At 40.1% G+C, this 57,671-nt stretch carries 59 protein-coding genes (2 of these 59 running past the window's edge); 35 read left to right on the plus strand and 24 right to left on the minus strand.

Going from position 1 to position 57,671, the window contains the following annotated elements; genetic code table 11:
• Positions 1-362, plus strand: the final stretch of a protein-coding gene (gene gshA / locus PQO01_RS18740) for a glutamate--cysteine ligase (RefSeq protein ID WP_274315754.1). It extends 1,183 nt beyond the left edge of the window; only the last 362 of its 1,545 coding nucleotides appear in the window; the start codon falls outside the window, past its left edge; it ends in the stop codon at positions 360-362.
• Position 363: 1 nt separating this feature from the next.
• Entirely contained in the window at positions 364-621 is a 258-nt protein-coding gene (locus PQO01_RS18745; protein ID WP_274315755.1) for a hypothetical protein, read from the plus strand.
• Here PQO01_RS18745 and PQO01_RS18750 read toward each other — a convergent pair.
• On the minus strand, positions 612-1,388 hold the full coding sequence (locus PQO01_RS18750; protein ID WP_274315756.1) for an exodeoxyribonuclease III: 777 nt from the start codon (positions 1,386-1,388) through the stop codon (positions 612-614). The genes PQO01_RS18745 and PQO01_RS18750 overlap by 10 nt on opposite strands.
• Positions 1,389-1,598: 210 nt before the next feature.
• On the opposite strand from PQO01_RS18750, the gene PQO01_RS18755 reads away from it, so the two are divergent.
• Positions 1,599-3,308 (plus strand): hypothetical protein, encoded by a 1,710-nt coding sequence (locus PQO01_RS18755; RefSeq protein ID WP_274315757.1) that lies wholly within the window; start codon positions 1,599-1,601, stop codon positions 3,306-3,308.
• A 44-nt stretch (positions 3,309-3,352) separates the two neighbouring features.
• Here the strand turns inward: PQO01_RS18755 and PQO01_RS18760 are convergent, their stop codons facing one another.
• The 9 genes from PQO01_RS18760 to hisS form a co-directional block, all read right to left on the minus strand.
• Positions 3,353-4,423: a lactonase family protein gene (locus PQO01_RS18760; RefSeq protein WP_274315758.1), complete on the minus strand. Its 1,071-nt coding sequence runs from the start codon at positions 4,421-4,423 to the stop codon at positions 3,353-3,355.
• A gap of 97 nt (positions 4,424-4,520) precedes the next feature.
• On the minus strand, positions 4,521-5,810 hold the full coding sequence (nqrF, locus tag PQO01_RS18765; protein WP_274315759.1) for an NADH:ubiquinone reductase (Na(+)-transporting) subunit F: 1,290 nt from the start codon (positions 5,808-5,810) through the stop codon (positions 4,521-4,523).
• Between the two features lie 2 nt (positions 5,811-5,812).
• On the minus strand, positions 5,813-6,586 hold the full coding sequence (nqrE, locus tag PQO01_RS18770) for an NADH:ubiquinone reductase (Na(+)-transporting) subunit E (protein ID WP_274315760.1): 774 nt from the start codon (positions 6,584-6,586) through the stop codon (positions 5,813-5,815).
• Between the two features lie 2 nt (positions 6,587-6,588).
• A complete protein-coding gene (locus PQO01_RS18775) occupies positions 6,589-7,203 on the minus strand; it encodes an NADH:ubiquinone reductase (Na(+)-transporting) subunit D (protein ID WP_274315761.1) in 615 nt (204 codons plus the stop codon).
• Positions 7,203-7,937 (minus strand): NADH:ubiquinone reductase (Na(+)-transporting) subunit C, encoded by a 735-nt coding sequence (gene nqrC, locus PQO01_RS18780; RefSeq protein ID WP_274315762.1) that lies wholly within the window; start codon positions 7,935-7,937, stop codon positions 7,203-7,205. Before nqrC ends, PQO01_RS18775 begins: the two co-directional genes overlap by 1 nt.
• 10 nt (positions 7,938-7,947) lie before the next feature.
• On the minus strand, positions 7,948-9,117 hold the full coding sequence (locus tag PQO01_RS18785) for an NADH:ubiquinone reductase (Na(+)-transporting) subunit B (protein ID WP_274315763.1): 1,170 nt from the start codon (positions 9,115-9,117) through the stop codon (positions 7,948-7,950).
• 2 nt (positions 9,118-9,119) lie between these two features.
• The gene (locus PQO01_RS18790) at positions 9,120-10,481 is read right to left on the minus strand and encodes a Na(+)-translocating NADH-quinone reductase subunit A (protein ID WP_274315764.1); all 1,362 of its coding nucleotides are present in this window, start codon (positions 10,479-10,481) and stop codon (positions 9,120-9,122) included.
• Positions 10,482-10,562: 81 nt separating this feature from the next.
• Positions 10,563-10,790 carry a hypothetical protein gene (locus PQO01_RS18795; protein WP_274315765.1) on the minus strand — a complete coding sequence of 76 codons (228 nt, stop codon included), beginning with the start codon at positions 10,788-10,790 and terminating at the stop codon, positions 10,563-10,565.
• A gap of 148 nt (positions 10,791-10,938) precedes the next feature.
• On the minus strand, positions 10,939-12,246 hold the full coding sequence (gene hisS / locus PQO01_RS18800; protein ID WP_274315766.1) for a histidine--tRNA ligase: 1,308 nt from the start codon (positions 12,244-12,246) through the stop codon (positions 10,939-10,941).
• 150 nt (positions 12,247-12,396) lie between these two features.
• On the opposite strand from hisS, the gene PQO01_RS18805 reads away from it, so the two are divergent.
• The 6 genes from PQO01_RS18805 (at position 12,397) to PQO01_RS18830 (ending at position 18,043) form a co-directional block, all read left to right on the plus strand.
• The gene (locus PQO01_RS18805) at positions 12,397-12,846 is read left to right on the plus strand and encodes a lasso peptide biosynthesis B2 protein (RefSeq protein WP_274315767.1); all 450 of its coding nucleotides are present in this window, start codon (positions 12,397-12,399) and stop codon (positions 12,844-12,846) included.
• Complete coding sequence (locus PQO01_RS18810; protein WP_274315768.1) at positions 12,839-14,611, plus strand: ABC transporter ATP-binding protein; 1,773 nt, start codon at positions 12,839-12,841, stop codon at positions 14,609-14,611. Before PQO01_RS18805 ends, PQO01_RS18810 begins: the two co-directional genes overlap by 8 nt.
• 121 nt (positions 14,612-14,732) lie before the next feature.
• Positions 14,733-15,011 (plus strand): PqqD family peptide modification chaperone, encoded by a 279-nt coding sequence (locus PQO01_RS18815; RefSeq protein ID WP_274315769.1) that lies wholly within the window; start codon positions 14,733-14,735, stop codon positions 15,009-15,011.
• A 2-nt stretch (positions 15,012-15,013) separates the two neighbouring features.
• The gene (locus PQO01_RS18820) at positions 15,014-15,547 is read left to right on the plus strand and encodes a hypothetical protein (protein WP_274315770.1); all 534 of its coding nucleotides are present in this window, start codon (positions 15,014-15,016) and stop codon (positions 15,545-15,547) included.
• A gap of 47 nt (positions 15,548-15,594) precedes the next feature.
• On the plus strand, positions 15,595-16,446 hold the full coding sequence (locus PQO01_RS18825; RefSeq protein WP_274315771.1) for a hypothetical protein: 852 nt from the start codon (positions 15,595-15,597) through the stop codon (positions 16,444-16,446).
• A 31-nt stretch (positions 16,447-16,477) separates the two neighbouring features.
• Positions 16,478-18,043, plus strand: a complete 1,566-nt coding sequence (locus tag PQO01_RS18830; protein WP_274315772.1) for an asparagine synthase-related protein — start codon at positions 16,478-16,480, stop codon at positions 18,041-18,043.
• 321 nt (positions 18,044-18,364) lie between these two features.
• Here PQO01_RS18830 and PQO01_RS18835 read toward each other — a convergent pair whose 3' ends face one another.
• Positions 18,365-19,225, minus strand: coding sequence for a 2OG-Fe(II) oxygenase (locus tag PQO01_RS18835; protein WP_274315773.1), 861 nt, complete (start codon positions 19,223-19,225; stop codon positions 18,365-18,367).
• 122 nt (positions 19,226-19,347) lie between these two features.
• Here PQO01_RS18835 and PQO01_RS18840 point away from each other — a divergent pair, with 122 nt between their 5' ends.
• The 3 genes from PQO01_RS18840 (at position 19,348) to PQO01_RS18850 (ending at position 21,453) form a co-directional block, all read left to right on the plus strand.
• The gene (locus tag PQO01_RS18840) at positions 19,348-19,497 is read left to right on the plus strand and encodes a hypothetical protein (protein ID WP_274315774.1); all 150 of its coding nucleotides are present in this window, start codon (positions 19,348-19,350) and stop codon (positions 19,495-19,497) included.
• Between the two features lie 353 nt (positions 19,498-19,850).
• The gene (locus PQO01_RS18845; RefSeq protein ID WP_274315775.1) at positions 19,851-20,840 is read left to right on the plus strand and encodes a hypothetical protein; all 990 of its coding nucleotides are present in this window, start codon (positions 19,851-19,853) and stop codon (positions 20,838-20,840) included.
• A 118-nt stretch (positions 20,841-20,958) separates the two neighbouring features.
• Complete coding sequence (locus tag PQO01_RS18850) at positions 20,959-21,453, plus strand: YkgJ family cysteine cluster protein (protein WP_274315776.1); 495 nt, start codon at positions 20,959-20,961, stop codon at positions 21,451-21,453.
• Positions 21,454-21,539: 86 nt separating this feature from the next.
• On the opposite strand, the gene PQO01_RS18855 is transcribed toward PQO01_RS18850, so the two are convergent.
• Together PQO01_RS18855 and PQO01_RS18860 are read right to left on the minus strand one after the other, a co-directional pair.
• Positions 21,540-22,430, minus strand: coding sequence for an HPr kinase/phosphorylase (locus PQO01_RS18855; RefSeq protein WP_274315777.1), 891 nt, complete (start codon positions 22,428-22,430; stop codon positions 21,540-21,542).
• Between the two features lie 11 nt (positions 22,431-22,441).
• Complete coding sequence (locus PQO01_RS18860) at positions 22,442-22,909, minus strand: cupin domain-containing protein (protein WP_274315778.1); 468 nt, start codon at positions 22,907-22,909, stop codon at positions 22,442-22,444.
• A gap of 151 nt (positions 22,910-23,060) precedes the next feature.
• Here PQO01_RS18860 and PQO01_RS18865 point away from each other — a divergent pair, with 151 nt between their 5' ends.
• The 7 genes from PQO01_RS18865 (at position 23,061) to PQO01_RS18895 (ending at position 32,788) form a co-directional block, all read left to right on the plus strand.
• Complete coding sequence (locus tag PQO01_RS18865) at positions 23,061-23,585, plus strand: sigma-70 family RNA polymerase sigma factor (RefSeq protein ID WP_274315779.1); 525 nt, start codon at positions 23,061-23,063, stop codon at positions 23,583-23,585.
• Entirely contained in the window at positions 23,578-25,149 is a 1,572-nt protein-coding gene (locus tag PQO01_RS18870) for a LamG-like jellyroll fold domain-containing protein (protein WP_274315780.1), read from the plus strand. Before PQO01_RS18865 ends, PQO01_RS18870 begins: the two co-directional genes overlap by 8 nt.
• A 79-nt stretch (positions 25,150-25,228) precedes the next feature.
• Positions 25,229-28,393 (plus strand): DUF1553 domain-containing protein, encoded by a 3,165-nt coding sequence (locus PQO01_RS18875; protein WP_274315781.1) that lies wholly within the window; start codon positions 25,229-25,231, stop codon positions 28,391-28,393.
• 11 nt (positions 28,394-28,404) lie between these two features.
• Complete coding sequence (locus tag PQO01_RS18880) at positions 28,405-29,817, plus strand: DUF1501 domain-containing protein (protein ID WP_274315782.1); 1,413 nt, start codon at positions 28,405-28,407, stop codon at positions 29,815-29,817.
• A gap of 8 nt (positions 29,818-29,825) precedes the next feature.
• Positions 29,826-30,938, plus strand: a complete 1,113-nt coding sequence (locus tag PQO01_RS18885; RefSeq protein WP_274315783.1) for an NHL repeat-containing protein — start codon at positions 29,826-29,828, stop codon at positions 30,936-30,938.
• 61 nt (positions 30,939-30,999) lie between these two features.
• A complete protein-coding gene (locus PQO01_RS18890) occupies positions 31,000-32,607 on the plus strand; it encodes an arylsulfatase (protein ID WP_274315784.1) in 1,608 nt (535 codons plus the stop codon).
• A gap of 55 nt (positions 32,608-32,662) precedes the next feature.
• Positions 32,663-32,788 carry a hypothetical protein gene (locus PQO01_RS18895; RefSeq protein ID WP_274315785.1) on the plus strand — a complete coding sequence of 42 codons (126 nt, stop codon included), beginning with the start codon at positions 32,663-32,665 and terminating at the stop codon, positions 32,786-32,788.
• Here PQO01_RS18895 and PQO01_RS18900 read toward each other — a convergent pair whose 3' ends face one another.
• On the minus strand, positions 32,789-34,207 hold the full coding sequence (locus PQO01_RS18900) for a sulfatase-like hydrolase/transferase (RefSeq protein ID WP_274315786.1): 1,419 nt from the start codon (positions 34,205-34,207) through the stop codon (positions 32,789-32,791).
• Positions 34,208-34,405: 198 nt separating this feature from the next.
• Here PQO01_RS18900 and PQO01_RS18905 point away from each other — a divergent pair, with 198 nt between their 5' ends.
• The 3 genes from PQO01_RS18905 to PQO01_RS18915 all read left to right on the plus strand — a co-directional run bounded on the left by PQO01_RS18905 (position 34,406) and on the right by PQO01_RS18915 (position 36,272).
• Positions 34,406-34,987: a hypothetical protein gene (locus PQO01_RS18905; RefSeq protein ID WP_274315787.1), complete on the plus strand. Its 582-nt coding sequence runs from the start codon at positions 34,406-34,408 to the stop codon at positions 34,985-34,987.
• A gap of 72 nt (positions 34,988-35,059) precedes the next feature.
• Positions 35,060-35,647, plus strand: a complete 588-nt coding sequence (locus tag PQO01_RS18910; protein ID WP_274315788.1) for a hypothetical protein — start codon at positions 35,060-35,062, stop codon at positions 35,645-35,647.
• 115 nt (positions 35,648-35,762) lie between these two features.
• Positions 35,763-36,272, plus strand: a complete 510-nt coding sequence (locus tag PQO01_RS18915; protein WP_274315789.1) for a transcriptional activator RfaH — start codon at positions 35,763-35,765, stop codon at positions 36,270-36,272.
• A gap of 1 nt (position 36,273) precedes the next feature.
• Here the strand turns inward: PQO01_RS18915 and ppk1 are convergent, their stop codons facing one another.
• The 3 genes from ppk1 to PQO01_RS18930 form a co-directional block, all read right to left on the minus strand.
• Positions 36,274-38,346 (minus strand): polyphosphate kinase 1, encoded by a 2,073-nt coding sequence (gene ppk1, locus PQO01_RS18920; RefSeq protein WP_274315790.1) that lies wholly within the window; start codon positions 38,344-38,346, stop codon positions 36,274-36,276.
• A 3-nt stretch (positions 38,347-38,349) separates the two neighbouring features.
• The gene (locus PQO01_RS18925; protein WP_274315791.1) at positions 38,350-39,879 is read right to left on the minus strand and encodes a Ppx/GppA phosphatase family protein; all 1,530 of its coding nucleotides are present in this window, start codon (positions 39,877-39,879) and stop codon (positions 38,350-38,352) included.
• Between the two features lie 120 nt (positions 39,880-39,999).
• Positions 40,000-40,638, minus strand: coding sequence for a hypothetical protein (locus tag PQO01_RS18930; RefSeq protein WP_274315792.1), 639 nt, complete (start codon positions 40,636-40,638; stop codon positions 40,000-40,002).
• A gap of 135 nt (positions 40,639-40,773) precedes the next feature.
• On the opposite strand from PQO01_RS18930, the gene PQO01_RS18935 reads away from it, so the two are divergent.
• The 7 genes from PQO01_RS18935 to PQO01_RS18965 are packed head-to-tail and all read left to right on the plus strand — an operon-like array spanning position 40,774 to position 45,846.
• Entirely contained in the window at positions 40,774-41,754 is a 981-nt protein-coding gene (locus tag PQO01_RS18935; RefSeq protein ID WP_274315793.1) for a polyprenyl synthetase family protein, read from the plus strand.
• The gene (locus PQO01_RS18940) at positions 41,751-42,350 is read left to right on the plus strand and encodes a UbiX family flavin prenyltransferase (protein ID WP_274315794.1); all 600 of its coding nucleotides are present in this window, start codon (positions 41,751-41,753) and stop codon (positions 42,348-42,350) included. Before PQO01_RS18935 ends, PQO01_RS18940 begins: the two co-directional genes overlap by 4 nt.
• Complete coding sequence (locus PQO01_RS18945) at positions 42,343-43,179, plus strand: menaquinone biosynthetic enzyme MqnA/MqnD family protein (RefSeq protein WP_274315795.1); 837 nt, start codon at positions 42,343-42,345, stop codon at positions 43,177-43,179. Before PQO01_RS18940 ends, PQO01_RS18945 begins: the two co-directional genes overlap by 8 nt.
• Entirely contained in the window at positions 43,172-43,894 is a 723-nt protein-coding gene (locus PQO01_RS18950) for a class I SAM-dependent methyltransferase (RefSeq protein WP_274315796.1), read from the plus strand. Before PQO01_RS18945 ends, PQO01_RS18950 begins: the two co-directional genes overlap by 8 nt.
• A 2-nt stretch (positions 43,895-43,896) precedes the next feature.
• On the plus strand, positions 43,897-44,130 hold the full coding sequence (locus PQO01_RS18955) for a hypothetical protein (protein ID WP_274315797.1): 234 nt from the start codon (positions 43,897-43,899) through the stop codon (positions 44,128-44,130).
• Positions 44,114-45,298 carry a BaiN/RdsA family NAD(P)/FAD-dependent oxidoreductase gene (locus PQO01_RS18960; RefSeq protein WP_274315798.1) on the plus strand — a complete coding sequence of 395 codons (1,185 nt, stop codon included), beginning with the start codon at positions 44,114-44,116 and terminating at the stop codon, positions 45,296-45,298. Before PQO01_RS18955 ends, PQO01_RS18960 begins: the two co-directional genes overlap by 17 nt.
• A gap of 17 nt (positions 45,299-45,315) precedes the next feature.
• A complete protein-coding gene (locus tag PQO01_RS18965; RefSeq protein ID WP_274315799.1) occupies positions 45,316-45,846 on the plus strand; it encodes a GNAT family N-acetyltransferase in 531 nt (176 codons plus the stop codon).
• Here the strand turns inward: PQO01_RS18965 and PQO01_RS18970 are convergent.
• From PQO01_RS18970 to PQO01_RS18995, 6 genes are all read right to left on the minus strand, one after another.
• Complete coding sequence (locus tag PQO01_RS18970; protein WP_274315800.1) at positions 45,843-47,345, minus strand: sulfatase family protein; 1,503 nt, start codon at positions 47,343-47,345, stop codon at positions 45,843-45,845. The genes PQO01_RS18965 and PQO01_RS18970 overlap by 4 nt on opposite strands.
• Positions 47,346-47,412: 67 nt before the next feature.
• Complete coding sequence (locus PQO01_RS18975; protein ID WP_274315801.1) at positions 47,413-48,297, minus strand: hypothetical protein; 885 nt, start codon at positions 48,295-48,297, stop codon at positions 47,413-47,415.
• A gap of 153 nt (positions 48,298-48,450) precedes the next feature.
• Positions 48,451-49,287, minus strand: a complete 837-nt coding sequence (gene fabD / locus PQO01_RS18980) for an ACP S-malonyltransferase (RefSeq protein ID WP_274315802.1) — start codon at positions 49,285-49,287, stop codon at positions 48,451-48,453.
• Between the two features lie 7 nt (positions 49,288-49,294).
• The gene (locus PQO01_RS18985; RefSeq protein WP_274315803.1) at positions 49,295-51,382 is read right to left on the minus strand and encodes a GreA/GreB family elongation factor; all 2,088 of its coding nucleotides are present in this window, start codon (positions 51,380-51,382) and stop codon (positions 49,295-49,297) included.
• A gap of 10 nt (positions 51,383-51,392) precedes the next feature.
• Positions 51,393-51,893: a hypothetical protein gene (locus PQO01_RS18990; protein WP_274315804.1), complete on the minus strand. Its 501-nt coding sequence runs from the start codon at positions 51,891-51,893 to the stop codon at positions 51,393-51,395.
• Positions 51,880-52,179 (minus strand): Dabb family protein, encoded by a 300-nt coding sequence (locus tag PQO01_RS18995; protein ID WP_274315805.1) that lies wholly within the window; start codon positions 52,177-52,179, stop codon positions 51,880-51,882. Before PQO01_RS18995 ends, PQO01_RS18990 begins: the two co-directional genes overlap by 14 nt.
• 473 nt (positions 52,180-52,652) lie before the next feature.
• Between PQO01_RS18995 and PQO01_RS19000 the strand changes: the two genes are divergently transcribed.
• Both PQO01_RS19000 and PQO01_RS19005 read left to right on the plus strand, forming a co-directional pair.
• On the plus strand, positions 52,653-53,252 hold the full coding sequence (locus PQO01_RS19000; RefSeq protein WP_274315806.1) for a c-type cytochrome: 600 nt from the start codon (positions 52,653-52,655) through the stop codon (positions 53,250-53,252).
• A 136-nt stretch (positions 53,253-53,388) separates the two neighbouring features.
• The gene (locus tag PQO01_RS19005; RefSeq protein ID WP_274315807.1) at positions 53,389-53,790 is read left to right on the plus strand and encodes a hypothetical protein; all 402 of its coding nucleotides are present in this window, start codon (positions 53,389-53,391) and stop codon (positions 53,788-53,790) included.
• A gap of 57 nt (positions 53,791-53,847) precedes the next feature.
• Here the strand turns inward: PQO01_RS19005 and zwf are convergent, their stop codons facing one another.
• A complete protein-coding gene (gene zwf, locus PQO01_RS19010; protein ID WP_274315808.1) occupies positions 53,848-55,275 on the minus strand; it encodes a glucose-6-phosphate dehydrogenase in 1,428 nt (475 codons plus the stop codon).
• Between the two features lie 147 nt (positions 55,276-55,422).
• Here zwf and PQO01_RS19015 point away from each other — a divergent pair, with 147 nt between their 5' ends.
• The 4 genes from PQO01_RS19015 to PQO01_RS19030 form a co-directional block, all read left to right on the plus strand.
• Entirely contained in the window at positions 55,423-55,866 is a 444-nt protein-coding gene (locus PQO01_RS19015) for a TraR/DksA family transcriptional regulator (RefSeq protein WP_274315809.1), read from the plus strand.
• 34 nt (positions 55,867-55,900) lie between these two features.
• Positions 55,901-56,422 carry a signal peptidase II gene (gene lspA / locus PQO01_RS19020; RefSeq protein WP_274315810.1) on the plus strand — a complete coding sequence of 174 codons (522 nt, stop codon included), beginning with the start codon at positions 55,901-55,903 and terminating at the stop codon, positions 56,420-56,422.
• Positions 56,406-57,305, plus strand: coding sequence for a tRNA (adenosine(37)-N6)-dimethylallyltransferase MiaA (gene miaA, locus PQO01_RS19025; RefSeq protein WP_274315811.1), 900 nt, complete (start codon positions 56,406-56,408; stop codon positions 57,303-57,305). The genes lspA and miaA overlap by 17 nt, the downstream gene beginning before the upstream one ends.
• A gap of 66 nt (positions 57,306-57,371) precedes the next feature.
• Positions 57,372-57,671: the 5' portion of a tetratricopeptide repeat protein gene (locus tag PQO01_RS19030; protein ID WP_274315812.1), read on the plus strand. Its footprint extends 291 nt past the window's final position; only the first 300 of its 591 coding nucleotides appear in the window; the start codon lies at positions 57,372-57,374; its stop codon lies beyond the right edge, outside the window.

The raw sequence follows: 57,671 nt of genomic DNA on the forward strand, positions 1-57,671 counted from the left end.
ACTTAGCTAAGGCTTGCCTACGAATTTTCTCAGAACTCAAAGAAGTTGCAAAAGTCCTCGATTCAAAAAGAGGTGACCAAGATTACCTCAAAGCTATACAAAGTATAGAAGAACGAATCAATAACCCCGACTTACTTCCATCCAACCAAGTGATGAAAGCCCTTAAGGAGCAAAGCTTTTTGGACTTCACTGAACAACTCTCTAAACAACACCAAGAAGCCTTACTCAACTTTGAGGCAGACACTGCTCTCCAAGCCTTTTTCTCTGAGGAAAGTTTAAAGTCTATTGATGCACAAAAAGAAGCCGAAGAGACAGGCCCTGATTTTAGTACTTACCTCAAAAACTTTTTGAGTATGGATTGAGATGATCTGTAAAAAACACCCCAATACTGAGCCCTCACACCTTTGCCTTTCCTGTAAGAAAGAAATTTGTGGACTTTGCAAAAATGCTCAAGGAAAAGTCCCCAAGATATGTCCAAGCTGCCTTCGTGAAGAAGGCGCTGACTCAGAGAAATTAAGTGCAAAAGTCAAAGCCAAACTTTGTATCAGTTTGGCTTTAGTCCTAAGCATTTTAATAATGGCTTATTATTACGTTGATATGTCCATGAATTCTCAGTTCTGAGTACTCTCCAACTCTAAACTCACTGGACAATGATCTGAACCGAGAACTTCCTGCATAATACCGGCATTAATAACTCGATCTCGCGCATCTTCACTCACACAGAAGTAATCAATGCGCCAACCCACATTTCTACTTCTAGCACCACCACGATATGACCACCAAGTATATTCATCTGGATTTTGATTGAACATTCGGAACGTATCTAAATAGCCTGCGGCAATAAACTTATCCATCCAATCGCGCTCTTGTATTGAATAACCAGGGTTCTTCACATTGGCTTTGGGATTTTTAAGATCAATTGCTTTGTGAGCTACATTAAAGTCACCACACAACACACAAGCTTTATCACTGTATTTTTCTTTTAAAATTTCAATCAAAGCATCACCAAAAGCCAAACGATAATCAATGCGCTTCAACTCAGCTTGTGCATTGGGAAAATAAATTCCAAATAGATAAAAATCGCTATACTCAGCAATGATAACGCGACCTTCGCGATCAAACTCTTCTATTCCCAAGCCTTCGATGACGCGAATGGGTTCAATCCGACTATAAATTGCCACGCTTGAGTAGCCCTTTTTCTCACCGGAATGCCAGTAAGATTTATAATCACCAATATTGATCAATTCATCACTCAACTGCTCTTTGTGAGCTTTAGTTTCCTGTAGACAAATCACATCAGCATCCCAAGTCTGCATCAAGTCAACAAAACCTTTTTTTTCTACTGCACGAATCCCATTCACATTCCACGAAATTAATTTAACACTCATTTTGAGGTCCCTTGCTTCTTAATTTTAATTCCTTGAAAATAGGAGCTTTGATCAATTCTGCTTCTCTAGACCTCGAAAAAAAGACTTTTTTTAAGGCTTTTCACATTTCGACACCACGAAATGCTTTAAAGTTTAAACTATCTGACTCTATTAAATGAATCTGGATATAACAATTTTAGCATTATCGAGTATGAGAATAGGAGCTCAACAATGACAAATGGAACTCAAGAATATCCCCACGATGCTTTTTTAAGCGAAATTAAAACTATTATCAACGCCATCCCCGTAGAGAAACTCAAGCAAAATATTATTTCTTTTGCTAGCGAAATGCCCGTAGATAAACGCTTAGAATTTTTTCAGGCTATTGCTTTCGAGGATATTGATGAAGTCAATGAAAGTGAAGTAGATTTTGACGACGATCTCCAACTCATTGATGATGTAGAATCCTTTTATAAAAAAATATCTATGGGTTTTTACGATCATTCGCTCGACATTGAAAACCCCAAAGAACTCCCTGCTTGGGTAGATGATATGGACGTACTTTTTGCACGTACTAATGACGCCTTCCTCAATGCAGACTACACTAAAGCAGCTCGTTCCTATTCTTTCCTATTCTCGGCTCTGCATGTCGCTGAAGACATTGCTGTTGAACACCAACTTTACTCAGCTCAAGATATCGTCATTACAGATATAACCGCTGCAAAAGCACGTTACCTACGCAGTGCCTTTGAAATCACCGAAAGCGAAGGTCGTCCCGCAGAAATCTATGATATTCTTCAGGAGAACTTGGCCTTAGGTGAAAGCCGCTGTGGACTCACACTGATCAATGATGCCTACCCCTTTTCTGACGAAGAACTAGAAACCTTCCTTCCTGAATGGCTTAAGTACCTTAAACAACACGCCGTCAATGAACCCGATTTTGAATCTCTACGCCTCTGGCTCATTAGAGAGTCTTTATTCCTGCTAAAAGGTGTTGAAGGTATGGAACTCGAAGCTGAAGTCACTGGACAACAACATCCCGAACTCTTTTTCGATATCGTCACTCATTACCTTGAAGACAACGACCTTCTCAAAGCAGAAGAAACTTGCATGAAGGGTATCAAGGTCGTTAAAGCGCCTCATAAACGCGCTGTATTAGCCGATTGGTTAGCAGAGATTGCCGAGCGAGATGGTGACACCTTACTAGCTCTTAAATACCGTCACGAAGCATGGCGAATGGAGCCCGATCAACGTCGCCTTGTCACTTGGTGTAACACTGTCCATCAAGCTCCCGATGATAGTGCTTTACAAGATGAAATTGAATATCTCGATAAACTTGGCGGTCATGGTAGACTCATGGCTATGCTGCAGGCCTTAACTGGTGATTATGAGGCTATTAACAAACGCCTTCTTAACTGTGACCCACTTGGATGGAAATCAGCCCGTCACCCTGGCAACTTCCTATTACCCTTTACTCTAATCCTCATTGCTGACTTGAAAGAGATTCCTGATCAATCGCAAATCAAAGTTATTGCAGAAGACATGAAAGGTATCTTTGTTCGTTGGTCACAAGAAATGGATTTTGATGATAATCAAGATTTACATACTTATATGGATTATCTCTTCCCTGCTTTATTACGTCACCCCATGAGCGAAGAAATGCGTATTACAATGACTCGCTCAGTGCACAGTGTCTTACTCAAACGAATTCGCGCTATCAGCAAAGATCAGCTGCGCTATGCCTACAATCGTATTGCTATACAAGCAACTGCTTTTGTTGAGGCCGCTGTTATCTGTTCTCGCGAAGCGCTTGCAGAAAAATTCTTAAGCACTGTTCGTAGCCGTATTTTGCGTAACAAAACTCTACGCGCTGAGCTTAAAGTCGCCATGAATTATTCCAAAGTTATTCCTGAAGACTTCATTAAAGGCGTCAGTATTTAGACTCATTAATTTATCTAAATACCTGTACACATTCGCAGTCTTAATTACTTAGTCACAATAACACTTGCGGGATTAGGAACTGACAGTTCTTTCCCTGTATATCTTAAGTGTCCATTTTTTTGATCAATGGTAAACACTACCAAGTTATGTGATTTATTATTTGAGCAATATAAATAATCCCCTTTTGCGGAGATCGCAAAACTCCAGGGAGCCTCTCCTTGACTACTGAAGCAGCTAGCAAAGCTCAACATACCTGTCTTCAAATTTCGATTGAATAAGGCTAGGCTATTGTGACCTCTATTTGATGCATAAACGAAACGCCCTGAAGGGTGAATTTTAATCTCGGCAATGTGATTATTAATATCTAGTTGATCTGTGGGTAAGCTTTGAACATTGCTCACTTCTTCCAATAAACCTTTAGCGTAATTAAATACGGTAATAGCCTCCCCCATCTGATTAACTAAATAAGCTCTTTTACCCTCTTTATCAAAAGTCATGTGGCGTGGGCCTGTGAAATTTTCAGAATAGATTGAGTCTAAGTACTTAAGCTCACCAATTTTTTGATCTATTTTCAGGCGACAAACTCGGTTCCCAGCAATATCTGGCACAAACAAATACTGCCCTTCAGGCGACACAACACAGGCATGCGGAGCAAAGCGTTTACCATTTGCTTCTATTTTAACTAAACTAATGAGTTCTTTAAAAGAACCATCTTTATTAAGGCCTATAGAACACACGCTACCATCTTTTATATTACTAACAAACAAGAACTTTTCTTGTTTACTTAGAGATAGATAACAAGGCCTCAAATCCCCTGCGCTTATGCTATCTGACAATTGTCCTGTTGACTTATCAAAACAGTGGATTAAACCTTCTTGCTTCTTATCTCCCACTCCACAAGTATAAACAATTGAACTATCCTGTTTTTGAACAAGGACTGTCGTACCAAATTGCGCTGACAACCTTTCTTTCTCATGAACTTCTCCGCCTACAGAAACTTTATGTTTGTATAGTCCTTTCTCTACATCTTTAGAATGTGTGCCCACAAATATATTTTGCCCCTGTGCACTCATAACACAAGCCCACATTATCAAACAGCTTTTAAGTAAGTTCATTTTAACTCCTGAAATTAAATACTAAAACATATAATCTGTATAAACAAAAAAAGCCCGACCGAAGCCGAGCTTTTTTCTAATATTCTTCTAGTGAGAATTAAGAACCGAAATCGTCAAATGCGATCATTTCTTTTTCTACACCAAGATTGAAGAGCATATCTTGAACTGCGTCATTCATCATTGGAGGTCCACAGAGATAGTACTCAATCTCTTCTGGAGCTTCGTGATTATTGAGGTATTGCTCAAGAATAACTTGGTGAATGAAACCTTCGAAGCCATCGCCTGCTTCATCACTAATATCTTCTTTGAGCTTCCAATTGTCTTCAGGAAGTGCGTCAGAAAGACCAACATAGTATTTGAAGTTCGGGAATTCAGCTTCGATTTTCTTGAAGTGATCATCATAGAACATTTCACGTCTTGAACGAGCACCATACCAGAAAGTAGCTTTACGGCCAGATTTCTTAGTGTGGAAAAGGTCAAAAATATGTGAACGCATTGGAGCCATACCAGCACCACCACCGATGAACATGATCTCGCGATTTGTGTCTTTCATGAAGAACTCACCAAATGGACCAGAAATCGTAACCTTGTCACCTTTCTTACAATTGAAGATGTAAGAAGATGCAATACCCGGAGGCACGTTAGGAAGACGTGGGGGCGGAGAAGCAATACGTACGTTAAGCATAAGCTGGTTACCCTCTGCAGGGTAAGAAGCCATTGAGTACGCACGAACAACTTCTGTTGGGTTGTTTGCTACATTATCAAAGATCTTAAATTTATCCCAGTCCTCACGGTACTGATCTTCAATTTCGAAGTCAGAGTACTTGAGGTTATCGTATTTAGGAATCTCGATCTGAATATAACCACCAGCGCGGTAATCAATGCTTTCACCAGGAGGAAGTTCAACAACGAATTCTTTAATGAATGTTGCTACGTTGTCATTAGAAACAACTTCGCATTCCCACTTCTTAATTGAGAAGATTTCTGGCTCAACTTCGATCTCGAGATCTTCTTTTACTTTAAGCTGACAAGCAAGACGGATACCATCTTGTTGCTCTTTTAGTGAAAGGTGAGCTTTCTCTGTAGGAAGAACATCGCCACCACCAGAAATAACTTTACAAGTGCATACGCCGCATGAACCACCACCACCACATGCTGACGGAAGCTGAATGCCAGCACCTGAAAGTGTATCGAGAAGTGTAGAACCACTTTCAACTTCTAAAGCTGCGTCTTGATCTTCATTAATGAGGATCTTTACATTACCTTTTTTGACGAGGAAGTTTTCGCAGATCATCAAGAAGATAGTTAAACCAATGATGATGATAAGGAATACAACGATACCAGCACCAACTGTACCGCTATCAATTCCGTTAATAAGTGTATTCATAATTATTTATCTCCTTGTACTGGAGCATCAACTTTAATTTCTGCAGCTTTTACTTCTACTGAATCCTCTGTAGCTTTAACTTCTACAGCTTTAACATCAACAGTTTCAACTTCTACTGCTTCAACTATTGCAACAGGGTTTTCTGATGCTTCAGCTTTTTTCTCTGGAAACTTAATACCCATGAAGCCCATGAAGGCCATTGCCATAAGTCCGCAAGTCAAGAAAGCGATACCAAGACCACGCATACCTTTTGGCACATTTGAGTACTGCATTTTTTCGCGAATCGCAGCAAAAACTACGATAGCCATTAACCAACCAAAACCACCTGAGAAACCGAACATAGCAGCTTCAGGGAAAGTGAAACCTTTATCATTCATCATGAGTGAACCACCAAGGATCGCGCAGTTTACCGCGATAAGTGGAAGGAATACACCAAGTGAACCATAAAGCTTAGCTGAGATTTTCTCAATGAACATTTCGAGGAATTGAACCATTGCAGCAATAAGTGCAATGTAAGAAACGAAAGTCAAGAAAGTTAAATCAAGATCAGGCTTGTTGAACAATTGACCGATAAGGTTTTGCTCACCTGGCTTGAGGAAGTAATTAGATACTAACCATGATGCCGGACAAGTTACAGTTGTAACGAACCACACAGCACAGCCCATACCGACTGAAGTATCAACTTTCTTTGATACGGCTAAGTAAGAGCACATACCAAGGAAAAGTGCGAAAATCATGTTTTCGATGAAGATTGCTTTTAATGCTAATTCTAACATGATTAATCCTCGAACTTTTTAGTGTAATTATGGTGAACCCATACGATCAAGGAAATAATCACAAAAGCACCAGTTGGAACAACCATAAGGCCACTGTGTTTGTAACCCCAAGCATCTGGAGAAGAAGTTAAGATCTCTTTACCGAGAAGTTTGCCCACACCGAATAGTTCGCGGAAGAAAGCAACGATAACGAGAATTACACCGTAACCAAGACCATTACCAATACCATCCATAAGGGCTGGGATTGGTGGGTTGTGAAGTGCGTATGCTTCAGCACGACCCATCACGATACAGTTTGTAATAATGAGACCAACAAAAACTGAAAGCTGACGAGAAATATCGTAAGCGTAAGCTTTGAGAATTTGGTCCACTAGAATTACCAGTGTAGAAATAATTGTTAATTCGATAATGATACGAATTTTGTTAGGGATCTGCTTACGGAGTAGAGAAACCGTAAGGTTAGAAAGGCCCATAACTGCAGTTACCGCAACCGCCATTGTAAATGCTGGCTTGATCTGCGTTGTAACAGCAAGTGCTGAACAGATACCGAGAACCTGAACCGCAATTGGATTATTGATCACAAACGGATCTTTAAAAGCTTTCATTGTATCAGACATTATTTGTTACCTCCACGATAGTGTTCAATAACTTTTTCATAGAATTTAAGCGTATTCACTAAACCCTTATCGATACCATCCATAGTAAAAGTCGCACCACTTACTGAGATGTAGTGATTAGGACTATCTTTTGCGATGGCTGCATCTTTAGAGGCTTTTGGTGCAAGAAGTGCGCCATTAGCATCAACAATCTTTTTACCTACGAAAGAATCTTTCCAGTATTCTTGCTCAATTTCAGCACCAAGACCAGGAGTTTCTTTTTGATCGTAGTAAACGATACCTTTAATTGTTTCTGCATCGGTATCTAGTGAAAGATAACCGTAACATACTGACCAAAGACCGAAGTCTTGAGTCGGAAGGACAATACCTGCAGGCTTATCAGCTGCTTTATCAGCTGCTGATTCAAACATGAGGAAGTAAGGGTAGCGGCGTGTAGCGGCTGGGGCTTTTTCCTGTTTGTAAAGATCGAGGCTTTTTAATTCAAGCTCATTCATTTCTACTTCGTTACCATCAATATCTTTGATAACGCGCACAACAAATTTACCGTCTTTACCACCTTCTTCAGAGAAGTAGGCTTCAACTTCTTTATCGTTTTCAGCAGTAAGGCCGAAAACTTGGACAATATTTTTCAATTTGAAAACTTTAGCGTTAAGCTCCTGTTGGGGCTTAAGTGCTGTAGCAGTGGCACCGAGGATAACTGCGCAAACGATTGTAACGATCGTTGCGAAAGTCATCGTTTTTACATTAGACTCCTGCACGATTCAATCTCCTTTTAATGCTAGCCTTAACCACGTAGTGGTCGATGAGTGGAGCAAAGACATTCATAAGAAGAATGGCAAGCATCACACCCTCAGGGTAAGCTGGGTTGATGATACGGAAAAGCATAGAGATGGCACCGGCACCAAAACCATAGATCCATTTACCTAGATCAGTATTGGCTGATGAAACGGGGTCAGTTGCCATGAACACAAGACCAAAAGCGAAACCACCCATGCAAAGGTGCTTAACTGCGCCGAGTGCTGCGATATCGTTAGGATTTGTGCTTCCAAGGCTAATGAGCCATGCGAACAAGAAACCGCCAACGAGCATACCGAGCATTGTTCTCCAAGAAGCAACACCGGCAATAAGAAGGATGATACCACCGATGATACAAGCTAATGTAGAAGTTTCACCAATTGAACCAGGAATCGTACCGAGGAACATATTCATTGTTGAGTAAGCTTCAGGAAGTGCGTCGCCCTTAGCAGCAAGACCCATAGGAGTAGCTGTAGAGATAACTTCTTGACCGCGATCAAAACCAACCCATACTTTATCACCAGAGATTTGTGATGGGAAGTTAAAGAAGAGGAATGCACGTGCAGTAAGTGCTGGGTTAAGGATATTCATACCTGTACCACCGAAACATTCTTTACCGATGAAGACACCGAAGATAGTTGCAAGCGAAACCTGCCAAAGCGGGATACTTGCTGGAACAACCATGGCAATCAAAATACCGGTTACCAAGAAACCTTCGTTAATTTCGTGCTTGCGAATACAAGCAAAAATACCTTCAACTATACCACCAGTGATATAAACTGTTAGGATAACTGGTACAACTAAAATCGCACCGTAAACAATCATATCTACCATTCCTGGGAGAGCTTCGATTTGGCCGTCGTTTAGTAATGCAGTGTAATGCTGCAATCCAGTGTTATAAATACCAAAAAGAATACAAGGAACCATGGCTAGAACCACAGTAATCATCATTCTCTTTAAGTCGACGCTATCACGAACGTGAGCACCGCGGTCAGTACGCTTGTCTGTAACAAGGTGGAAAGATTCACCCGCTTCGAAAAGGTAGTAGAATTTTTCTAGCTTACCGCCCTTTTCAAAAAGTGGCTTAACCTTGTGAATTTGATCTTCAACGAATTTCACAATTAGCATCCTTCTTTACGGAAGAAATCAAGACCTTTACGGAGTGTGTCTTGAACTTCGATTTTAGATACACAGATAAAGTCGCATAGAGCTAAGTCTTCTGGCGCTACTTCGAGAATGCCTAAACCTTCCATAGCTTCCAAATCACCTGCCATGATACACTTGATTAAGTGCACTGGGTAAAGATCCATTGGAACTACAGATTCATAAGCACCTGTTTGTACGAAGGCACGAACGCCACCGTGGTAACCTGTGTTGTGAGAGTATTTTTTATTGGGCGATAGGAAGGAAAGGAAAGTTCTAGAGAAAGATTCCTTCTCACCACCTGGAAGAGCCCAACCCATGAATTCCATTTTTTCGATTTCTGGAATCACAGTAAGTTGTGATGTTGTGAAACCAATGAAACCATCTGTGATTGTACGTCCGGAGAGCACATCGCCAGAAATGTAACGCAAGTTAGCATCAGCATTGACGCGACCTTTTGCGACTTCCGCAACAGCTGCACCCGTGATAACTTTCACGTGCTTACGCTGATCAATTGATTCACCAGTAAGAGCTATAACCTTTTCAGAAACGAGCTTGCCTTGGAGGAATAAGTTACCAATGCTGATTACAGCTTGTGGTGTCAAAGTCCAAACAAGTTCATCTTTGTTAATAGGTGCAACGTGGTGAATTTGAATGCCAACGTTACCTGCTGGGTGAGGACCGTTAAATTGGTGTACTTTAGCATTAGCTGGATTCTTAAGTGCTTCAGAAAGATCCGTGCGACCACCTTCAATACCGAGATTCACTGAACCTGAAGTCAATTTAGAAAGTGCATTGATACCTGCTTGGAAAGCAGCTTCGTTACCCTGAAGAATTAAATTAACTTCTGGAGCTAAAGGACCTGTTAAATAGGCTGAAACAAAAATATCGCGAGGCTCAACTGCCGGATCTGCGAGTACCGCAAATGGGCGAGATAAAACCTGAGCGAATAAGCCAGATTTAAGGACTTGCTCGAGAATAACTTCACGGCTTGTGTTAAGTAAGTCGCCTGCACTAATAGTTTGAAAGTCTTCAAACTCATCAGTCTCATCTGCATCTACAATAACTTCTTGTAGAACGCGACGTGCACCACGCTTAACTTCTTTTACTGTTCCACTGACAGGGCTGGTGAAATAAAAGTTCTCAGTCCCTTTCTGCAAAAAAAGCGGGGATCCGGCTTTCACCTTGTCTCCTGCTTTCACCATCATCTTGGGGCGTAGACCGTGATATTCACGACCATCGAGCGCGACTTGAGTCGGTCGTGGTAGAGTCTCTAGAGTTGCTTCCGCTTCTCCTTTGATTCTCAGGTCATAGCCTTTTTTCAGTTTGTAACTGCTCATGGCTTGTTTGTTTTCCTTGCTTGTTTACGAAAATTATGAGCTGTTATTTTTTTAACAGCTCGATATAAAAAAATTGTTTTCCTAAGTCGTCTCTTTATTTTTCTTGGCTTCATCGAGGGGACTTCCATCACATCCAGAAGGATCCTCTTTTCCACATATGGAGCAACCGCCCTCGTTTAAGAACTGATTGCGAGAAGCGCAACTGCCTTGAACTTCCTTATCTTTTTTAGCAAGAACCTTAAGGCCCACACCAAAGAAAAGGACGCCAAAAACGACCGCGGCTATAACTATATTTAAAAATGCATCCATATTATATATAAAGACTCGTAGGTTAAAAAAATCGCAAGACTATAGTGGATGTTTTATGAATTAAAACCAAAACATCCGATTTTTAAACATTTTATGACTTTCAGTAAAATGCTTTTCTGCTTAAACAAAAGAATATAAGCTCTTGATTCTAAAGCTTTAAATCACCTTTGATTTTCTCTATACTAAAATCTTCTTGATCACCAGTCTTAAGATTTTTCATCTGATCTTGACGATCTTCCTCTGGAATGACAATAAATGTAGCTCCGCGTTTTTCTGCAAATTGTATTTGTTTGCCGAACTTCTTTACACTGGGAGCTACTTCTACATTAATCCCCACTGCGCGCATTTCTGACGCGATCTTATTTGCTTTAGGGCGTTGACTTTCGTCGAACAAAACAACATAGGTCTGCACCGGAGTCACTTCCAAAACATCAAGTCTTTCTGTTTCAAACAAAAGGTAAAGTAAGCGACTTATGCCGATGGAAAGCCCCACACCAGGCAGTTTTTTCTTGGAGAATTTCTCAGCCAAATTATCGTAGCGTCCACCAGAGCAAACACTCCCATAACTTTCCAAGCCATTAATCACACATTCATAGACTGAGCCTGTGTAGTAATCGAGCCCACGCGCAATCGACAGATCAAAAATTACTGCTCCATCTGGCAAATGACTTAAATTACTAAAAATAGTCTTTAATTCAGTTTGGGCCGCAGCTAAAAGTTCATCACTTGTATCTAGGCCTTCAATAAATTCCAGTGCCTGCGAAATGGGAAATTTCTTTTCTGCGAGTTCCGCACAAAAAACTGCTTGTTCAGAACTTAAGCCACTCTCAACCAAGAGACGTACAACTTCATCTTTGCCAATCTTATCAATCTTATCTACAATAATAAGCGTCGCATTCATATCATCGACACCCTGCTGACGGTAAAGACCTTCTAGGAGTTTGCGGTTATTAATCTTCACAGTGAATTCACCGATATTTAGCTGAGTGAAAATATCATAGATAACCTGAACAACTTCTGCTTCATAATGAAGTGGAAGAGTTCCATCGCCAATCACATCAATATCTGCCTGGTAAAATTCACGGTAACGTCCCTTTTGTGGACGTTCTCCGCGCCAGACTTTCTGAATCTGGTAGCGCTTAAAGGGGAACTGAAGCTTGGCAAAATTGTCTGCTGTATAGCGCGCCGTAGGTAAAGTGAGGTCAAAATGCAAGCCAAATTCAGCTTTCTTATTCTCACCATCACCCGCCAAGCGATGAATCCCAAAAATCTCTTTGCTCACATCACCTGTTGTCGACAAGCTCTTCACTTTTTCTACTGCGGCCGTTTCAATAGGTGTAAAACCATAAGATTCATAAACTTTTGCGACGATATCGAGGATACGCTTTTCTTGTCTCTTTGCAGCAGGCAACCACTCGGGGAAACCACTCATCATTTTTGCTAGTACATCTGCCATAAGTCGGCCCTTTAATCAAAATCAGTTAAAATTCCGCGCATTATACATTCCATTACCTCAAAATCCACTCAATGTCTCAGTACCACACTATTGATTTATCACTCTCCTCGGTCTACAATTAATCCAACCCAATATAATTCGAAGTCAAGAATGTTCAGAAGTTTTATCACCTTCATCAAACTCCCTTTTAGAATCAAATTTTTAGCCTTAGAAGTTTTTTTAGAACTCTGCCTTGCTTGCCTTCAACTCAAAAGCCAAGAATTTAAAGTTTTAGCCAAGAGTTTAGGGGAAAGCGAAAAGGAATCTTCCAAAGAAGAAAAAACTATTCCAGATGAAATAAAATTTCTCAAAAGACTCATTTTACGTATAGCTGACTTACTCCCGTGGAAATGCGTTTGCTTCCCCCAAGCAATCGCAGGGCAACGTATCCTTAATAAGAAAAAGCTTGCTTCCACACTTTATTTAGGTTTGAAAAAAGAAGATGGCGACATGAAAGCTCATGCCTGGTTGCGATACCAGCAATACATTGTTACTGGTGATAATGGCATCGAACAGTACACTATAATTAATAGCTTTACGCACGAGGTCCTCAATGATTAAGGAACGTCTCGAATTCTTTTTTAGTAAAGATTTTATAGCACAAATGAAAGTTTTCTTGGGGCAAATCGCTAGCTATAAGAAGGTCATTTCTTTCTCACTCCTACTGTCGATTATTGCCAATGGCCTCGGACTTATACCCGCTTTGATTAGTGGCAAAATTGTTGATGATTATCTTAGCAATGATAAAATTAAATATATTGCTCAAACCGAAAACGAAATCTTACTCTGGGCTAGCGCCCTATTCTTGGCTTACGTAATGAGTGAAGCTCTAAGCATCATACAAAACCAAGTCCAATTACGCTTCCGAACCTCCTTCAATCACAGCTTACAAAATAAACTTTATCAACATGTTCTTCATTTACCCATAAACTTTTTTAACAAAACGAAATCTGGCGAACTACTCTCAAGGTTCACGAGCGATATCAATCACATCACGAGCCTATGCAATCAGCTTATTCTCACCCCCATCAATGCCCTACTTCGCCTTTCAATCATTCTTGCCTACTGCTTTTATCTCAGTCCATGGATTGCACTACTCATACTAACGGTCATTGGGGTCTTAACTGTACTTTGCATGTACCTCACCAAAAAAACTCGCCCACTACAAAATGAAATATATGAAAAGCAAGCCGTAATCCATGGCTTCCTCAGCGAAATCTTCCAAGGTATTCGCACCGTACGTTCTCACGCCAAAGAACAAGAAGAAATCTCTCAGCATAGCCAACGCCATCTCGATTTAAATGACACAAAACTAAGGTCAAACCTACAGATACAAAGTATTTATAGCCTGTGGTCTTTCATGCAAGCTATTGCGGCCGCACTCATGCTAGCAGGTGGCTCTATGATGATTATTCGTGGTCACATGAGTCTAGGCGAATTAGTGGTTGTTCAGTTTTTTACCGCTCAGCTCATGAGTCCCGTTTTCAACATACTCTCTTCAATAAGTTCAACTCAAGCAGGCCTAGCTTGCTTAGAACGCTATCACGATGTTTTATCAGAAGAACTCGACAATCCACCTGACCCCAATAAGAAAAAACTTAATGAGGCTATCCAAAAAATTGAGATCAAAAACCTGTCCTTTTCCTATATAAATAACAAAAACACCCTCAAAGATATTTCTTTTAGCATGGAGAAAGGAAAAACTTACGCACTTGTGGGGGCAAGTGGCTCAGGTAAAAGCACCCTAGCAGACCTTATTTGTGGTTTCCAAAAAGCTTCAACAGGTGAAATACTGATTAACGGCATTGAACTCCATGAGCTCAACAAAGAAGATTACATACAACATGTATCTGTAGTTCACCAAACGAGCTTTGTTTTTGATGGCACCATACGTGACAACATCCTCTACGCTGACCCCGAGCTTAATGATAGCGCCATCCTAGAACTCTGTAAGAAAGCCCAGCTGCATGATTTTATTCAATCTTTAGAAAATGGCCTCGACTCATATATCGGAGAAAATGGCATCAAACTCTCCGGCGGACAAAAACAACGCCTCTGCCTCGCACGTGCCTTCGCAGCCAAAGCTGACCTCATCATCCTTGACGAAGCCACTAGCCACCTCGACTCTATTAGCGAAAGGCTCATTCAAAAAGCCATATTCAAAAACAAAGCAGACATCATCACCCTGATCATCGCCCATAACCTCAGCACCATCCAAGACGCCGACCAAATTATCGTCCTCGAGCAAGGTAAAATCATTGAACAGGGAGATCATACGCAGCTAAGTTCAAAACAAGGCCCATACTCAAGGCTACTCACTTCCTAAGCCTTCAAATAAAACCTTACTTTAGTACTAAAAAAAATATATTTCTTAACCAAAAGCGCTTGTACTCAACTTATATTTTAATTATTCTTCTTAATAACATCAACTATGAGATACGAATCATATGAAAATCACCAAGAATTGTACATTAAAACGCAACCCCGAAATCATTTCTAGCAAAATTGACGATGAAGTCGTAATGATGAGTATAGAAGAAGGTAAGTATTTTGGACTTGACCCTATAGGCTCAATCATCTGGGAGCTTTTAGAAGAACCAAAAAGTCTGAAAAAAATTTTACCTGAACTTGTTGATGAATTCGATGTCTCTGAGGAACAATGCGAAAAAGATTGTATGAGCTTTGTCCTCGATATGATTGATAAAAAAACTTTGATCATACAATAACATTGACGACCCCTAAAAACCAAGAACAAGAGCTCTGTAAAAACTGTGGTTTCTGTTGTGATGGTACTTTATTCGCTAGAGCTACGTCTTTCAAAGACGAAATCCTCCTCCCTAAAATGGAAGCGGAGATAATTGATGATGCTTATTGGTTTAAACTTCCCTGTGTATATTTTGATAAATATTGCACTGTCTATGATAAAAAACGCCCCGACATCTGTGGTGATTTTAAATGTCGCTTATTAAAGAAATTCATCAAAGGAAAACTTGCGTTTAATGAGCTCGAAAAACTGATTCAACAAATTAAAGATCAAAAAAACCGACTCTATCAACTCATCCCCAATGCCAAAAAAAATCGCACGATCAAAGAAGCGTATCATTCTTTTATAGAGAATAATAAAGATGATCTCGACTCTAAAGCCTTTAGAATTAAACATAGTCAAGTTTTATTGGAATGGGCTTCTTACGAAAATCGCCTCTCACAATTCCATCATAAAAAGGAAGTGCCGAAAAAAGGACTTGAAACGCCTAGAAAATAAGGCCCATCACTTATGATTATTTTATACTCAAATCATCTTTTTTTTCTATGAATAAATATAACTTATTCATAGAAAAAAAAAGCTATTATGGACTCTTTGATCACATTTACCTAAGGGAAGAATCTATCCCTCAAGCTAAAGCGCCACTTACACCGCTTTACTCCAACTTACGACTCAACTCTAAAGAAGCTATCGTAGAGTTTGAAGGAAGTGCTTCCTTCTATATCTCAAACGGCAACGAGATAATCTATGAGTTCATTAAAAATAAACATTCATTTAATGACTATCTTCACAGTTTTGTTACTGGCTTAACTCTTTTTCAACGAGGCCATTTACTCTTGCATGGTAATAGCTGTCTATGGCAGGATAGACACCTTGCTTTCTGCGGCGAATCTGGCGTAGGAAAATCCAGTATAGCTACTCAGTTCCATAAAGCTGGAGCTTCATTTTTTTGTGATGAAATCATCTGTTTTAACAAAAAAAATAGCACAACTCTGCCCGGCTACCCCTTCTTGCGTTTATGGAAAAACGACGTCGACTTCAATCAATTTAACCCCTCTCTTATATCAAAAATCTGGGATGATGATGAAAAATATCAACTCAACACAAATCAACAGAAATCCGACCAAAAATGCAAATTAGATTATTTGTTTTATCTAGAAATGGATGAGACTTTATCTTCTCCAGAAATTGAAGAAGTCATAGGCGTAGAAAAAGTCGAAACTTTTTGGCGCTCATATTACAATCGCCCCGTAATGGAAGCCATGGGCTTAATCGACCAATTCAATCAACAATCACTAGATATCCTGAAAAAACTCCGAGTTTTTAAACTTTCTCGTCCTCCTCATTCAGAATCTCGCCTCGCGTGCTTTGAGCTGATTAAATCAGCACTAGTTTAAATAACTATATACACAAACTAATCTATAATAAATGAATAGAAACTCACAGCTAAATATCCAGGGCGACATTCACCTTTACTCCGAAGATCTTCATTCATCAGCAGCTGAAGAATATATTTTAAAGATGTACCTAAAAGAAGCAAAACACTTAGTTAACAAGCTTCATGGCGATTTCTCCTTTCTTATTTATGACCAAGAAAAAAATGAATACTTTGGTGCACGTGATCACCTCGGGGTCATTCCTTTTTATTACTACTTTCAAAATGGCAGTTTTTTTTACTCAACAAAACTCAAAGATTTAGTCAGTCACCCCGAAACTACACCTAAAATTAATGATGATTGGGTTATTCGTTATCTCAATGGCTGGGAAGCTGAAGAACATGAAACTGCCTATACTAATATTTTTAGATTACCTCCTGCTCACATATTGCAAATCAATCGTGGTAAATTAACAACTAGCCGTTATTGGGAAATGACGAAACCAGAATCTATTGATATTACACGGGCCGAGGCTTGTGAAATTTTCAGAGAAAAACTCACTCTTGCAGTCAAACAAAGACTGCCTCAAGATGGTACTCCTCTTGCTTCTGAACTTACAGGCGGCGTTGACTCCGCTACTATCACCGCAATTGCATCTAAACTCGGAACCCAAGCATACGGTTTTACTCATGCAGCTGAACATGGTAATGACGAACGACACCTCGTCAATGACTTTCTTATAATACACCCCAATGTTAAACATCAACTCATCACAAAAAAAGGCGTTAACATTGCTGACGACTGTCGTTGGGTCACTCAAAAACTAGCTCAACCACCACAAGCAGCTGTGAATGAATGGGCTCGACAGCTAATGCAGGCTGCAGGAGATGTAGGTGCTAAAGTGATTTTCTCTGGTTTTGGAGGTGACGAAGGTGTCAGTCAAAGAGCCACTGGATGCGCCTACGCTGAATTCATTAAAAATCGTCAATGGCATCACCTTTACCGCGAAGCCAAAAACTACCGCCCCATTGCCTGGCCTTATACTTTTTGCCATATCATCTATAATTACCTTTTAAAAAGTAAACCCATTTTTTTTGATAATTCAGTTGATCAAAACTTCCTTAAAAAAGAGTATCGCCTACCCCCACAAAAATTTAAAACTGGTTTATCTAGAAAAAGTACTTTTGAGTACACAAAACACTTACTCCCCAATCGTGGGCATACGGCTTTGCGCTTTGAAGAATCTTACCAATTGGGCTCCGAATTTGGACTACAATACCGCTACCCTTTGATGGACATTCAGCTGTTAGATTTTTTTAATTCTTTACATGCCCATTGCAAAGTCTATCTCAATCAAAATCGTTACCTCTTTCGCAATGAATCCATGGCCGACTTAACTCCTCCTTCAATTCGTTATAACTATGACAAAAGTATTGGTGGAAGTATCATTCCTGGTTTGGATGAAGTCTGGAATACTCTTGATGCTGAATTAGCCCAAGATTTTGACTTAGCCTTCATTGATCAAGCGGCTCTCACAAAAATACGTACTAAGGAAACGCACTCCTTCCCTACTTATTTGATCATTGCTTGTAAAGAATTTTATAGAATCAAGTCATAGTTCAGGCCATATTAGGTTTTTCACTAAACAAAAAGGCATAAGTAACTAACAACTTATATCAAATGACAAAGATGTGATTTAATCATTGCTTAAAGCTAACTAAAACACTACTTATGGGCCCCTTTAGCACCTCCTTTGCCACAGCGCCCAGCATTTTTTTCATCTTCGCCTCCACTAGAAGTACTTTGTGTGTTAACATATACACTTAAATTTGATACAATAGGCTTTATCCATGGCTTCTTCATAATTAGCTACATTATTTAATAGCAAAACAACACCCGAATAAACTATGCAAGCTTATCCTATGAAGCTGAGGTTCATTTAACCTCGTCTGTGAGCCCAACCATTAAGAGTACAGCGCCCCTCTACAAGACTATTATTGGCAACTGTACTAATTTCAGTAACCTGATGATAACAATCACTTGGAAACAAGACTAGCATATTATTTTCTATTCTAAGCCTCAAAAAATTATCGTTACATTCTTGCTTATCTCTTTTATAATCAAACAAAAGCAAATCACCGCCTTTAAATTTTTGGGGCTCCATAAAAAAATAATAAACAAAGGTAACTTCCCTAGTTGCGCCAGCGCCTACTTCTCCTTTATCCCTATGCCTTTTAAATCCTCGCCCCTCAGTATAAACATTCACCTCTAGCTCAAGGTCATCATTTAAAGGAGCTATTTGAAAAGCATTAAGCCATTGTGTGTATTGTTTAAAATAAGATTTAAGCTCTGCATGGATTTTGTCCTTCAGCTCTCCAAGGTGCTTATCATAAATAGCTAACGAGGACCTAACAGTCTTATCGACACGACTCTTATCATTGGAATAAACTCTTGCGCTTTTAAATTCATTTTTACATTGGTTGACCACAGCCCATAAATCTTCTTGAAATGAATTCGAAAATGGATTATGAAATACACGATAGGGCACTGGTGAAAAATTAAATTCTTTACCTAAAAAGCATTCTCCTTCAAATAAACTTAGCAAAGAACGATGATGGGAACCTAAATCTACTTTATTATTTTTTAATAAATCTTTTACCTGTTTTAAGTCGCCCTGCTTCCGATAGGCTTCCACCAGACGATAAAAAATATGCGAATCGCCTTCGTCTCCTTCGTATTTTTGTCTTAAAAAAGAGATTTCACGGGCTTCAAACACTTGCGTAATACTTGAGTAATCCACTAAAATAGCCCTAAAATTACCTAATAAATTTAAATTAAAATACCTTTTCTACTAGGCCCCTTGAAGTCCTCTATCATCTATAGTATATTTAGTTAAAATCAAACTAAATTATAAGATAAATCATGAAACAGATATGGAAAAAACCTTCTATAACTCAGATCTCCTCCAGTTATGATACCTTATCGGGGGCTAATGATAACCAAGATGAAAACCCATCTCAAGGCGGGGGAAACGAAGAACCTGATGCAACCAAAAATGTTGTCGCAAGCTAAATATTGTACTTAGAACATCCACACAGTTGAAAACTCTTGATATATCAACGCCACGCAAATCAACATCGCTATTTTTTCCTTAATAAAACTATGGCCAATCTCATGCAGGCATCTATTCATTTAAGTAAGAGCGTTTATTAATGGCCCATATATTTATATCAACCTATTGAAACTTTATTTTACTCTTTATATAATTATTGAACAAAGATAATTATAGATAAGTTATAAATGAAATCCACAAAAGAATCTATGCTCATCCCAGGTAAAATCTGGCATTATAAATGGTTGCATAGAAAAGCCCTTTGGTCTTCATACCATAGCTTCAGTTATGTACTTATATCTTATGTTAAAGAATGAATAAATTAACTAAACTGCATATTGAGAAAATTACTCAACCTGACGACTTAACAGAAAAGCTATTGACTCCCAACATCGATGTTATTACTCAAGCTTTTCAAGGTTTAAGAGACAGTATAGATTTTGTGGTCAATCAGATTGCCTTCGAACAATATGGACAAACTTTAAAACACTTATCATTTACCCCTCCAGAAGATAAGTATTTTAAGCAAGACTTAATATCTTATATCCTTGACGAGTTCCAATGGCATAAGCCTTTATCATCCATTCCAAACACACTATCACAGTACCCTGAGGGGCGGTGTTTTAACATCACGACTATCACCTATAATTTCGTTATGAACAACTTAGACCTCCCTGAGTTCAATCTTATATCTACATACCTAAAAGAAGGAGGTGTTTTTAAAATAATTTGGGGAGGGGTAAACCTGGAGTTTCAGACCGCTTTACAAATAGGAGGCTATTATGTAGATGTTGCTAGCGATACAGTAGACTGGACAGAAGAAAAATTAACTATTGCCCCCCTAGCAAAGAGTGATTTCTATGAATTGCATCACTACAAGCAGTACGCACGAATAAAAGAGCCTTATCATAATTGTAAAATTTACCGCAATGACTGTTTATTAGAGATCGCATTGTTTTTTCCATTTTTTATCGTCTGTAATGAGACCTCAAAACTCCATATTAACACTAGCCACCATATGGCACTTAGTAATTGTGAACAAAATTTCGTCCCCTTTACTGAACTAAACAATTTTCCCACCTTACCCATCAATTTTCAAAAACAATTGATAAACAAATTATCTCTAAACTCAACCAACTTACTGTCCTATCAAATCTTCACACAAGAGGATACGCGTAATCAAATCAAAACCTTACTCAGTTTTACTGAAAAACAAAAACTAAACTCACTCAAGACCGCTCATAAACTAGCCCACTTTGTCAACTTTACCTTACACTCCGGTAAACCAAAGAAAATTGAATAATTGTAGTTAGTACAAATAATTCTCCTCTTCTCAAAAAACATTTAATTATTTAACGATAGAATCTATAAAGATAACATATTCAAAAACATACTGTGTCAATTCATATATGGATGAAAAAATGACTAGAAGACAATACAATGAACAAGAAATATGTAAAAGCTGTGGCTTATGCTGTGATGGAACTATTTTTGATCACACTTCAATAGAGAAAAATGAGATTTTCCCAAACATAATTCAATATAAAAATAAAAAATATGGATTAAGACAACCATGCTGTTACTTCGATAAGCAATGTACTATTTACAATGACAAACGGCCAAAAGACTGTAGTACCTACAAGTGTGATTTATTAAAAAGTTTGTCATCACATCAACTCGAGCTTGATCAAGTCATAACTCTCATTCGACATATTAAAACTCAAAAAACACGACTATATCAACTCATTCCAAACGCTAATACAAAGCTTAGACTAGAAGACAACTTCAACAATTTTCTCGAAAAAAATAAACCCAAACTCAAAACCAAACAATTTAAAAATAAATATAGTTCTCTCCTATTAGAATGGGCTTTATACCAGCAACGCCTTTTAAGATTTCATGATCGTACTTCGTAACTAGAACCAGCAAATATAATAACGTCCTAATGGCCTTCTCAATTTAGTCTCACTCCCCCTTATTAAATCACTATTAATTATTTTCTTCAAACTATTGAAACGATCTTTGAAAGTGTGCCTTTTAAGCTAAAACCTGATTCTGGCCGATCGAGGTAATAACATTTTGTAATATTGGCAATTTCACTACGTTGCTCTAGCATTTCTTCTTCACTAAAAATGAAAGATTCAATTTCAGGTCGATAATTCGCTTTTTCAAAAAGATTTAATTTCTCCCAACCACCGAGCTTTCGCAACATTGGCTTTTCACATCTAGTAGGATTTAAGATTAAAAGCTCGTTCAATTCAATTACTTGAGAACTAAAATTAAATTTACTAACATATTTCATCTTGCCTGGGTAATGCTCAATGGCTTTAAAAGAATTTGAATCTAAGGACATCCTATCTATTACGTCTGAGGTGATACGCAAACGAGGAAAACCAGGATAAAGCATCAGCTTATAGTTTTCGACTTTTAAGGCAATAACATCATCCGAGTAAACCGTAAAACCTTCCTGCATAAAGCCTAGCGCCAGAGTGGATTTACCCACTCCTGAAGGTCCACAAAAGCCCACTGCTTTATCTCCGATCTTGACACAGGCCCCATGCAATAAATAATAACCACGCAACAGTAAGCAGGCACTAAAAACTTGACTATAGATAAAGCTACGAAGTTGAAAGTCATCTTGAGTAAAAACTTGTACCTGAACATCTTTACCATTTCGAGAAACTAAGGCTCGCATAATATCGGTATAATCACAAAGTAGGTATTCGTCATCAGCTTGCCACCAACTACCATGCCAGTTTGGACCGGTAATTTGCTCGGGGACTTCAGCTAAGGTAATTTCTACGTCAACTTCCTCAGAAAAATCTTTAGGAATGAGTTCATTGAGCTCAATTTCAGAACTAATATTGAGGCCATAAGCAAAATATTTATACACTAAATCAACCTTTAAATAAATTTTGCGTAATCCGCAAAATTACTTTTCACTAATTTAGATTCGTCTTCATTCAAAAAGGCGAAATCCGCAAAATCAAAGCCTGGCGCCACCGTACATCCCACTAGAGTATAATCACCAGTACTTTCTGCTGCTTGCCAACACCCCCCTCGAATACAGTGTTGGTAGTTAAGTTCTTCACCTCCTAATTCCAGTTCCTGAAAGCTCTCTAAGTCTCCATCAATTAAACGAAGAGGCGCCCCTTCGTAGAAATGCCAGAACTCATCGTGAGCCACTTTGTGGAATCGGCTTACCTGTCCTTGACATAAAAGAAAATAAATTTCCGTGACCGCAAAACGCGCAGATCCTACTATACTTGAATGCACTTCTAATTCTGACCGATATACTTCTCGGAAGTAACCACCTTCGGGGTGTTCGATCAATTCTAATTTTTTGATTATTTCTAAAGCACGTGGGTTCACAGTTATCCTCAACTTAAATTTTCTTAAATTGAATTCATCTACACAAAAACAAAGCCTTTTTGAAACCTGAATCAAAAAAAAACTAAAAAGAGCGGGCAATTTCGATTCAAGCTGGAGTATAATAGTAAAAAGAATCATTTTGGAAACGATTATGAACGAGAAAGACAAGTACGGATTATTTATTGCTGAATACGGCAAAGCGCTGCCAGCTCTTAGGGCTTTTCTTCGTCAACTGCTCCCCTCGTGGTTTGATGTTGATGAAGTGTTGCAAGAGACAAGTATCATCCTTTGGAAAAAGTTTGATCAATTTGAACCAGGAAGTAGCTTCTCAGCCTGGGCCAGTATGGTGGCTCGCTTTGAAGTCCTCAAATATCGCCGTGGCAAAAGTCGTGATCGCCATGTTTTCTCCGATGAAACGCTAGAGCTCCTAGCAGAAGAATGCCTAGATATGGAAGAAAAACTCGCCGAGCAACGTCAAGTTTTAAAAACCTGTTTTGCTAAATTAGAACAAAAGCAACAAACGCTCCTCACCCAATCTTATTCCCGAGATTTAAGCATTAAAGAACTCGCAGAGAACGAAGGCAAAAGCCCAGGTTCACTCTACAAAGTCCTCGACCGCCTTCGCGTAAAACTGATGAAATGCGTAAAAGACAATGGAGCCCTCGCCCATGGATAAACTCGATAAACTAATTGCCGCTTATTGCGATGGTCACATTTCTGATGAAGATTCACAAAAACTAGAAGAGATCCTCACTGAATCCCCAGAAGCTCGTCAAAAATTGATCGAGTATATTAATATTGATGCCGGGCTCAAAGAAATTGCTGATGCCGAAAATGATATCATTGCCTTCCCTAAAGAAAAAGTAAAAAAGAAAGCCAATCTCTGGATCTACGCAGCCGCTGCGCTCTTCATAATAAACTTGAGCCTAGTTTTTCAAGCCGACAAAACTCAAATTGAGGCCGCCAAAGCCGAGCCACCTGTAGAAATCCCTAAAGAAGTACTTCCTGATTTCAAACGCGATGCAGTTGCAAAGATCACCCGAGAAGTCAATGCGGTTTTCGCAAATCATCAATCAAGCTCACTCAGCCCAGGTGAACTCAAACTGGAGTCGGGTCTCCTACAAATAGAATTTTTCTCTGGCGCTACCATGGTTTTAGAAGGACCTGCAACAATCGATGTCAAAAGTTCTATGGAAGTCGCTGCCTTATCAGGTAAAATACATGTAAAAGTTCCGGAAACTGCTCAGGGCTTCATTGTAGACACAGGCAAAATGCAGGTTCATGACCTCGGGACTGAATTTGCTATCGACATGAACAAGCCTTCACCAGAAGTTCATGTTTTAGATGGCGAAGTTGAAATCCATCATGATAAACAAAAACTGAAAACCCTTCTCAAGTCAGATTCTATTGCTTGGAATAATCAATCAGAATCATTGAACGATATCACATCACGTGAAGACTTCATTTCATACAGACAAATTGGCCAACTTGATAGGTACAATCATCAAAACCGCCAACAGGAATGGCTTGTATACCTAGATAGTCTCAAGGAGCGTAATGACCTCCTTTTACTCTATGATTTCCAACAAACAGATGACTGGCAGCGTACACTCCAAAATGGTGCTACTCATGGCAAAATGGAGGGTGCCATCATCGGCGCGCAGTGGTCTGAAGGACGTTGGCGCGGAAAAACAGCTCTAGATTTCAAATCTATCAATGATCGTATTCGACTTCACATCCCTGGTGAATATGATTCGATGACGATGGCCTGCTGGGTTAGAATTGATAGCTTTGATCGTTGGTTAAGCTCACTCTTATTAAACGATGGTTTCGCCCCTGGATCGCTACACTGGCAACTCAGTGATGTCGGTGAAATGATCCTAGGAGCCAAGCACTCGCAAAGTACACCTAAAGGCTTTTATCATTCAGCTTATAATATTTTCACTCCCCAAGTCATTGAGCTCGATACCATGGGTGACTGGATTCATTTGGCTATGGTTTATGATCAAAATAGTAAAACTATCCGCCAGTACCTTAATGGCACTCTGATTGACACAGGGGAAATTGTCAAAACCCAAACAATCATTTTGGGCAATAGTGAAATTGGCAATTGGCAGCATCATAGAAAAGACAGTAAAGACATCAGAAGCTTTAATGGCCGCATGGATGAGTTCCTCATTTTCTCCTCCGCTTTGAGCTCCGAAGACATAAAAATCATGTACGAAAAAGGAAAACCTTAACTTTTTTCAAAAAATAGCGGGCAATTAGTTTGGTGTCGGGAGTAAAGAAGTAAGACATTAACTAAAACTCGGAAACTACATGAAAAAATTCTTACTCCCTTCCTTGATGATTTTTTCCCTAGCCGCTGAAGATAAGATTAGCTTCAATGAGCAGGTTCGCCCCATCCTTTCTGAAAAATGCTACTACTGCCATGGCCCTGACGCCGAAGACATTAAAGGACACGTTCAACTTCATACATTCGAAAACGTAACCAAAGAGCGCACATACAAATCACGTAGCGGAAAAATTAAAACTCTCGATCCAGTGATTATTCCTGGTGATCCCGAAAACAGTTTACTCTTTGAACTTGTGACTACAGATGATGAGGATGACATCATGCCTCCGAAAAAGCGTCACATGCCGGTCACAAAAAAAGAAATCGAAGTCCTCCGCCAATGGATCAAAGAAGGCGCTGAGTACGAAGAACTTTGGTCATTCCAACCCCTCCCCGAGAAAGTTGCGATCCCTGCAAAAGTTGCGAAGTCCGCAAAAAATGAGATCGACCATTTCGTTCAGCAGAAACTCCAAAAGAACCAACTTCAAGCTGCACATGATGCGAACGAAGACCTACTCCTCCGCCGTCTTTACTTAACCCTTACAGGCCTCGTTCCCACCCCTGCTCAAATAGCAGAATTCAAAAATGATAAAAGTGGTAAAGCCTACGAAAACACTGTAGACAAGCTCCTAAAATCAAAAGCCTGCGCCGAACACCTCGCGGTTGAATGGATGGATGTCGCTCGCTATGCTGATTCTTACGGCTACCAAACAGATCGCGGACGCCATGTATGGCCTTATCGTGACTGGGTTCTTAGCGCCTTCGACAAAAATTTACCTTACGACCAATTCATTCATCATCAGCTTGCTGGTGACATGATGCCCAATGCGACTGATGAAATGAAGTTGGCTACAGCCTTCAATCGCATGCACATGCAAAAAAATGAAGGCGGTTCAACTCCAGAAGAATTCCGCACTGAATACGTTGCGGATCGCGCCCAAACTGCAGCGACAGCTTTTCTTGGCATGACCATGGAATGTAATCGCTGTCACGACCACAAGTACGATCCCATGTCTCAAGAAGATTACTTCAAAACTTTCGCTTTGTTCAATAATATCGATGAAGCCGGACTTTACTCATTTTTTACCCAAGCAGTCCCAAGTCCAAGTATGCCGATTCTAAATGATCAAGAGCAAAAAACTTTAAAGCATAAAAAAGCTGCTTTGACTCAGGCTCAAAATCATTTGGCCCAAATTAGTAAAAATCAGCAAAACTCATTTAAACAGTGGCAAAAAACTTGGGATAAGAAGATAAATTTAAAGGGTCTAATAGCTGATTTCGATTTTGCGCAAACACACAATAATAAAATTCCAAATCGCCTAAATAATAAACAACAAGCCAGCTTTAACGGTGCTTACAATAAGTTAGTTGATGATCCACGTGGAAAAGTATTACTTTTAGATGGTGACACGGGAGTGAATTTTGGCGATATAGGACCATTTGAAAGACATCGAGATTTTTCATTTAGTCTATGGATTAACACACCAATTGAGCATCAAAGAGCGGTAGTTTTACATCGTTCAAAAGCATGGACTGATGCTGCAAGTCGCGGTTATGAACTGCTAATTGATGAGGGCCGATTAAGTTTTGCACTGGTTCATTTTTCTCCAGGTGATGAAGCGAGAATTCGGACTTTAGATAAAATTCCACTCAATAATTGGACGCAAGTTGCAGTGACTTACGATGGTTCCTCAAAAGCCAATGGCATCAAAATTTATGTGGATGGTGAATTACAAAAAACTGCGGTTTTGAAAGATAAACTCACTAAAGAAATCTATTATACTGATCCCAAGAATATTGCCCGAGTAATTGAATCAAATAAAAAGATCAAGGATCCCAAGAAAAAGAAAAAAGTACCTAAGAAAGCTGAACTGATGATAGGGGCACGCATGCGTGACATGGGCTTTAAAAATTCAAAAGTAGATAATTTACGCTTCTTTGATCGACGATTGAGCGCTGCGCAAATAAGAGAGAATTTCAAAGTTAACAGTCAGACTGCTGATGAAGCAGAAATCTTTGATTATTATCTCACACAAATTGATGTAGAATACCAAAAAGCCTACAAAAATTTATTGAATAGTCGTTTCGCTTATAATGATTATTATAAGAGCCGTTTCCACATGATGATAATGGAGGAAATGCCTCAGCAAAGACCTACCTACGTGCTCAAACGCGGCCTCTACAATACTCCCGACCTGGAGCGTCAGGTCGAGCCTGGACCTCCCGAAAAGATATTCCCTTTCGGTAAAGAGTTTAGTCGTGACCGTTTAGGTTTCGCCCAATGGCTTACTCACCCAAATCATCCACTCACGTCCCGCGTTACCGTGAACCGTTACTGGCAGATGATTTTTGGACGCGGACTTGTTGCCACGACTAATGACTTTGGTTCACAAGGGGAATTCCCCACTCATCCTGAATTGCTCGATTATCTATCTCGTTCCTTCATCGATAGTGGCTGGGATCTAAAAGCACTCTTGAAACAAATGGTCATGTCTCACACTTTCCGTCAAAGCTCTAAAGCTTCTGCTGAATTACTGGCCAATGACCCAGAAAACAAGCTCCTAGCTCGCGGCCCCGCAAATCACATGACTTCGGAAATGCTACGCGATAATACACTCTTCACTGCCGACTTAATCATCGATGAATTTGGTGGCCAAAGTGTTCAGGCTAAAAATCTCTGGCGAAACAAATATCGGCGCAGTGTCTACACCTACTGGAAACGAAACGATCCCAATCCAGAAATGCTTATTTTTGGTACACCACGTCGTCAAATCTGCTCTGTCAAACGAGAGAAAACTTCGACTCCACTTCAAGCACTTGTACTGATGAATAGCCCTTTGGTTTCAGAGAGTGCAAAGTCAGCCGCAGTAAACTCACTCAAACAAGCTGGAAGTGATGAATCACGCCTCAATAAACTTTATACAAAATTGATCAGTAAAAACCTAACACCCAATCAACTTGAGCTCTTAAAATCACTACTAAATGATCAACGTACTTACTTTAAACAAAACCAAACTGCCGCCGATGAATACTTAAAAATTGGCAAAAGCAAAATCGACATTTCAAAACTCGACAAAATAGAAATCGCCAGTTGGGCTGTACTTGCCAACACGATTATTAATCTCGACTCATTTTACATGGTACGCTAAGGAGAACGACAATGGATAGAAGAAACTTTTTAAAATTTGGCGCTGCTCTTGGGGCTTCACAAGGATTTAATCTCGCCGCAAATGCGAATCCCGCAAACTTTGACCCACACAAAGGTGTGATGGGTCAACCGCATCACGTAGCTAAAGCCAAACGCGTTATTTATCTCTACATGGCAGGCGGACCTTCTCAATTCGAGAGCTTTGACAACAAACCCGTAATGAAACAAATGCATGGCCAGGAATTACCTAAATCCATCATTGGCGAGACACGCTTGACTGGCATGTCTGGTAATCAGTCCTCATTACCAGTAGCTGCCAGTCCTTATAAGTTCTCAAAACATGGCCAGTGCGGTATGGAAATCAGTGAACTTCTTCCTCACACAGCAAAAATTGTTGATGACATTGCCCTAGTAAAAACAATGTATACTGAAGCTATTAACCACGGACCTGCTAATACTTTCATGCAAACTGGCTCCCAGATTGCTGGACGTCCATCAATTGGTGCCTGGCTTAATTACGGTCTAGGCACCGACAACCCCGATCTTCCACCCTTCGTTGTCATGCGCACCAAAGGCAGAGGTGGCCAACCTCTTTTCGCTCGCCTTTGGGGCAATGGTTTCCTTCCATCTGAATATCAGGGCGTTATGTTCCGTCCTGAAAATGATCCCGTTCTCTTTTTAAATAACCCTGCGGGTATTAACCGCAATTCTCGTCGCAAAGTACTCGACACAATTCTCAAAATGGAAGGTCTCAAAAGTGCTGAACTAGCGGATCCGCAAATTGATTCACGCCTCGCTCAGTACGAGATGGCTTACCGCATGCAAAATTCAGTTCCTGAAGCAGTTGACTTCTCCAAAGAAAATCCCGAGACCTTAGCTCTCTATGGTGAGGACGTTAAAAAACCTGGTAGCTTCGCCAATAACTGCCTCATGGCACGTCGCCTCGCAGAACGTGGAGTGAAATTCATTCAACTCTATCACCAAGGCTGGGATGCTCATGGCGGTTGCCCAGATAACATGAAACGTCAATGCGGAGATACTGATCAGGCCTCAGCAGGTTTAATCATGGATCTCAAACAACGTGGTTTACTAGATGACACACTCGTAATCTGGGGTGGCGAATTTGGTCGTACAGCTTATTCACAAGGAAAGATGTCAGCGACAAACTACGGCCGTGATCATCACCCAGCCTGTTACCCCATGTGGTTTGCTGGCGGTGGTATCAAGGGTGGAACTGTTTTTGGTGAAACCGATGACTTTGGCTACAATATTGCCTCCAAAGACAAAATGCATATTCACGATTTCCATGCCACCATCCTACACCTTCTAGGCATCAATCATGAACGCCTCACCTACCGCTTCCAAGGTCGGAACTTCCGCCTAACGGATGTTCATGGTCACGTCATGAAGAAAATATTAGCATAGAGAAGATAATGAAAAAACTACTTACAAGCGCACTTACACTCTCAACTATCACAATAATGGCTCACGGTCCAAATGATGGACATAAACATGATAACGTCTCCGCAAGTCAACAACTTGTGCAAGGCGAAATCCTCGGGCATGGTTCACTCAAATATAAAGTTCACAAGGACTGGGGAAATCTCGACAGCAAAAAATACCCGATCAAAAATTGCCATGCCATGATTCAACTGAAAGATGGAAACTTCATCGCCCTCTGTGATGATAATAAGCACAACTTCCTCAAATATAGCCCCGAAGGAAAGCTCTTGGAGGCATCGATTAAGGAATACCCCGGCGCCCACGGAATTGATATTTTCGAAAAAGATGGCAAAGAACACTTCGTCGTCGTCGATAGTGGTTGGGCCGTTCGAAAAGGGAAGCAGTATCGCGAAGTTGGACGCGTTGCCGTGACAACATCTAAGGGCCAACTCGTTTTTGCCTTAGGTCACCCCCAAACTGTTGGAGCTTATGAGCCAGGCCAAAAATTCATGCCTTGCGATGCCGCTGTGGCACCTAATGGAGATATCTATGTCGTTGATGGTTATGGCTCTCAATGGGTTTTACACTATGACCAACATGGCCGCTTTATTCGCAAATTTGGCGGAGCACAAGATCCTGATCAAAGAGCTCGTCTAAGTAGCTCCCATGGTATTTCTATCGATGACCGCGATCCAAAGAACCCCAAGCTATTAGTTAGTTCTAGAAGTGCTAACCAACTCAAAATTTTCAGCATGGATGGAAAATACCTTGAGACCATTGACCTCCCTGGAGCCTATGGTGGACAAGCCGTCGTTCAAGGTGAGAATCTTTACGTGGGCGTTTGCTGGTCGAAAAAGGATGGGACTGGCAAAAAACTTCCTCAATCCGGTTTCGTTGCTATCTTAGACAAAAATAACAAAGTCATTTCCTGTCCCGGTGGAAGTGAGCCAAAATACATCGATGGAAAAATTCAGCCCATGTATCAAACTACTAAAACCTTCATGCATGTTCACGATCTTTGCGTAGATCGCGATGGCAATGTTTTTGTTGTGCAATGGAATGCGAAAGGTGCCTACCCCATCAAACTTGAGTTAATTAAATAGAAAGATTTAGCAAAACTATGAATAGAATAAATCAATTAAACAGTTCGTTATAAGGAATGATATGAGAGATAGTCGTTGTACTTTAAACCGTAAACGGGGTGCCAAATGCTTAAGCTTGGCCGTCGTAATCACCTTTATATTCGTCGGACAAACACTTGTTATGGGAAGCACGGATAAACCCAATATTATCTTTGTTTTTTCAGATGATCTTTCCTACCGTGATCTAAGTTGTTATGGTCAGACGGAGTTTTCCACACCTAATCTTGATGCATTGGCAATGAATGGCATTCGTTTCACACAGGCATATGCAGGGTCGTCGGAATGCGCACCTTCTCGCGGAAGTTTGATGACGGGGATGCACATGGGACATTGCCGTATTCGAGCAAATACTTCAGTTCGGGGACAAGATCACCTGTTGAGTGAGGATGTTACAGTGGCCGAGGTGCTCAAAGGGGCTGGTTACACCACAGGTTTTATCGGTAAGTGGGGTATTGGTTTGCCTGGTACCGAGGGAGCTCCAGACAAGCAGGGCTTCGACTTCTCGTATGGTTACTACGACCAGGGTCGAGCCCATGGTTTCTTCCCTCATTACTTGATGAGGAATGGGAAGCCAGAGCCGATTCCGGAAAACTATGGCTTCAACATGCAGCGTGTTTACACATACAATGGACGTCCATCACATAGAGTTGACGATGTGAAAAACATTTACGATGAGAATGGGCGCCTTGTCCCCGACGGAGTTCCAGTCGCTGCCGCTGCCAAATATTCCGAAGACCTGTTTCAGGATGAAGCCCTTACCTTTATTAAAAAGAACCGGAATAAACCCTTCTTCCTTTATTATGCAACACAACTTCCTCACGGCCCATGTATAACACCCGATCTTGGAGCCTACAAGGACAAGCCTTGGGATTTGAAGCACAAAGAATGGGCTGCCATGCTTGATCATCTAGACCGTGGCGTTGGAAGAATGGTTGGCTTATTGGAAGAGCTTGAGATCCTAGATAACACCCTAATCTTTTTTGCTGGTGACAATGGATACAGCCAGTGGGGGTACTTCGGTAGATCTAAACATGAAGATGACCCTCTGTTCAAGAACAAAGGTCCATGGGGAAAAGGCAAATTTATCTCCACTCATGAAGGTGGTATGCGAGTCCCCTTTTTCGTCTATTGGAAAGACAAGCTTGTAGCAGGAGAGAATGACCATCTCTGTGCCTTGTATGATGTATTGGCTACCGCCGCCGACCTAGCTGGTGTCGTACCACCGAAAACTGATGGTATCAGCTTCGCACCGATACTGCTGGATAAACCAAATGAACAAGAGGCGCACCAATACCTTTATTGGGAGAATGGAAGCATGTCACGGCACGCTCAAAGCCTTCGTCTTGATCAGTGGTGGGCATACCGTGAAGACCCTTCTCAAGTGATAAAGCTTTATAATATCAATGAGGATCTTGATTGTAAGAATAATCTCGCAAAAAATAATCCGGATATCATCGATAGAGTCAGACAGATTTTTATGGAAGCCCATATCGACAGCGAATGGTACATTAATCCAGGTGAGAGTCAAGAGCAAATATCTGCCAAACTAGACAAAGCAAGATCTATGAAAAGCATGCAACGTTCAACTGGAGCAAACACCACTTTTAAAGGACGAGTCGAATTGAAATAATGAGAGTGAAAATGATGAAGAACATTTCCTTGTTGTCGGCGGCAAAATTCAGCCCATGTATCAAACCACAAACACTTTGCTCCACGTTCACGACCTCTGCGTCGATCGCGATGGCAATGTTTTTGTTGTGCAATGGAATGCGAAAGGTGCCTACCCCATCAAGCTCGAATTGATGAAGTAATCACTTATAATCTTCGCCATTTAAACTACGGATAACTGAACGCATCCATTGATTCAAATCTTCGCTCATATTACTAAATCGAGATTTAAATTGAGGATCTTTAGATAAATCCGTAGTTTCCATGGGATCATGCTCAAGATTGTACAACTCGTATTGCTTCCCATTGATACGGTGTAATTTCCATGGCCAATCATTCCAAGCCGCATGACCCTTACTTGTATTTTCAGGGAACTGTGGAAATTCGTCAACGTCTTTTTTAATTCTATCGGGATCGTGGGGTAACGAAGCGTTTAATTTTTGTTTGTCCATGATCGCTTTTAAAATTTTATCATTCCACGTGCTCTGACCTTCTTGAAGGCCATGCCAGAAGCCAATAGGTCTAAGGCGTTTATTTTGTTTTCCCAATAATATTTGGCTCGTATCCTCTCCATCTAGCTGATGCTTGGGAGTGTGTTTAATACCCACCATCGATAGAACTGTTGGAAATATATCATTGGTCGACATTGGTACAGATATTTTACCGTTTAGTTCACCCTTTGGCCATTCAATAATGCTGGGCACTCGTAAACCGCCTTCATAAACACTTCCTTTCTTCATGCGTCCACCAGAGCTTTCTTTTACGAGCCCTCCATTATCGCTACAAAACCACAGAATGGTATTTTCGGCTAGCCCCAATGTTTTTATTTCACTTCGTAAGCGCCCCAACTGCTGATCCAAAAGGGCAATTTCATTGTAGTATCCCGCCAGTTTCATACCTTTGTAAGGTTTTAACTGGTCTGGAAATTCTTTATGGGGAGAGTGGGGTGATGGATACCAAAGAACCATAAAAATAGGCTTAGTTCCATTTTTATGCTTATTTAAAAACTCAATAGCGTCGTCGGTAATAATCACTGAGCCCTGGCCCTTTCGTTGCTCAATGGTTCCATTGTGGCTCAAGTAGGGGTTCTTATCGAAAAAATTTAAACCAATGATCCATTCGTCAAAGCCCATTGCTGTGGGGTTACAAGGCGAATCAATCTGCCCAGAGCCCATATGTACTTTTCCAAAAATTCCGCTTACATAAGAATGCTTTTTTAAAACTTCCGCCAAAGTTTCTTCATGAGGTCGCATATAACGTCCATGATTCGTTACTTTTGTGCGAAATGCTGTTCGACCAGTCATCACACTTGCACGAGTAGGTGAACAAACTGGAGAACCCGCATAAAAACGATCTAAGACCAAATTTCCCTTGGCCATTTTATCAAGTTCAGGGGTCTTGAGAAAAGGGTGTGCATTGTAGCCCGTGTCACCCCAGCCCTGATCATCTGCCATCACCAGAATAATATTGGGCTTGTCGATTTTAAATGGTTTTGCAATAGTCGCAAGAGAGGTAAATCCCACTACGCACAGAACTATAATATTTAAAGTAAGCTGAAGCATGGCATCCTCATAAATTGTAAAATATAGACATTAAATATAATTAATAAATTAGAAATATTGTATATTATAGTTTTATTTTTATAAACCTCAACTCGAAAAACAATTCTATCAAGTCAAGTTGTCTTCAGCTCTCCTTTAAGTTTTCTGTAACGCCCATCACATTCTGTGGTTTAGTTTAAAAACTAGAATGGAGCACGCATGAAATATTTTCTTATTTTCCTCACAGTCATTGGCCTATCGCTAAGCGCAAGAGAAATCCTTGAAGATCCTACTTTTAAAAAGAAAGATAAGTACTGGAGACTCACAGCTTTTGAAGAATACAAAAATGTAGAGCCTAAATACAAGCGTAAGACTGTCGAATTTGATATCTCTCATACTTCTGAAGCGTCTTACATATCTTATATCACTGAAGCAGATACGAAAGATGACCGAATCTACAAAATTGAATTCAAATTTAAAGGTGATGGTCAAGGTGAGATTTTCATTAAACACATGGCCTACCCCAACTTCTTCAAGCGCAAGAGATATATAGAGGGAAGCCCTCTAGTAAACCTTGGACTCCACCAAAAATTCACTCCTAGTTCAGAATGGCAAATTGCCACTTGTTACGTAAAATCAAAAGTTAATAAAGAAAGCAACTATATGAAATCTTTATTATTCTGGATGGGTTCTTACCAAGGAAAATTTACTCTTGGAGAAATCTCCGTCACAGAAGCCAAAGATAAACAAGATTTAACTTTGGGTGACCATGGCCTAATAGAGGTACGTAAAGAAAAGTAAAAAAAAATCACAAAATTTGTCACATAAACTCCTTTTGTGCGATTATATTGTCAACAAACTTTGGAGTTCATTATGCTTATTCGTAGCCTTCTTTTAATTTTATTTTTTAGCACTAGCGCTTTTGCCCAACGAGAAATTTTAGAAGATCCCACTTTCAAGAAAAAAGATAAGTATTGGTTTCTCCGCAAAGGTCAGGAATACAATAAATTAAAAGCAGAGTATAAAAAAGAAACTTTAAGCCTAAAAATCAGCCATACCTCAGAAGCTCATTACCTATGCTTACTCACTCCCGCACCATTGAAAAAGGGTCGCCATTATCAATTTAGTTTTGAATTCAAAGGTGATGGTGAAGGTATGATCAAAGCTAATTACCGTAACCATAACAACGTTTTCAAAAGAAAGAAAAACACCAAAAACCATCGCTATAGTAGCTTGGGTTTAATGCAAAAATTAAGTCCTAAAGCTGAATGGCAAAAAGCAACTATGTATTTTACCGCTCTGGAAAATCCCGTCTCGGATTTTGATGAGTTTATCATCCTAATGTTCGGTGAATTCCAGGGAGAAATTAGTTTACGAAATTTATCTCTTAAAGAAGCGAAAGATGCAGCTCTTCCCTTGGGAAAATTCGGTAAAATGGATCCTATTACTGAGGTCAAATAAAATTTAATTTTCGAACGAATAATTTAATCCTTAGAGTTAGAAAACCGACTACTTGAAAATCACTCTTTCATGACTAAAATGTGGGTCTCTATTTTAAAGATTAAGGATAATAAATATGTTCGAAGGCGATTGGTATTGTCTCTATACAAAACCTAGGCAAGAAAACCTTGCAGCTCAATCTGCTATTGATGCTGGTTTTGTAACATTTAATCCTAAGATTGAAAAACGTCGTCTCCTTAGGGGTAAAGCCACTTATGCGCATTACCCCCTCTTCCCTTCCTACATTTTTGTTGAGGCTAATGATGAAAGCCTAGATAAAGCTCGTTATCTAAGGGGTGTGAATCGAATTATTGGTTTTGGCAAAAATGGTACATCCTACAAAATACCTGCCATCATCTTAAAAACTTTATCCACTTTCCTTGAAGATAATGTCTATAAACATGACATGCATGATTTAAAACAGGGAGACAAAGTCACCGTACTCGACGGCCCCCTCAAAGGAGTTGAAGCTGTTTTCCAAGAAGGACTAAAAGATGGTGAACGTGCCATTGTCCTTTTTGAGTTATTCTCAAATTACCAAGAAGCTAAAGTGAGCTTAGAAGACATCATCAAATCTGACGATTAGCTTAATCTAACTTACGGCGAACTTTTAAACCTTCCGAAATATCCTCTTTGCTTGCTTCTAAAGCCTCTTTGTAAAAGAGGTCTTGAGCACTATTTTTACCACGATTACGCTTCACATACGTTCCATCTGGCTGCAATATGTGCGCTTTGCGATTATCGCTTAACATTGTATCGAGAATATGCTTTACGCGCTCTTTATGCTTTGCTTCAAAGACGGGAAACATCAATTCCACACGGCGATTCAAATTACGACTCATCCAATCCGCTGACGCTAAGTACATTTCTTCTTTGCCGCCATTACTGAACCAATAAATACGACTATGCTCTAAATACCGCCCGATGACGGAAACAACTGTGATATTATCACTTAAGCCTTCAAGACCTGGTTTAAGCATACAAATACCACGAATATTTAAATCGATCTTTACGCCTGCTTGTGAAGCTCGATAAAGTGCTTCAATCATCTCCGGATCAGATAATGAATTAAACTGGGCTCGAATTGCACCTGAGCCACCATTTTCGGCGATCTTTGTTTCACGATTAACCAGTTGTAAAAACTTCGGCTTCATGGTGCTTGGGGCCATAAAGATATAATCCATTTGCGGTAAATCTGAATAACCTGTAATTGAGTTAAAGAATAGCGCAGCCTCGTAAGTGAGCTCATCTCGACTCGTCATAAAACCCATATCAGTATATAGAGTAGCCGTTTTTTCATTATAATTCCCCGTACCCAAGTGAACATAGCGACGGACGCCAGTGCTTTCACGGCGGGTAACCATCAGGAATTTACAATGAACTTTTAACTGCGATAGACCATAAATAACTGTCGCACCCACTTTCTCTAGTTGAGTAGCCCAACGAATATTTTGCTGCTCGTCAAATCTGGCTTTTAATTCAACTAAAGCAGTGACTTGTTTACCATTTCTTGCCGCTCGTAAGAGCGCATCTGCTACTGGAGATTTTGAACCTGAAGTTCTGTAGAGAGTCATTTTGATAGATAAGACATTGGGATCATCAACAGCTTGATTGATCAAATCTAATACTGGGTCAAACGACTCGTAAGGGTGATGCATGAGGATGTCACGCTTCGATAATTCCTCGAAAATATTCTCTCCACGCTTTAAATCTCTTGGAAACTTGGGTTTTCTCGAATCATAATGCAGGTGATCATAGCCACTAATAAAACATATCTCCATCAAGCCTTTTAGATTAACTGGGCCATCAACCATATAAACCCCTGCTGAATTGATTTGGAAAAAGGATTTTAAGCGCTCGCGAATATCTTCACTCTTTTTATCAATTTCTAAACGCACTGGGAAGCTCTGTCCACGCTGTACAATTAATTCTTCCATTGCAGTCAAAAGGTTCGTATCATCATCTTCATCAACAGCTAAGTCGGCATCTTTCGTTAAACGAAAACAAGAACTCTCTACAATTTTATAACCTGGGAATAAGCGATCAGAAAACAAACGCACTAAATCTTCCAAAAAGACAAACTTGCGATCCGCCCCCTGTGAGCTCGGCAATTCCCATAAGCGGCTCAAACTCGCAGGCATTGGTATTACGGCAAATTCTTTTTCTATTTCTTCAGTAGATATTTTATCCAAAGTAACCGCGAGGTACATCTGTAAATTCACAAAGTTGTGAATGGTTTTATTGGTGTCTATACGAAGCGGTGTAAGCACTGAGAATATTTCGCGTTCATAAACCGTGTTTAAATACTGAAGTTCGGCTTCGTCAAATTCTGTAACAAATTGCAAGCCCTCTTTATTGAGTTTCGGCAGAATATCTTTATTTAATATTCTATATTGCTCCTGGCACATCTCATGGGCTTTTTCATTAATTGTATTGAGCACGTCGAAGTAGGAAATCTGCGCCACCGTAGGCTTTAAATTATCACGCATCGCACGAATGGTCGTTGCCACACGGACCATGAAAAATTCATCAAAATTCGAACTAGTTATCCCTAAAAATAAGAGACGCTCTAAGAGTGGCACACTCTCAGTTTTCGCTTCGTTTAAAACACGATTATTGAACTCCATCCATGAGAGTTCACGATTAAAATAATTAGACATCGACTAACTCCTTGCTGCAAATTCGATTTTTAAACCAAAGACATCTTGAAAAATTTCTGAGGCATCTTGTAAACTTCCCACTTCTAAAGGGCTAATATTGGCTATATTCGTTTTTAATTGGAGCCTATTCGCATCCCTTTGCACACTATCCACCTTAAGTCGTTGAACCAAGCGTATATCAAGTGCCCTGGCCACACGTAGGATGGCGGATAATTTAAAAACAGTTAAGCGGTCACTTCTTCCTAGTGAAGAAAATTCGCTATGTGTATGTTTGGGCCGCGTCTTGCTGTGATAACGAACAATTAAGCCCACAATGGTACGATCCAACTCATTTAAACCAAAAATCTCTGAGTTCTTAATAAGGTATAAGCCATGGCGTTGACTATGACGATGGTGTAAAAATAAACCTATGTCCATCAAGACCGCCGCTGATCTTAAATAAATTTTATGATCTTTATCAAAATTACCAGTTTTCGTTAATTCCTCAAAAATCTTTAATGCGTTGAAAGCCACATTATCTGAATGTTTTTTATCAACGCCAAATTTTGCTGCAAGTGAGTAACAAGCTCCCGCGATTTCATCTTCCAAACTTGCCAGGGTGGATATGCGTTTACTGGATTGTAAGACACCTTCACGAATACTCACTTTTGGAACAATTAGACTCGTCGCACTACAATGCTTAAAGAAGGCTCCGTAAATCTGTAAAGTCGCAAAAAAGGCACCTGACTCTGAAAAAGATACGCCATATTCACTAGCAACTTCCACACTTTCCATCCCAGATATTTTTTCTAAAAACTCCACAAAAGCTTCTGCCTGTATGAGGTAATACCCCTTATTTTTCTCGCCAATTTGCCCTGCCACTCGACGTATATCACTACCCAAGGCAACAAAGTATTTCACTCTTTTAAGGGGGAATTCCATCTCAAATTGACGTGTCGCAACAAGAGTTTTCTGATCTAGAAGCTTCTGTAAATAATCACTTGTCCCCAAGCCCGACTTTAATTCTTTTTCAAAACGAATAGACCCCAGGTTCAGAGAGTGAGCCCCGACCATAAGACCTTTATTTAACATTAGTACATTTGTACCACCACCAGATGTCTCGACAATAAGAGCGTTGGAACGCTTAATTCGCAAATGCCCACGAAGTGCGTGATCGACAGAACGATAAGTCAGTAAATTGGCTTCCATTGCCTCTAAAACTTGAAAGGCAAAGCTCGTCTGCAGTTCGACGCGCTCAATAAACATATCTCGATTATGCGCTTCCCTTACTGCCGATGTTGCAATGCAACGGATTTTCGAAGGAGATATGGACCAAGTTTCAATGTATTCTCTAAACAAACGGAGAATCTCTACCACTTGCTGAAATGACTCTTCAGATATTTCTTCCGAAACAAAAACATCTCGACCAAGAGTACATTTTCTTTCCAATGTCTCTAAAGCTTTCCATTTGGTTGCACGCTTTTCGGCAATGAGCAGTCGGATACCACTAGATCCTAAATCTATCACCGCAGAAAGCTTATTATTTTTCTTCATTGATCCACCCTAATAAATCGTCACACCATTAAACTAAAAAACTCTAGTTAAACTTATTCATTCTTATAAGCTTTCCTAGAGTTTTTGAGGAATTTATCCAAAAGATTTATTAGTTTTTTACTAAGCTCCTGAAGTCCATTCTGCTTCGTGCCATACTAAAGTGTATTCTGTGCGAAGGTGAATACCGTTCATAGCGTACATCTTTTTCTCTAATTGAGACAATGCCCATAGTAAAGTTTGATAGTAAGAAACATCATCAAGAATACCCTGTGGCACTTCTGACAGGCCGATGTGAGTCAAACCATCAGTAATCGCTGCTTGCTGTAAAATCTTCAGGAATAGCATAGCTTTTGTTGGCATCTTACATAATTCTGCCATAAAAGCATTCTTACGGTAGGAATCGAAATCACCACCACCAAGACTTAGGGGGTCTTCTGAATAGAGTTTACATTGATCAAAAAATTCTAAAACGCGGAAAGGGTCAATTGATAAAACCTTTTCTTTTGCATCGTACATTGTAGGACGTACAAATTTTGGATCGTCGCCTGCAATCGTAAGTTCAAACGTTGATTGTTCAAAAGTATCGAACTCAGATAAAAGAACACGTCCAAGGTCATTAATAATTGTTTGAACATCATCTTTTTCGAGCAATGCTTTCAGCTTATCTTCGGCCTCTGTTAAGCTCGTTTTATCATTCTTGTACGATTGATAAAACTTCTCTACATTCTGCCATATCGAATTCAGACTTCTTTTAGCCATTTCTTACCTCGGAAATTTGTTTTTTTAAACATAGTCGCCAAAATAGTAGATAAGTTCGATTTTTCCAGTGCTCAACTTTGCGCAACGGCTAATCCGGACTAGTTTTTCAGTTATATTAATTTTTACGGAATTTTTATGCAGTCGGATACACTCAAAAGCCTACGGCAAATAACAGAAACTTACGCAATCCCCTTGGCTGAATGCAATGAACTCATTCAGAAAACATTAAATTCGGAAACTCCTCAGACTGGTGATTTAGCTAAGGCTTTAAAAAACTCGCGTGGCAAACAACTTCGTCCCTTACTAGTTTTTACTTTATTGGGCGACCATCCAAACGCCGCAACTCTTGCTGCTGTATGCGAAAGTATCCATTGTGCTAGTTTAGTTCACGACGACATCATTGATGACTGCAATTTACGTCGTAATCTCCCCACCATGAATGCCATACATGGAAGGCCTGTAGCCCTACTCCTGGGTGACCTTTTATTCACTTCAATTTTCTCTTTATCCGCGCGTCTCCCTTCTTGGGTTACCGCTGATGCAGCCAGCACCATCAAGCAGCTCATTGAAGGTGAACTTCTTCAGCAAGCACGCAAGGGCAATATCGATGTAACAAAGAGTCAGTACTTAGAAATTCTACAGAAAAAAACTGGTGCTCTATTGAGCTTATGTACAAAAGCCGGCTCACGTTTAGCTGACAAAAACCCTGGAGACATCAAATTAGCAGGTGAATACGCTGATTCTTTTGGTTTAATTTTCCAAATTGCCGATGACTGGGCCGACTTCACCAAGGCTGGAGAAGATGACAACAAAGATCGTGGCGCTGATATTGGCAATGGCTTCATTACCCTTCCTTGGATCTTAATGCTCGAACACGCTCCTCTAGAATACCGCGAGAAACTCATTACCCTCATCACTAGTAAGCAACGATGCGGCATGAACCACCCTCTTGTCCAGGAAATCTACGAACTCGTCCAACTTGATGAAAAAATGCAAAGTGAAATCAACTCCCTTGAACGAACGGCACGACAAGCACTACTTAACATGAGCTCATCGATGCCTACTGAAGAACTGGAGGTTTACTTGAATACAGCCATTAGCACTTTCAACAAATGAAACAAAAAACTTACATCCTCGCAATCAGTGGTGCCTCTGGCTCATACTTCGCCAGAACTTGCTTAAAAACTTTAGTCAAAACTGGCGCAAAAGTTTTTTTAATTGCCTCACCTACGGCAAAACAAATTTGGCTAGACGAAATGAACGAAGGAAGCTTAGATGATTTTGTCAAAAGTTTTAGCCCCGAAGAACAATCCCTCATTCAAGTGGAGAATGTCAAAAACTTAGGTGCAGCGATCTCTTCAGGAAGCTTCAGACATGACGGCATGCTCATCATGCCATGTTCAGCTAAATGCCTTGCGGCCATCGCAAATGGTTTTTCTTCAAATCTTATCGAACGCGCTGCCGATGTTTGTTTAAAAGAACGCTTCCCGCTCGTCATTGGACTTAGGGAAACGCCACTCAGCTCAATACATCTTGAAAACGCCCTTAAGCTCTCTCAAATTGGCGTACAAATTGTCCCCTGTATCCCTGGCTTTTATCATGGCGATAATAGCTTTGAAGGCATGGTGAATTTTGTTGCGGGAAAAGCCTTGGATCAGCTCAACGTTGACCACCAACTTTTCAAGCGTTGGAAAGAGGATGACCATGCTTAAAATTGGCCTCATTAACTACCTCAATGCCTTCCCCTTCTCTTGGCCCATTATTCGCGATCAAGCCGAAGCAAAAAACTGGCGTGCTGTATTAGCAAGGCCAGGCGAGCTAAACAAAATGTTGGCCCAAGGCGAATTAGACATGAGTCTCGTATCGGCCTTCGAATATTTGCGAAATAAAGAACAATATATCCTCGCACCAGGCATATCACTCTCCTCAAAAGGTTACGTCAACTCAGTAAAGCTCGTTTCGAAAGTCCCTATCGAAGACTTAGACCAGCAAAATATTTACATAACTTCTGCCTCTGCGACCTCAATTTCTATATTGAAAATACTTTTGGGCGAAAAAAACATTCACGCCAAAGAGCTCATCAATTACGACTGCCACCAAGGAGTTCCAAATGATGCCCTAGCTGCTTTAACTATTGGAGATGAAGCTTTAACTGAAGACTTCTCGGCCTTCACTCACTCATGGGATTTAGGCGCTGCTTGGCGCGAGCTTTTCCAACGCGATATTGTTTTTGCCCTTTGCGTCATCCGCAAAGATGCCCTAGAGAAATACCCTAAAGAAATAGCCCTTTTGGTCAAAAAACTGAAAGACGCCCCCTCTGAATCTTTTGCTTGCGAGGAAACTTTTGCGAAAAACTGCAGGCAAACTTACCCAGAAATAAGCAAGCCCATGACCTACTTACGCAATCTTCACTTCGAATGTGGTGAAATGGAGATCGCCAACTTTAATTTTTACCTCAAACTTTGCGCGAAACACAAATTAATCGATCAAGTTTTTGAGGCTCAGTACTACACAGATGAACTCGGATATCAGCATGGATAAACTCACACAAATTAACAAAAGCGATGCCGATGAATGGCGTAAAAACGTCGAAGATATGTTTCAAGAAATCGCAGATACTTATGAAAAAATTAATACTTTCATCTCAATGGGAATGGATAAAGGCTGGCGACTCAAGCTACTCAAACGCCTCAAGCAGTATTATGATCCATCTCACCCCGTTTTAGATATTGGTTGCGGGCCAGGCTCGCTTTCTGCCTTATCAAAAAAACACCTTCCTGAAGCTCGTTTCCTCAGCTCGGATATCTGCCCGCGATTCCTTGAGATCGCAGCAAATTCTGGCAATGCTCAAGAGGTCTTAAGACTTTCTGCATCTGATCTACCCTTTAAAAATGAGTGCACGAGTGCGGTTACGTCCGCTTTTGTTCTTAGAAACCTCCCTGACTTGGAGCGTTTCTACAAGGAATGTTACCGTATCCTTCGTCCCGGCGGCGTCATCTCCATGCTTGACTTAACTCAACCCAAATTTAAACCCATAAGCTTTTTCCATTCTCTTTATATGGGAATTGCTCTACCTCTTGGCGCCAAAATCTATGGTTCACGAATCGAAGCCTACGAATACCTTGATCGTTCAATCAAAAATTGTTTAGCTCCGCAAGACATGAATGAACTACTGAAAAAATGTGGCTTCACAGTAAAGCACACAGACAGCTTATGCTTGGGCACGGTCACAATCTACACCGCTGTTAAGGAGTAATTATGTTATTAGCCGTCGACATCAAATTAGCTCTCATGCTTTTCATTGGCCTCACAGCCATTGTACACACGGCCTGTGCTCTTGCCGTCTTATTTCACTTCATGAAACACCCGCCTAAAAGTGGCCCATCCATCTCCAAAAGATTTCTTCTCACCTTACTCTTAGGAGCTATCGGTTTTGTCTATTTCATTTTCGTACTCAAAGATCCACAAGACGAAAATGAAAAGCAATCCTAATTACGATCTCATTATTGTAGGAGCGGGTGCCGCTGGGCTCATGTGTGCCGGCCTTGCCGCTAAGAAAAACCTCAAAATTTTATTACTAGATCACAACCCAAAACCTGGGCGTAAAATCATTATTTCTGGTGGTGGCCGATGCAACTTCACCAACCTCAACATCCAGCCCGATCGGTACGTATCACAAAACCCACGCTTCTGTATTTCAGCTCTTAAACGCTACACACAACACGACTTCATAAAACTCGTCAAAGAGCATAACTTAAGCTTTCATGAAAAAACTCTTGGCCAGCTCTTTTGTGATCAAAAATCTCCCGCGATCCTAGCTATGCTACAAGAAGAATGCCGTTCTGATAATGTCGTATGCCAATACCAATGCGAAATCACCGAAGTCCTAAAAACAGACACTGGTTTTTCATTAAATACTTCTAATGGAACAGTCTCTTCTTCTAAACTAGTCATTGCTAGTGGCGGACTCTCTTTGCCCAAAATCGGTGCCTCAAACTTTGCTTATAAGATCGCAAAACAATTTAATTTATCACTTATTCCCACTCGACCCGGCCTTGTTCCCCTAACCTTAAGTGGCGATAAACTTGAACTCGCAAAAAGCCTTGCTGGCCTTGCCTTAGAGGCCAAGGTTTCACTTAATAAAAAAACTTCTTTCAGAGAAAACATTCTCTTCACGCACCGTGGCCTTTCTGGTCCTGCTATTTTACAAATATCTTCGTACTGGCAAGAGAGTCAGCCTGTCTTTTTTAATTTCTTACCCGATGAAGATCCCGAACAATTCATTAATCAAATTCGCAAAACTAGGGCTAAAGAAAGCTTGGATCAAGTCCTAAAAACTTACTTTCCAAAAAAGTTCATCGAGCTCTTCCTACAAGCGCCAAAAAAAGCCGTAGCCCAGCTCTCCAAGAGTGAAATCAATAAACTCAATGAACAGCTCTTCCGCTACTCTATCGTCCCATCTGGCACAGAAGGTTATCGAACTGCGGAAGTCACCATTGGAGGCTTAGATACCAAGGAGCTTTCAAGTAAGAGCATGGAAGTTCAAAAAGTACCTGGTTTATACTTTATTGGTGAGTCTGTCGATGTTTCTGGCTGGTTAGGTGGCTACAATTTCCAATGGGCTTGGAGTTCAGCATATGCCTGTGCTGAAAGCCTCTGATAACAAGCGAGCAACCTATGTCATTAAACTTGCAAGAAGTCATTATTCGAGACGCCGTAATTAATGACCTCCCTGATATAATCAAGATATACAACCAAGCTGTCTTAACTGGAATCTCAACCGCAGACACCAAAACGATCCAACTTGAAGATCGCCTCGAATGGTTCAAACAATTCGACCCTCAAAAACGCCCTTTGTGGACTGTGCTTTATCGAAACCAAATCATTGCTTTCACCTATCTAACATCTTTCTATGGTAGTCGTCCCGCCTATGATAAGACAGCGGAACACAGCACTTACATTGACAAGAACTTTCATGCTCAAGGCTTGGGATCTTTTCTCAAAGACAAAATGATCAAGGCTTGCCCTAGTCTAGGAGTAGAAAACTTACTAACTATGTATTTTGATCACAATATCGCCAGCAAAAAGCTCAATGAGAAATTTGGTTTCACTGAGGTTGGTCACTTAGAGAACATCGCAACAATCCATGGGAAAACTCATGGATTAAAAATCGCGATCCTAAATATCCCTCCTAGCCCCAAAAACTAAGATTTCTTCTTTTTCTTTTTTTCTTTAGCGGCTTTTTCAGCTTTTTTACGTCGCTTTTCTTCCTTGGTCGGAACTGGTGCTTGAACGAGAACTTCTCCCGATTGAGCTAACCATTTTTCTGATTTTTCTTTAAACATTGCGATTAGTTCGGGGTTTTGCTCCGCTACATTGTGAACTTCTGCAGGATCATTTTCTAAATCAAAGAGTATGATTATTCCATTTTTATTATAATCAAAGGGGGCGATATACTTATATTTTTCTGTGACTATAGCATAATAACCTGGGCACTCACCTACTGCGTAATCGCGTGCGAATTCACCCTCATTAGTCAACAGTGGCAAAAGACTATCACCAAAAGGCTTCGCTTTATCCTCTTCCTTAGCATCAGCCCATTCTAGTGCTGTCGGAACCAAGTCGAGTAATTGCACGGGCTGGCTAAGTACTTTTGCCTCAATATTACGAGGATCATAAATCACTAAAGCTGGATTTAAGACCTCTTTATAAAGAGTTGTTTTGTGATGCAGCCCATGCTCGCCGACTAAGATCCCATGATCACTAAAAAAGACAATGATCGTATTATCCTGTTTGCCACTAGTTTCCACTGCATCAACGATGGCTTTAATCTGATCGTCCATAAATGCGATACTCGCACAATTCCCTTTTTGTGTCTGATCCAATTTTGAAAAGTCTTTTAAGGGACTTGGACGCAACTCTGAAGGAATGCCTTCACCTTTGTCATGCATGGCGCTAGGTTTCGGGATTTTTGCGTTCGTAAAACGATCGTGGTATGATTGCTTCACATCATAAGGCCCATGGGGTACTGAATAGTTTAGCCATAAAAAATACGGTTGATTTTGTTCAGCAATGAACTTTTCTGCCAACTTTGTAAACAATCCATCTAAATAGATATCATCAGGTAAACTCGTTGGTTTACCGCGATCCGCTTTCATTTGTTCGAAATAACCTTTTTCAATAAGAAAGTCAACATAGGCGTCAACTCCTTTCTCGGGATCTTTACCTCCCACAACGGCACGCCCTAAAGATTGCCAAACATAATCAAAACCTAAGCGCCGGTGACCTTCTGTGCGAACTTCTTCTTTTGATCCTTCAAGACCATCTTTACTTGGATGAATGTGACTTTTACCAATATGAGCTGTTTTGTAACCCACTTTTTGCAAGGCTTTTGGAAGTGTCCAAACATCTGCTGCTAGACCTTTAAATGGGCCATTTTGATACATCCCAATATTATGTGGATAAACGCCCGCAATTAAAGAATTTCTAGAAGGTCCACACTGAGTACCCTGACATACTGCATTATTAAAAAAAACGCCTTCGCTAGCAAGCTTATCCAAAGTCGGTGTCTGCGCAAAACCTGCCCCCATAGCTCCGATATAATGTGCGGGCAAATCATCGACTTCGATGAAAATGATATTAGGTTTTTCTTGTGCTGCCAAAGAAAACATAAAGACTAAAAATGTGATCGGTAAAAACTTGTTCATGTAAAGCTCCAAAATTATTTACCTAAATATGGTTACTGGACGCTTTTTATTGACAGGTTTTAAAAAATTATTTACGTTTTTCAATTTTGATAAAATCTTGTACCGCAATACGAAAAATCTCTCTCTGCTCATTTGAGATCAAAAGCTCATCTTCATTATCAAAACATATGGCTTCACATTGCTTTGCAGATATCGGTAAAAAATAGACATCTCCCGTAAAAAATTTATCTTCCTTAAAATTTTTAAAGAGCCACACACTATCATAAGTTAAAACTGCTAGTTGCCGCTCGTTTTTCGACATATCTGCACTTGTTACCATCCCACCAATATCAAAGGTATAGAGTTTCTCCGGTACCATAAGCACATCTTCTGTCAGCTCATTAAAACGATAGAGTTTAGTCTTCGCATCATCACGATGCTTAGTTAACAAGTAAAGCTTATTTTGAAAGTGAAACATGGCTTCACAATCAAAGTTTTTATTCTTAACGGGTTTCTGATAATCTGGAAAACGAAATTTATACTCAGTGGAAATCCCTGTTTTTGAAGTTTCCGATATAACATAAAAACTCAATACTTCGCGTTTTTGTTTATTATTTCCCGTATCACTTACATAGAGTTTACCAAATTTGTCAATGCTCACATCCTCCCAATCCTGGTTCTCAACCTCTTTTAAGTCGATAATCCCCGCTATGGTCGATGGCTCAGGTTCATTGATTTTTAGAGCGTAAAGTCGCGTTTTTCCTCCCGAATCGTTATGAGTCCAATAAACCCCTGGGTAAATTCGACTTTTTACTAAGCCCGATGCTTCGGAAATTTCTTTATTTTGTATATGTGAAATAGGACTCAAGCTAACTGTCTGCATTTCAGGCAATTCAAACAAACGAGTTGAGTTACCTCGACTAGCACAAGAGGCAAACACAAAACAAATGATTAAAGTCATAACTAAACGCATAAAACAACCTATAGAATCTAAAGAAATTATACTACGGCTTTGAACTCAAACCAAACAATACCTGAGCACACAGATCTTTTGTCATGGTTTCTTAACAAAAAAAAATGCGAAGTTCGCAATCGCAAACTCCGCATTTTTTAGAAAAACTATTGTTTAGCCAATCTGACGAATCAGACCTGCGAGGACACGGCCCGGGCCACATTCTACAAATTCGTCAACGCCAAGATCTTTCATTTTATTAACTGATTCAACCCAACGGACTGAGCCTGCAATTTGCGAACAAAGCAAATCCGCAATGCGAGAACTGTCGTAAAGATCTGCTTCAAAGTTAGAAATTACTGGAGTTTTAATCTCGTTGAATTCAAAAGAATTAACAAATTCACGAAACTCTTCTCTAGGACCTTCCATATAACGAGAGTGAAATGCTCCACTTACTGGAAGCACTACGTAGCGTTTAGCTCCTGCGTCTTTGAAAGCACTTTCAGCTGCAACAACGTCATCTTTCATACCTGAAAGCACTGTTTGAGCCGGTGAGTTGAAATTAGCTACATCAATTGCCGAACCACCCGAAAGGACTTCTGCAATTTGATCTGCCGTCATACCAAGAACAGCAGCCATACCGCCACCTTCGACTTTACTCATAATCTCGCCACGTTTCTGAACGAGTTTCAAACCCGTAACAAAATCGTAAGCGCCTGCAGCGAACAAGGCGTTATATTCACCCAAACTATGACCTGCAAGGTATGCTGGAGCCGCTTCTCCAGAATTCATCTTATCTAGATAAGTTAAAGCATTCACTACATAGAGAGCCGGTTGAGTGAATTGAGTTTTATTGAGCTCTTCTCGTGGGTCTTCAGTACAAAGTTCTACAATTGAGTAACCCAAGATTTCATCGGCTGAGGCCACTAATTCTGGAAACTTCTCAAAGAGTTCTGCTCCCATACCTTTTTTCTGTGAGCCTTGCCCAGGAAATACATAAGCGCTAGACATTTTTTTTTTATCCTTCGTTTATAAAGTAGTTAAGTGTTTCTTCATCGAGTGGATCGATGGATAATATTTCTGCTTCAGTACCATCTGGAAGAGTTAATTCATCTCCTACTTGGTGACCAAGCATTGATTTTGCCAAAGGCGTTTCGAATGAAAGCCAATTTTTATCTGGATTACCATCCAACATGCCGACAATTGAATAAGTCGTTTCAGCACCTGCTGTTTTGACTTTAACTTTAGCCGCAGGAATAACGCGATTCTTGACTTTGAATTCAGAAAAATCAGTCGGACCAATTCTATTCAATAATGCATCGAGTTCACCAACGCGTAATTGAAGGTATTTCTGACGGTCTTTAGCAGCTCTAAATTCAAAATTCTCACGTAAATCACCGTGCTCACGGGCAGCGGCAATAGCTTTAGAGTTTTCTGGGATTTCAACATTCACAAGTTTTTCATGCTCAACCTGCAAAGCTTTATAGGAACGCTGAGAAGTGACCTGTGGTAATTTACCGACTTTTACTTCAACTTTCTTTACTTCGACTTGCTTAAGTGCATCGGGCTTAATTCTTACGATTTTAACAAGTAAGCTCTGACGCTCACCATTATCTAAACCAGGGAAAGTTTTTACTGTGCTCACCAAACTTTTCACATCTTCATCAGAACCCGTTCCAAGTAAAAACTCTAAGAACTTCTCATTAGACATGATAAACTTACGCAAATCTTTACCCGATTTATCCGCAGTTTCAGCATTAGCCAAAGCACGAAAAACTTGAATTGGAGTAGTAATAATTTCTGCGAGCTTTGCTGGCTTTTTGTTATACTTACTCCACAACCAGCAAGTAACAGCTGCACTTAGATTTCCTGATGCCACTTCTCTTTTAGCTGAAGCTTCTAAAGCTTGAGTATTGAGATCATCATCAATCTTATCGATGGCATTGAGGAATTTAATGGGTAGTTGCATCACATCTTTTGCGAAATACTCAATCCCTTTTGCCTCAAGCGTCACTGCAAACCATGCAGCAATCGTTTTTACATTCATCGGATTGGAAACTTTCACAAAACCTTCTGTATCTTTCCAGATCGAAGCCGTTTCAGCGAGTTCTTGAATCATATCAACAAGATACTCTTTTTCAGCGACAATTTCCCATAGGCCTGCAAGTGATTCAGCAAAAATTTTGTTCTGCGCTGGTCTAGCAGCTGCAAATTTGAAGGCTCTAATGAGACTCGTTTTTTCTGCTTCACCAAAATTAACAGATTCAGTATCTTTCAAAGCGACTTTGAGCTCATCTAAACTACGACTCATTTCCCATGAACGGCCACTTGCTGAAGTCGATTTTTTTGCGGTGTCAGCTAAAACTCGACGTCTGTACCATTCTTCAAAAGCCTTCGCCGTTTTAATATAAGTAGGCATGACCAAACGAGTAATCATTGCCTGACTGACTTTGAGACTTGGGATTGATTCTGATTCAATCTGACTAACTAGATCTTTGGAAAGGACGTTTTTGATAACAATCTTTTCGCCTTTCACCAATTTAGAACCTAAAGTTCCTGGTAGAAGTACGTGTGATTTTTTAGCGAAAAATTTAAGTGGAACCTTTTGGACAACTTTAAATTTTACCGAAACCTGGCTAGTAACTTTGTCGAGTGATTCAATTTGACCAAAACCAAAATCAACGTGATAAACGGAGAGGTCTGAAAGCTTGAGTTTTCCAAAAGGCTTAACACTACTGAAATCAGTCAAAACCACTAATAAAACTTGTAAGCGATTAGCTAAATCGGCAACATCACCTTCTCCCAAAGCCTCTTGAACCGCACTCGGATCAGGGTAAGCTGAAAAGACTTCTCTAGCTAATGAGCTATATGCTGCCGTGAAATCACCTTCAGGTTTAAGCAAGCCTACTGCGACAGCTAATTCGATACTTTGCTGGTCATTCGCTCCATTGGCAAAAAATAATTCCATTGCTTGGCCGATGCTTCCTCGTTGTGCTGAAGAGAGATCTTCTGCTTTGAGTGAACGAGCACAAACTACCACTTCTTCATTGGCTTTGCCTTCATCACTGGCTGCTACAATTAATGATTCTAACTTGTCTAATGACATATTTACCTTCTTATTTTCTTACTAAAGCTTTATAATTCTTCTTAATCAGACTACAGACTTCATCCGCTTCCGCAGAGGTCAAGTAACAGTATAAATTGACAGTTCCCTTCTGATAATAGGGGTCAAATTTCACAAAACATTTGAATTCATCACCGACCATCATTACAGCTCGGTAACCAGCGTAGTTAGCACTCGCCAAACGCCATTTATTTTCACCTAAACCACTAAGGTTAACTTTGATTACCATCATATCATCATTGGTGTTATGATAACGAGTCTCAGCATGCGCTAACTCTAAATTGGTAAGCATCGGAATACGATTAACTTTAATGGGCTTACCATTAGCTCCTGGCACTGAACGCGTTAATTGACTCTCTGGTGCATTGGCAGGAAGTATGGCAAAAAGCTGTACCATTTCTTGAAGGGCATCATCTTTATCCCAATCATGGCTCTCGCAAGAGCTGAGAAATAAAGCTAAAACTAAAATCAGGGCCGATTTAATCGTAGTCATATACTTGTACCTTATCCCAGTATTGGGCGCAACCATTAATAAATTTTTGATGGATTTCGTGAGCTTGATAAACGTCGTGCTCTTCAACACTTTCAAACACACATGTCAGCCCAAAATCATAACTATCTACTATTACAGGTCTCTTTGCTGTCGCTGAAGGTGTCCCTGTCGTAACTGGCCCAGAAGATGGGATTTCTTTTAAAGTTTCTAAACCACGAAAAAAATCGGCTCTTTGCTCTTCACTTAAATCTTCTTTTAACCAGAAAAATACTGTATGAACTAACATCTTGTCTCCTTATTTTTTTTATCAATTCTTATATTGCCTTAGCAAGTCAAAAAATCAACTAAAGCTAAGCTCTCCTAAGCACTTATTTGAGTAGCTCATATCATCATTAAAATTAAATGCTAGAAATAGAATTTGCGATTGACTCACCTTGCCTAATTTATCTTTAGATTTCCTTAAAAAGGAAAGCTCATTCTGCCTCTCCGGTCACTTGAACCCAAGATTGACAAACTAAGCTTTTTGTGATGGGCAAACCCCAACAGCATTCTCGCTATCAAATCGTCTTCTGGGTTTCATGAAGCTGTCACAGGCAAACAATTTCTCCTGCTAAGAAAAAGAAAAAGGAGGCCTTCGAACTCGATATGCGCTTTTTAAGAACTTAAGCCTTGAGAAAACAAGCAATGCTCCAAGAAATAAAGTTTTATTCTTGCTCTCATGGTGGCACATTTAATCATGTTTAAAAATTTAGGTTTCACATGAAGTACGTAATCATCACATTATCATTCCTCTTATTACTCTCCTGCCAAAGCCCTAAAGAACTCAATCAACTCAGTTCTAAAATGCAAAATCACATTCAACAATGCAATTCTTGTCATGATCAAGGGCAAACTCACGGCGCCCCTTCACTCGTCGGTCTTGAACTCAAATATATGAATTCACAAATGCAGAAATTTAAAAATGGAATGCGAGGCCACAAAGATGCTTCTCCCGAAGCCATCGCTATGCGAGAAGCTATTATAAACATGGAAGACAATGATCTCAAACAAATAAATTCATGGTTCGCAAGCCAAAGTCGACCTGTGAAAGCGAAAGCAAGCTCAAGCCACACCGAAGGCGAAGCTCTATACAAGACTCACTGCTATGGATGCCATCAAGGAACCATGGGAAAGTTTTTCACTGGCAGCCCATCTATTTTAAAACTCGAAGAGTGGTACATCATCAAACAATGCGAAGATTTTCAGTCTGGTAAACGTGGAGCAAATCCTGAGGATAAAAAAGGCTACAAGATGGCACAAAGAATCAAAAACCTTAGTGCCTACCAAATACAAGAAATTGCCGCTTTCCTCGCTAACTAGTCCACATTCTTCATCTAAACCAAGCATCAAGCCTTGAGCATCTATTGCCGTTATTTATTGAGATTAAATCTCAATACTATTTGAATTGTTCGTTTCATTGGCTAATTTTCCTTAGTAATTAACGAAGGAATACCTTATGACTTGCACACAACCAAGAGAATTAACTCATTGTTATTCATTGCTTTTTACCGGAGAAGCTGAACAAAAAAAGACTAACTACCTTCGAGCAGCTCTATGTTTTGAGGAATGCCGTATGACAGCCGAAAAAGCCGTTATGAAAAATTCAATTTTTGCTTACGCGCTTTATCGTGCTGCGCGTAAGGAAGCACAAATGCTTATCTTTTTAGATGCTAAAAAACGCGCCTTCCGCATGCTCAATAAGTTGATCAATCAAAAAATCCTCGGTGGCAACAGCTACGACCGTTTATTTATCTATAGTCAACTCAGTTTTCTTGCAGAAAAGTTATCACCATCTCAAACTTCCAACTACAAAACTCGCCTAAATACCGAATTACAAAAGCTAGTAGAGGCTGAATAATGAACATAAAAAAGGCTCACCAATTTGGTGAGCCTTATCAGAGTATTTAGATCAACTTTACTTAAAGTTGGCTTCCTCTGGTCCAGAAGTTCCTGCACGATAAAAATGAACTTCATTTTCACCAGCATCAATCTTCTTAAGAATTGGAGTAAAGAGCTCCCAAGACTGAATCAGTTCATCGTAGGATATAAATAGACTCTTATCACCATTAATAGCATCCAATAAAAGTCGCTCGTATGCACCTGGCATAGCAACATCGAAACCACTATTATAAGTGAAGTCCATTTTTACATCTTTGAGAACCATGCCTTTTCCAGGCACTTTATTCGTGATGTTAAAAATCATACCGGCTTCTGGCTGTACTCGGATCACAAGTTTATTCGCATGATGAGGTTGATTAGCGAAAATACTGCCAACCACGTCTTTAAATTGAATAATAATTTCTGTACAACTCTTAGTCATGGCTTTACCAGCTTTAACCACAAATGGGACACCGCTCCAACGCTGATTATTAATTTCACAGCGAACCGCCGCAAAAGTGTCGCGCATTGAATCTTTTGGTACGCCAGGTTCATCTCTATATGAATTAACCGAACGCCCTGAACAAACACCGTCTGTGTATTGTCCGACAACAACGTCTTCAGCTTTAAATGGAGTGATTTTGCGAAGTACGCGATTTTTTTCACTAGCAATCTCATCCGAAGTCAATTCTGATGGTTGCTCCATTGCTACGAGTGCCAAAATCTGTAAAAGGTGGTTTTGAATTACGTCGCGAATGATTCCCGCATCATCAAAGTAACCTCCACGATCGCCAATAGCTTTATCTTCTTCCCAGCTAATCGTTACTGATTCAATATAATTTCTGTTCCAAACTGGTTCGAAAATGATATTTGCAAAACGCATAACCATAAGGTTTTGAATGGCTTCTTTACCTAAGTAATGGTCTATACGGCAAACCTGACTTTCATCAAAAGTCTGTTCAATAGTTGCATTGAGTTCACGTGCCGAATCAGTATCGTAACCAAATGGCTTTTCGACAACAACAAAATGATCCAAATTACCTTTTTCAACTAACTGACTCTCGCGAAGAGAATGAATTACAGGCTCAAATACTGCAGGAGGAATAGAAAGATAGAAAACACGTTTAATATCTTCGCCAAATTCAGCGTTAACTTCATCCAATTCAGTTTTTAATTGTCCGAAGTCTTCAACAGAACCATAATTACCGGCATGATAGAAAATCTTATTAATGAATGAATTAACCAAACTTTCGACCAATTGAGTTTCCTCGACACTCTCCATAAGGTTAGCTTTTACTTTCGTGCGGAACTCATCATGAGTCATGCTCGTACGGGCGTAACCAGAAATCGTAAACTGTGCGGGAAGCGCTCCTGATGTATATAATGTATATAAACTTGGCAATAATTTAGTTAATGCCAAATTACCTGATGCACCCATGATCACTACCGAAACGGGTTTATTCATCTTTTTCTCCTGAAATAATGTTAATTTTCGCTGAATCTAAAGCTCAGCCTCGATATTTCAATTATTTATGTCTTGAATTGCTTTGCTTTTGCATTTTATTTGATCCTCTAAAAACACTAACCATACGCACTACAGGGAAACACACACATGTCTACACGCAAACCTACTCAAGTTGATATCCAATTGGACCTCCCCAGATACCGTGGCAATAAGAAGCAACGTTATGAGCAACTACTTGCTTTAAGAGCTCAACTTGTTGATCAAGTTTCTATGCTCAATGGCGTTAACCTTCAAGTTGAAAGAAACGCTGGTGAAGATGGTGGTGATGTTGGATCAGACAACTTCATGCGCGAAATCAACCTCAACGTAATGAGTGACGAAGGTATCAAAGTTCAACTCATTCAACAGGCTATCGAAAGATTAGACCAAGGCAAATATGGACGTTGTGTCGATTGTCGCGAAGACATCTCAGAGCCTCGCCTAGATGCTATACCTTATGCAAAACTTTGCGTTAAATGCAAAGAAACTCGTGAGTCACAAGGTGTAACTAACTTCACTAACAATACTGTTGGGAAGGACTTCACTGAGTAAGCTAAAAAAAATAGTCTCTGACCGATTTATCGAATTGAAGGCCGACTTTTATGGTTGGCCTTCTCTTTTATGTGTATTCCTAATTGCCCTCGATCAAATCACCAAGGTCATGACTATACAGGCAACGCCTTATTCACCTCGTCTGATTAAAGAAATAATCCCAGGCTTTTTCAACCTCGTTCATTATCGTAACTTGGGGGCGGCATGGGGTATGGGAAGTTCGCATACCAATATATTGGCATTGATTTCATTTGTTGCTTTTTTTGCAATACTTTTTGAATTCCCAAAACTTTGCGAAAAACGTAAAATAAACTTTCTTGCCATATCAATGATGCTCGGTGGCATTATGGGTAATGGCATTGATCGCGCCTTCAGACCTGAAGGTGTTGTCGATATGATCGAAGTTTATATCCCCTTCATCTATAAAGAGGGATGGTATCGCTTTCCTGCGTTTAATGTTGCAGATAGCGCTATTTGTGTCTCTGTTTTCATTTACATAATCGCATCTCTTATAGCACCTAAAGCTCCCGTCGAAAAGCATGAAACAACTGATTAGCATCCTCGGCCCTACAGCTAGTGGCAAAAGTTCACTCGCCTTCAAACTTGCTAAAAAAATTCAATCTCCTATCATTTCCTGTGACTCAATGCAGATTTATCGAGAACTCGATATTGGCAGTGCTAAACCCACCGTTGAAGAACTTTCCGAAGTCAAGCATCACATGGTAGATGAACTCAATATTGAAGATCCGTGGACTGCTGCCGATTTCTGCCAAAAGGCTGAAGACATTCGCTTAGAACACAACAATTCTCCTATCATTATGGCCGGAGGAACTGGCCTCTATGCTAAAATGTTTCTTTATGGTGCTGACACCCTACCAAGTGACAAAAACCTAGCACAAGATATCAGAGCACAATATGAACAAGAAGGTATTGATAATATTTTTGCAAAACTCGCAACACTTGACCCTACTAGTGCTGAAAAGTTAAAAGATAATAATCGTAGGATTCTACGTGCCTACGAAGCGGCTTATCTACTTAATGGTCCGCTCCCAAAAAGAAGTTTCTCACAAACACCCCGCTTTGATTGTCGCCAAATCATCCTCATGCCTAGTGCCGAGCTGAGTCGCGAGCTCATTGCTAAACGTTGCGTAGAAATGCTCCAGGAAGGCTGGATTGAAGAAGGCGAAAAGCTCATTAATAAAGGCTTACTGAACACCCCTACAGCTTCTCAAGCACTGGGCTACAAAGAGATTGCTCTTCACCTAGATGGTCAACTCAGCCGTGAAGAACTTCAGGAAAAACTGATCATCAAAACTTGTCAATATGCAAAGCGTCAACGTACCTGGTTCCGCAATCAGCATCCTAGTGCTGAAATATTTCACTTTGAAAATTCACTCGAACGCGAAAAGGTCTTTAATAAAATCCTCTCAGAATATTAAAGCTCTGTTAAGACACTCTACATCGAATTTGATTCCTATGACAACGTCAAAAAACAGGAAAAAATCATGTACAGTAAATTTTTAATTCTCATTCTCATTTCACAAATCTCAATGGCTGAGGTCAGCTTTGGCCAGCTCACTAAAGAAGCTAACGATCTTCGTAGAGAAAAAAAGTATAGCCTAGCCATGGAAAGCTATAACAAAGCCTTAGAGTCAGCTAAAAGTGATAACCAGCGTTTGGTTTGTCTTTTTTTTATTGCCGAGGTCCAGCACTCGCTAGAGCAGTATGAAAAATCCATAGAAGCTTTTCAAGAGGTCATAGACTTGTCAATGAAACAGGCGCAGATTAATCACACTAGAATTCAT

Source organism: Lentisphaera marina, from assembly GCF_028745505.1.
GTDB lineage: Bacteria > Verrucomicrobiota > Lentisphaeria > Lentisphaerales > Lentisphaeraceae > Lentisphaera > Lentisphaera marina.

Excerpts from the sequence above, each read along its gene's own strand:
- PQO01_RS18745 (WP_274315755.1), top strand. The coding sequence starts at position 364 with ATGATCTGTAAAAAACACCCCAATACTGAGCCCTCACACCTTTGCCTT.
- PQO01_RS18750 (WP_274315756.1), bottom strand. The coding sequence starts at position 1,388 with ATGAGTGTTAAATTAATTTCGTGGAATGTGAATGGGATTCGTGCAGTA.
- PQO01_RS18755 (WP_274315757.1), top strand. The coding sequence starts at position 1,599 with ATGACAAATGGAACTCAAGAATATCCCCACGATGCTTTTTTAAGCGAA.
- PQO01_RS18760 (WP_274315758.1), bottom strand. The coding sequence starts at position 4,423 with ATGAACTTACTTAAAAGCTGTTTGATAATGTGGGCTTGTGTTATGAGT.
- nqrF (WP_274315759.1), bottom strand. The coding sequence starts at position 5,810 with ATGAATACACTTATTAACGGAATTGATAGCGGTACAGTTGGTGCTGGT.
- nqrE (WP_274315760.1), bottom strand. The coding sequence starts at position 6,586 with ATGTTAGAATTAGCATTAAAAGCAATCTTCATCGAAAACATGATTTTC.
- PQO01_RS18775 (WP_274315761.1), bottom strand. The coding sequence starts at position 7,203 with ATGTCTGATACAATGAAAGCTTTTAAAGATCCGTTTGTGATCAATAAT.
- nqrC (WP_274315762.1), bottom strand. The coding sequence starts at position 7,937 with ATGACTTTCGCAACGATCGTTACAATCGTTTGCGCAGTTATCCTCGGT.
- PQO01_RS18790 (WP_274315764.1), bottom strand. The coding sequence starts at position 10,481 with ATGAGCAGTTACAAACTGAAAAAAGGCTATGACCTGAGAATCAAAGGA.
- PQO01_RS18795 (WP_274315765.1), bottom strand. The coding sequence starts at position 10,790 with ATGGATGCATTTTTAAATATAGTTATAGCCGCGGTCGTTTTTGGCGTC.
- hisS (WP_274315766.1), bottom strand. The coding sequence starts at position 12,246 with ATGGCAGATGTACTAGCAAAAATGATGAGTGGTTTCCCCGAGTGGTTG.
- PQO01_RS18805 (WP_274315767.1), top strand. The coding sequence starts at position 12,397 with ATGTTCAGAAGTTTTATCACCTTCATCAAACTCCCTTTTAGAATCAAA.
- PQO01_RS18810 (WP_274315768.1), top strand. The coding sequence starts at position 12,839 with ATGATTAAGGAACGTCTCGAATTCTTTTTTAGTAAAGATTTTATAGCA.
- PQO01_RS18815 (WP_274315769.1), top strand. The coding sequence starts at position 14,733 with ATGAAAATCACCAAGAATTGTACATTAAAACGCAACCCCGAAATCATT.
- PQO01_RS18825 (WP_274315771.1), top strand. The coding sequence starts at position 15,595 with ATGAATAAATATAACTTATTCATAGAAAAAAAAAGCTATTATGGACTC.
- PQO01_RS18830 (WP_274315772.1), top strand. The coding sequence starts at position 16,478 with ATGAATAGAAACTCACAGCTAAATATCCAGGGCGACATTCACCTTTAC.
- PQO01_RS18840 (WP_274315774.1), top strand. The coding sequence starts at position 19,348 with ATGAAACAGATATGGAAAAAACCTTCTATAACTCAGATCTCCTCCAGT.
- PQO01_RS18845 (WP_274315775.1), top strand. The coding sequence starts at position 19,851 with ATGAATAAATTAACTAAACTGCATATTGAGAAAATTACTCAACCTGAC.
- PQO01_RS18850 (WP_274315776.1), top strand. The coding sequence starts at position 20,959 with ATGACTAGAAGACAATACAATGAACAAGAAATATGTAAAAGCTGTGGC.
- PQO01_RS18865 (WP_274315779.1), top strand. The coding sequence starts at position 23,061 with ATGAACGAGAAAGACAAGTACGGATTATTTATTGCTGAATACGGCAAA.
- PQO01_RS18870 (WP_274315780.1), top strand. The coding sequence starts at position 23,578 with ATGGATAAACTCGATAAACTAATTGCCGCTTATTGCGATGGTCACATT.
- PQO01_RS18875 (WP_274315781.1), top strand. The coding sequence starts at position 25,229 with ATGAAAAAATTCTTACTCCCTTCCTTGATGATTTTTTCCCTAGCCGCT.
- PQO01_RS18880 (WP_274315782.1), top strand. The coding sequence starts at position 28,405 with ATGGATAGAAGAAACTTTTTAAAATTTGGCGCTGCTCTTGGGGCTTCA.
- PQO01_RS18885 (WP_274315783.1), top strand. The coding sequence starts at position 29,826 with ATGAAAAAACTACTTACAAGCGCACTTACACTCTCAACTATCACAATA.
- PQO01_RS18890 (WP_274315784.1), top strand. The coding sequence starts at position 31,000 with ATGAGAGATAGTCGTTGTACTTTAAACCGTAAACGGGGTGCCAAATGC.
- PQO01_RS18895 (WP_274315785.1), top strand. The coding sequence starts at position 32,663 with ATGTATCAAACCACAAACACTTTGCTCCACGTTCACGACCTCTGCGTC.
- PQO01_RS18900 (WP_274315786.1), bottom strand. The coding sequence starts at position 34,207 with ATGCTTCAGCTTACTTTAAATATTATAGTTCTGTGCGTAGTGGGATTT.
- PQO01_RS18905 (WP_274315787.1), top strand. The coding sequence starts at position 34,406 with ATGAAATATTTTCTTATTTTCCTCACAGTCATTGGCCTATCGCTAAGC.
- PQO01_RS18910 (WP_274315788.1), top strand. The coding sequence starts at position 35,060 with ATGCTTATTCGTAGCCTTCTTTTAATTTTATTTTTTAGCACTAGCGCT.
- PQO01_RS18915 (WP_274315789.1), top strand. The coding sequence starts at position 35,763 with ATGTTCGAAGGCGATTGGTATTGTCTCTATACAAAACCTAGGCAAGAA.
- ppk1 (WP_274315790.1), bottom strand. The coding sequence starts at position 38,346 with ATGTCTAATTATTTTAATCGTGAACTCTCATGGATGGAGTTCAATAAT.
- PQO01_RS18925 (WP_274315791.1), bottom strand. The coding sequence starts at position 39,879 with ATGAAGAAAAATAATAAGCTTTCTGCGGTGATAGATTTAGGATCTAGT.
- PQO01_RS18930 (WP_274315792.1), bottom strand. The coding sequence starts at position 40,638 with ATGGCTAAAAGAAGTCTGAATTCGATATGGCAGAATGTAGAGAAGTTT.
- PQO01_RS18935 (WP_274315793.1), top strand. The coding sequence starts at position 40,774 with ATGCAGTCGGATACACTCAAAAGCCTACGGCAAATAACAGAAACTTAC.
- PQO01_RS18940 (WP_274315794.1), top strand. The coding sequence starts at position 41,751 with ATGAAACAAAAAACTTACATCCTCGCAATCAGTGGTGCCTCTGGCTCA.
- PQO01_RS18945 (WP_274315795.1), top strand. The coding sequence starts at position 42,343 with ATGCTTAAAATTGGCCTCATTAACTACCTCAATGCCTTCCCCTTCTCT.
- PQO01_RS18950 (WP_274315796.1), top strand. The coding sequence starts at position 43,172 with ATGGATAAACTCACACAAATTAACAAAAGCGATGCCGATGAATGGCGT.
- PQO01_RS18955 (WP_274315797.1), top strand. The coding sequence starts at position 43,897 with ATGTTATTAGCCGTCGACATCAAATTAGCTCTCATGCTTTTCATTGGC.
- PQO01_RS18960 (WP_274315798.1), top strand. The coding sequence starts at position 44,114 with ATGAAAAGCAATCCTAATTACGATCTCATTATTGTAGGAGCGGGTGCC.
- PQO01_RS18965 (WP_274315799.1), top strand. The coding sequence starts at position 45,316 with ATGTCATTAAACTTGCAAGAAGTCATTATTCGAGACGCCGTAATTAAT.
- PQO01_RS18970 (WP_274315800.1), bottom strand. The coding sequence starts at position 47,345 with ATGAACAAGTTTTTACCGATCACATTTTTAGTCTTTATGTTTTCTTTG.
- PQO01_RS18975 (WP_274315801.1), bottom strand. The coding sequence starts at position 48,297 with ATGCGTTTAGTTATGACTTTAATCATTTGTTTTGTGTTTGCCTCTTGT.
- fabD (WP_274315802.1), bottom strand. The coding sequence starts at position 49,287 with ATGTCTAGCGCTTATGTATTTCCTGGGCAAGGCTCACAGAAAAAAGGT.
- PQO01_RS18985 (WP_274315803.1), bottom strand. The coding sequence starts at position 51,382 with ATGTCATTAGACAAGTTAGAATCATTAATTGTAGCAGCCAGTGATGAA.
- PQO01_RS18990 (WP_274315804.1), bottom strand. The coding sequence starts at position 51,893 with ATGACTACGATTAAATCGGCCCTGATTTTAGTTTTAGCTTTATTTCTC.
- PQO01_RS18995 (WP_274315805.1), bottom strand. The coding sequence starts at position 52,179 with ATGTTAGTTCATACAGTATTTTTCTGGTTAAAAGAAGATTTAAGTGAA.
- PQO01_RS19000 (WP_274315806.1), top strand. The coding sequence starts at position 52,653 with ATGAAGTACGTAATCATCACATTATCATTCCTCTTATTACTCTCCTGC.
- PQO01_RS19005 (WP_274315807.1), top strand. The coding sequence starts at position 53,389 with ATGACTTGCACACAACCAAGAGAATTAACTCATTGTTATTCATTGCTT.
- zwf (WP_274315808.1), bottom strand. The coding sequence starts at position 55,275 with ATGAATAAACCCGTTTCGGTAGTGATCATGGGTGCATCAGGTAATTTG.
- PQO01_RS19015 (WP_274315809.1), top strand. The coding sequence starts at position 55,423 with ATGTCTACACGCAAACCTACTCAAGTTGATATCCAATTGGACCTCCCC.
- miaA (WP_274315811.1), top strand. The coding sequence starts at position 56,406 with ATGAAACAACTGATTAGCATCCTCGGCCCTACAGCTAGTGGCAAAAGT.